The 55896-nt window shown below is 68.1% G+C and carries 59 protein-coding genes and 2 pseudogenes (2 of these 61 running past the window's edge); 26 read left to right on the top strand and 35 right to left on the bottom strand.

Annotated features, from left to right (window positions below; genetic code table 11):
* The 11 genes from eccD to STRVI_RS11985 form a co-directional block, all read right to left on the bottom strand.
* On the bottom strand, positions 1 to 688 hold the 5' portion of the coding sequence (gene eccD / locus STRVI_RS12030) for a type VII secretion integral membrane protein EccD (protein WP_043235793.1). It extends 677 nt beyond the left edge of the window; 688 of the gene's 1365 nt are visible here — the first part of the coding sequence; it begins with the start codon at positions 686 to 688; its stop codon lies off the left edge, out of view.
* A 13-nt stretch (positions 689 to 701) separates the two neighbouring features.
* Complete coding sequence (locus STRVI_RS54165) at positions 702 to 971, bottom strand: hypothetical protein (RefSeq protein WP_078505226.1); 270 nt, start codon at positions 969 to 971, stop codon at positions 702 to 704.
* Positions 972 to 1005: 34 nt separating this feature from the next.
* The gene (locus STRVI_RS12025) at positions 1006 to 1866 is read right to left on the bottom strand and encodes an immunity 49 family protein (RefSeq protein ID WP_014055920.1); all 861 of its coding nucleotides are present in this window, start codon (positions 1864 to 1866) and stop codon (positions 1006 to 1008) included.
* A gap of 12 nt (positions 1867 to 1878) precedes the next feature.
* A complete protein-coding gene (locus STRVI_RS46265; RefSeq protein ID WP_150112889.1) occupies positions 1879 to 4341 on the bottom strand; it encodes a hypothetical protein in 2463 nt (820 codons plus the stop codon).
* Positions 4338 to 4727: a DUF6507 family protein gene (locus STRVI_RS12015; protein WP_014055918.1), complete on the bottom strand. Its 390-nt coding sequence runs from the start codon at positions 4725 to 4727 to the stop codon at positions 4338 to 4340. The genes STRVI_RS46265 and STRVI_RS12015 overlap by 4 nt, the downstream gene beginning before the upstream one ends.
* A gap of 58 nt (positions 4728 to 4785) precedes the next feature.
* Positions 4786 to 5097, bottom strand: a complete 312-nt coding sequence (locus STRVI_RS12010; RefSeq protein WP_014055917.1) for a pore-forming ESAT-6 family protein — start codon at positions 5095 to 5097, stop codon at positions 4786 to 4788.
* An 11-nt stretch (positions 5098 to 5108) separates the two neighbouring features.
* Complete coding sequence (locus tag STRVI_RS12005; RefSeq protein ID WP_014055916.1) at positions 5109 to 5441, bottom strand: hypothetical protein; 333 nt, start codon at positions 5439 to 5441, stop codon at positions 5109 to 5111.
* Between the two features lie 336 nt (positions 5442 to 5777).
* Complete coding sequence (locus tag STRVI_RS12000; RefSeq protein ID WP_014055915.1) at positions 5778 to 7079, bottom strand: hypothetical protein; 1302 nt, start codon at positions 7077 to 7079, stop codon at positions 5778 to 5780.
* Complete coding sequence (locus tag STRVI_RS11995; protein WP_014055914.1) at positions 7076 to 7369, bottom strand: hypothetical protein; 294 nt, start codon at positions 7367 to 7369, stop codon at positions 7076 to 7078. Before STRVI_RS11995 ends, STRVI_RS12000 begins: the two co-directional genes overlap by 4 nt.
* The gene (locus STRVI_RS11990) at positions 7366 to 10083 is read right to left on the bottom strand and encodes an SUMF1/EgtB/PvdO family nonheme iron enzyme (RefSeq protein WP_014055913.1); all 2718 of its coding nucleotides are present in this window, start codon (positions 10081 to 10083) and stop codon (positions 7366 to 7368) included. Before STRVI_RS11990 ends, STRVI_RS11995 begins: the two co-directional genes overlap by 4 nt.
* Entirely contained in the window at positions 10080 to 10874 is a 795-nt protein-coding gene (locus STRVI_RS11985; RefSeq protein WP_014055912.1) for a class I SAM-dependent methyltransferase, read from the bottom strand. The genes STRVI_RS11990 and STRVI_RS11985 overlap by 4 nt, the downstream gene beginning before the upstream one ends.
* A gap of 77 nt (positions 10875 to 10951) precedes the next feature.
* On the opposite strand from STRVI_RS11985, the gene STRVI_RS11980 reads away from it, so the two are divergent.
* Complete coding sequence (locus STRVI_RS11980; RefSeq protein ID WP_043235789.1) at positions 10952 to 11284, top strand: amidase family protein; 333 nt, start codon at positions 10952 to 10954, stop codon at positions 11282 to 11284.
* Here the strand turns inward: STRVI_RS11980 and STRVI_RS11975 are convergent.
* From STRVI_RS11975 to STRVI_RS11930, 10 genes are all read right to left on the bottom strand, one after another.
* The gene (locus tag STRVI_RS11975) at positions 11262 to 12128 is read right to left on the bottom strand and encodes a 3-deoxy-manno-octulosonate cytidylyltransferase (RefSeq protein ID WP_014055911.1); all 867 of its coding nucleotides are present in this window, start codon (positions 12126 to 12128) and stop codon (positions 11262 to 11264) included. The genes STRVI_RS11980 and STRVI_RS11975 overlap by 23 nt on opposite strands.
* Before the next feature lie 35 nt (positions 12129 to 12163).
* Positions 12164 to 12715: an NUDIX hydrolase gene (locus STRVI_RS11970; protein ID WP_014055910.1), complete on the bottom strand. Its 552-nt coding sequence runs from the start codon at positions 12713 to 12715 to the stop codon at positions 12164 to 12166.
* A 5-nt stretch (positions 12716 to 12720) separates the two neighbouring features.
* Complete coding sequence (locus STRVI_RS11965; protein WP_014055909.1) at positions 12721 to 13842, bottom strand: adenosylhomocysteinase; 1122 nt, start codon at positions 13840 to 13842, stop codon at positions 12721 to 12723.
* 31 nt (positions 13843 to 13873) lie between these two features.
* Entirely contained in the window at positions 13874 to 14872 is a 999-nt protein-coding gene (locus tag STRVI_RS11960) for an NAD-dependent epimerase/dehydratase family protein (RefSeq protein ID WP_014055908.1), read from the bottom strand.
* Positions 14873 to 14907: 35 nt separating this feature from the next.
* The gene (locus STRVI_RS11955) at positions 14908 to 15744 is read right to left on the bottom strand and encodes an aminoglycoside phosphotransferase (protein WP_014055907.1); all 837 of its coding nucleotides are present in this window, start codon (positions 15742 to 15744) and stop codon (positions 14908 to 14910) included.
* A complete protein-coding gene (locus STRVI_RS11950; protein ID WP_014055906.1) occupies positions 15741 to 16397 on the bottom strand; it encodes a histidine phosphatase family protein in 657 nt (218 codons plus the stop codon). The genes STRVI_RS11955 and STRVI_RS11950 overlap by 4 nt, the downstream gene beginning before the upstream one ends.
* A complete protein-coding gene (locus STRVI_RS11945; protein WP_014055905.1) occupies positions 16394 to 17155 on the bottom strand; it encodes a phosphotransferase in 762 nt (253 codons plus the stop codon). Before STRVI_RS11945 ends, STRVI_RS11950 begins: the two co-directional genes overlap by 4 nt.
* Positions 17152 to 18000 (bottom strand): class I SAM-dependent methyltransferase, encoded by an 849-nt coding sequence (locus STRVI_RS11940; protein WP_014055904.1) that lies wholly within the window; start codon positions 17998 to 18000, stop codon positions 17152 to 17154. The genes STRVI_RS11945 and STRVI_RS11940 overlap by 4 nt, the downstream gene beginning before the upstream one ends.
* Before the next feature lie 31 nt (positions 18001 to 18031).
* Positions 18032 to 18541, bottom strand: coding sequence for a topology modulation protein (locus tag STRVI_RS11935; RefSeq protein ID WP_014055903.1), 510 nt, complete (start codon positions 18539 to 18541; stop codon positions 18032 to 18034).
* Positions 18542 to 18637: 96 nt separating this feature from the next.
* Positions 18638 to 19345 (bottom strand): glycosyltransferase family protein, encoded by a 708-nt coding sequence (locus STRVI_RS11930; RefSeq protein WP_014055902.1) that lies wholly within the window; start codon positions 19343 to 19345, stop codon positions 18638 to 18640.
* Between the two features lie 27 nt (positions 19346 to 19372).
* Here STRVI_RS11930 and STRVI_RS54160 point away from each other — a divergent pair, with 27 nt between their 5' ends.
* Positions 19373 to 19696, top strand: a complete 324-nt coding sequence (locus STRVI_RS54160; RefSeq protein WP_251982595.1) for a hypothetical protein — start codon at positions 19373 to 19375, stop codon at positions 19694 to 19696.
* Here the strand turns inward: STRVI_RS54160 and STRVI_RS11925 are convergent.
* The 5 genes from STRVI_RS11925 to STRVI_RS11905 are packed head-to-tail and all read right to left on the bottom strand — an operon-like array spanning position 19686 to position 25146.
* A complete protein-coding gene (locus STRVI_RS11925; protein WP_014055900.1) occupies positions 19686 to 21404 on the bottom strand; it encodes a carbamoyltransferase family protein in 1719 nt (572 codons plus the stop codon). The genes STRVI_RS54160 and STRVI_RS11925 overlap by 11 nt on opposite strands.
* An 8-nt stretch (positions 21405 to 21412) precedes the next feature.
* Entirely contained in the window at positions 21413 to 22363 is a 951-nt protein-coding gene (locus STRVI_RS11920) for a thymidylate synthase (protein ID WP_014055899.1), read from the bottom strand.
* Positions 22360 to 24207 (bottom strand): hypothetical protein, encoded by a 1848-nt coding sequence (locus tag STRVI_RS11915; protein ID WP_014055898.1) that lies wholly within the window; start codon positions 24205 to 24207, stop codon positions 22360 to 22362. The genes STRVI_RS11920 and STRVI_RS11915 overlap by 4 nt, the downstream gene beginning before the upstream one ends.
* Positions 24204 to 24911, bottom strand: coding sequence for an HAD family hydrolase (locus tag STRVI_RS11910; RefSeq protein WP_014055897.1), 708 nt, complete (start codon positions 24909 to 24911; stop codon positions 24204 to 24206). The genes STRVI_RS11915 and STRVI_RS11910 overlap by 4 nt, the downstream gene beginning before the upstream one ends.
* Before the next feature lie 34 nt (positions 24912 to 24945).
* Positions 24946 to 25146, bottom strand: a complete 201-nt coding sequence (locus STRVI_RS11905) for a hypothetical protein (protein ID WP_150112888.1) — start codon at positions 25144 to 25146, stop codon at positions 24946 to 24948.
* Between the two features lie 227 nt (positions 25147 to 25373).
* On the opposite strand from STRVI_RS11905, the gene STRVI_RS54155 reads away from it, so the two are divergent.
* Positions 25374 to 25703: a helix-turn-helix domain-containing protein gene (locus tag STRVI_RS54155; RefSeq protein WP_251982594.1), complete on the top strand. Its 330-nt coding sequence runs from the start codon at positions 25374 to 25376 to the stop codon at positions 25701 to 25703.
* Positions 25704 to 25727: 24 nt separating this feature from the next.
* Here STRVI_RS54155 and STRVI_RS11900 read toward each other — a convergent pair whose 3' ends face one another.
* Positions 25728 to 26792 carry a hypothetical protein gene (locus STRVI_RS11900; protein ID WP_014055895.1) on the bottom strand — a complete coding sequence of 355 codons (1065 nt, stop codon included), beginning with the start codon at positions 26790 to 26792 and terminating at the stop codon, positions 25728 to 25730.
* Positions 26793 to 26874: 82 nt separating this feature from the next.
* The gene (locus STRVI_RS11895) at positions 26875 to 27297 is read right to left on the bottom strand and encodes an ATP-binding protein (protein WP_014055894.1); all 423 of its coding nucleotides are present in this window, start codon (positions 27295 to 27297) and stop codon (positions 26875 to 26877) included.
* 707 nt (positions 27298 to 28004) lie between these two features.
* Here STRVI_RS11895 and STRVI_RS11890 point away from each other — a divergent pair.
* The gene (locus STRVI_RS11890; RefSeq protein WP_014055893.1) at positions 28005 to 28364 is read left to right on the top strand and encodes a hypothetical protein; all 360 of its coding nucleotides are present in this window, start codon (positions 28005 to 28007) and stop codon (positions 28362 to 28364) included.
* Positions 28365 to 28825: 461 nt separating this feature from the next.
* Here the strand turns inward: STRVI_RS11890 and STRVI_RS11885 are convergent, their stop codons facing one another.
* The 3 genes from STRVI_RS11885 to STRVI_RS11875 all read right to left on the bottom strand — a co-directional run bounded on the left by STRVI_RS11885 (position 28826) and on the right by STRVI_RS11875 (position 32058).
* Positions 28826 to 29263, bottom strand: coding sequence for a VOC family protein (locus tag STRVI_RS11885; protein ID WP_014055892.1), 438 nt, complete (start codon positions 29261 to 29263; stop codon positions 28826 to 28828).
* A gap of 305 nt (positions 29264 to 29568) precedes the next feature.
* Complete coding sequence (locus tag STRVI_RS11880) at positions 29569 to 30813, bottom strand: helix-turn-helix domain-containing protein (RefSeq protein WP_014055891.1); 1245 nt, start codon at positions 30811 to 30813, stop codon at positions 29569 to 29571.
* Positions 30814 to 30897: 84 nt separating this feature from the next.
* Positions 30898 to 32058, bottom strand: a complete 1161-nt coding sequence (locus tag STRVI_RS11875) for a helix-turn-helix domain-containing protein (protein WP_014055890.1) — start codon at positions 32056 to 32058, stop codon at positions 30898 to 30900.
* Positions 32059 to 32343: 285 nt separating this feature from the next.
* On the opposite strand from STRVI_RS11875, the gene STRVI_RS55920 reads away from it, so the two are divergent.
* From STRVI_RS55920 to STRVI_RS11820, 12 genes are all read left to right on the top strand, one after another.
* Positions 32344 to 33108 carry an ATP-binding protein gene (locus STRVI_RS55920; RefSeq protein ID WP_014055889.1) on the top strand — a complete coding sequence of 255 codons (765 nt, stop codon included), beginning with the start codon at positions 32344 to 32346 and terminating at the stop codon, positions 33106 to 33108.
* 316 nt (positions 33109 to 33424) lie between these two features.
* Entirely contained in the window at positions 33425 to 33982 is a 558-nt protein-coding gene (locus STRVI_RS54150) for a hypothetical protein (RefSeq protein WP_251982593.1), read from the top strand.
* 930 nt (positions 33983 to 34912) lie between these two features.
* Positions 34913 to 35605: an SAF domain-containing protein gene (locus tag STRVI_RS11865; protein WP_014055886.1), complete on the top strand. Its 693-nt coding sequence runs from the start codon at positions 34913 to 34915 to the stop codon at positions 35603 to 35605.
* A 14-nt stretch (positions 35606 to 35619) separates the two neighbouring features.
* On the top strand, positions 35620 to 36444 hold the full coding sequence (locus STRVI_RS11860; RefSeq protein ID WP_251982592.1) for a MinD/ParA family ATP-binding protein: 825 nt from the start codon (positions 35620 to 35622) through the stop codon (positions 36442 to 36444).
* Positions 36441 to 37784, top strand: coding sequence for a CpaF family protein (locus STRVI_RS11855; protein WP_014055884.1), 1344 nt, complete (start codon positions 36441 to 36443; stop codon positions 37782 to 37784). Before STRVI_RS11860 ends, STRVI_RS11855 begins: the two co-directional genes overlap by 4 nt.
* A 233-nt stretch (positions 37785 to 38017) precedes the next feature.
* On the top strand, positions 38018 to 38692 hold the full coding sequence (locus tag STRVI_RS11850) for a type II secretion system F family protein (RefSeq protein WP_251982591.1): 675 nt from the start codon (positions 38018 to 38020) through the stop codon (positions 38690 to 38692).
* Complete coding sequence (locus tag STRVI_RS11845; RefSeq protein ID WP_014055882.1) at positions 38689 to 39588, top strand: type II secretion system F family protein; 900 nt, start codon at positions 38689 to 38691, stop codon at positions 39586 to 39588. The genes STRVI_RS11850 and STRVI_RS11845 overlap by 4 nt, the downstream gene beginning before the upstream one ends.
* A gap of 58 nt (positions 39589 to 39646) precedes the next feature.
* Complete coding sequence (locus tag STRVI_RS11840; RefSeq protein WP_014055881.1) at positions 39647 to 39847, top strand: hypothetical protein; 201 nt, start codon at positions 39647 to 39649, stop codon at positions 39845 to 39847.
* 4 nt (positions 39848 to 39851) lie between these two features.
* A complete protein-coding gene (locus STRVI_RS11835) occupies positions 39852 to 40268 on the top strand; it encodes a TadE family protein (RefSeq protein WP_014055880.1) in 417 nt (138 codons plus the stop codon).
* Positions 40265 to 40699 (top strand): TadE/TadG family type IV pilus assembly protein, encoded by a 435-nt coding sequence (locus STRVI_RS11830; RefSeq protein ID WP_014055879.1) that lies wholly within the window; start codon positions 40265 to 40267, stop codon positions 40697 to 40699. Before STRVI_RS11835 ends, STRVI_RS11830 begins: the two co-directional genes overlap by 4 nt.
* 35 nt (positions 40700 to 40734) lie before the next feature.
* Entirely contained in the window at positions 40735 to 41139 is a 405-nt protein-coding gene (locus STRVI_RS11825; RefSeq protein ID WP_251982590.1) for a pilus assembly protein TadG-related protein, read from the top strand.
* A 35-nt stretch (positions 41140 to 41174) separates the two neighbouring features.
* A complete protein-coding gene (locus STRVI_RS11820) occupies positions 41175 to 43898 on the top strand; it encodes a BTAD domain-containing putative transcriptional regulator (RefSeq protein ID WP_014055877.1) in 2724 nt (907 codons plus the stop codon).
* Between the two features lie 776 nt (positions 43899 to 44674).
* Here STRVI_RS11820 and STRVI_RS52585 read toward each other — a convergent pair.
* Positions 44675 to 44848 (bottom strand): hypothetical protein, encoded by a 174-nt coding sequence (locus tag STRVI_RS52585; RefSeq protein ID WP_167543181.1) that lies wholly within the window; start codon positions 44846 to 44848, stop codon positions 44675 to 44677.
* Here STRVI_RS52585 and STRVI_RS11815 point away from each other — a divergent pair.
* From STRVI_RS11815 to STRVI_RS11790, 6 genes and pseudogenes are all read left to right on the top strand, one after another.
* A pseudogene (locus STRVI_RS11815) lies at positions 44847 to 45866 on the top strand (AAA family ATPase); the annotation flags it as partial. The gene STRVI_RS52585 and the pseudogene STRVI_RS11815 sit on opposite strands and share 2 nt — an antisense overlap.
* A gap of 72 nt (positions 45867 to 45938) precedes the next feature.
* Positions 45939 to 47747: a VWA domain-containing protein gene (locus STRVI_RS11810; protein WP_014055875.1), complete on the top strand. Its 1809-nt coding sequence runs from the start codon at positions 45939 to 45941 to the stop codon at positions 47745 to 47747.
* Between the two features lie 718 nt (positions 47748 to 48465).
* On the top strand, positions 48466 to 49185 hold the full coding sequence (locus STRVI_RS11805) for a DUF317 domain-containing protein (protein WP_014055874.1): 720 nt from the start codon (positions 48466 to 48468) through the stop codon (positions 49183 to 49185).
* 187 nt (positions 49186 to 49372) lie between these two features.
* Positions 49373 to 49843: a hypothetical protein gene (locus STRVI_RS11800; RefSeq protein ID WP_014055873.1), complete on the top strand. Its 471-nt coding sequence runs from the start codon at positions 49373 to 49375 to the stop codon at positions 49841 to 49843.
* A 25-nt stretch (positions 49844 to 49868) separates the two neighbouring features.
* Entirely contained in the window at positions 49869 to 50270 is a 402-nt protein-coding gene (locus STRVI_RS11795) for a hypothetical protein (RefSeq protein WP_014055872.1), read from the top strand.
* Positions 50271 to 50482: 212 nt separating this feature from the next.
* Positions 50483 to 50977 carry a hypothetical protein gene (locus STRVI_RS11790; protein ID WP_014055871.1) on the top strand — a complete coding sequence of 165 codons (495 nt, stop codon included), beginning with the start codon at positions 50483 to 50485 and terminating at the stop codon, positions 50975 to 50977.
* A gap of 490 nt (positions 50978 to 51467) precedes the next feature.
* Here STRVI_RS11790 and STRVI_RS11785 read toward each other — a convergent pair.
* Positions 51468 to 52158 (bottom strand): annotated as a pseudogene (locus STRVI_RS11785) (transposase); the annotation flags it as partial.
* A 559-nt stretch (positions 52159 to 52717) separates the two neighbouring features.
* On the opposite strand from STRVI_RS11785, the gene STRVI_RS11775 reads away from it, so the two are divergent.
* Both STRVI_RS11775 and STRVI_RS11770 read left to right on the top strand, forming a co-directional pair.
* On the top strand, positions 52718 to 53281 hold the full coding sequence (locus STRVI_RS11775) for an RNA polymerase sigma factor (protein WP_014055870.1): 564 nt from the start codon (positions 52718 to 52720) through the stop codon (positions 53279 to 53281).
* On the top strand, positions 53278 to 53535 hold the full coding sequence (locus STRVI_RS11770; RefSeq protein WP_014055869.1) for a hypothetical protein: 258 nt from the start codon (positions 53278 to 53280) through the stop codon (positions 53533 to 53535). Before STRVI_RS11775 ends, STRVI_RS11770 begins: the two co-directional genes overlap by 4 nt.
* 70 nt (positions 53536 to 53605) lie before the next feature.
* On the opposite strand, the gene STRVI_RS11765 is transcribed toward STRVI_RS11770, so the two are convergent.
* Positions 53606 to 53824: a hypothetical protein gene (locus STRVI_RS11765; RefSeq protein ID WP_050993651.1), complete on the bottom strand. Its 219-nt coding sequence runs from the start codon at positions 53822 to 53824 to the stop codon at positions 53606 to 53608.
* Positions 53825 to 53952: 128 nt separating this feature from the next.
* Between STRVI_RS11765 and STRVI_RS11760 the strand changes: the two genes are divergently transcribed.
* The gene (locus tag STRVI_RS11760) at positions 53953 to 54780 is read left to right on the top strand and encodes a class I SAM-dependent methyltransferase (RefSeq protein WP_043235776.1); all 828 of its coding nucleotides are present in this window, start codon (positions 53953 to 53955) and stop codon (positions 54778 to 54780) included.
* Between the two features lie 2 nt (positions 54781 to 54782).
* Here STRVI_RS11760 and STRVI_RS52580 read toward each other — a convergent pair whose 3' ends face one another.
* Complete coding sequence (locus STRVI_RS52580) at positions 54783 to 55079, bottom strand: hypothetical protein (RefSeq protein ID WP_159033423.1); 297 nt, start codon at positions 55077 to 55079, stop codon at positions 54783 to 54785.
* A gap of 433 nt (positions 55080 to 55512) precedes the next feature.
* On the opposite strand from STRVI_RS52580, the gene STRVI_RS11750 reads away from it, so the two are divergent.
* On the top strand, positions 55513 to 55896 hold the 5' portion of the coding sequence (locus tag STRVI_RS11750; protein WP_014055867.1) for a hypothetical protein. It continues 240 nt past the right edge of the window; 384 of the gene's 624 nt are visible here — the first part of the coding sequence; its start codon is at positions 55513 to 55515; its stop codon lies off the right edge, out of view.

Below are 55896 nucleotides of genomic sequence, written 5' to 3'. Positions count from 1 at the left end.
ACCCACCACGCCCCAGCGGCGAAAACCACCCCAGAAGCAACAGCGCGACTGCCACCGCACCCGCCGTCCCGGCGAGCCGCGCCGCACCCGACCACGCCTGCGCGTCAGCCAGCGTCCACGCGCCCAGGACGCCGAGCGCACCCGCCGCGACGATCAACGCCGTGGCCACCCCACGATGCGCCGCACGCCCAGCCAGCGCGCCTGCCGAAGCCAGCACCAGCGCCGCAAGCAGCAAGACGGACATGACGGAGGACGACGCGAACTCGCCACGAGCAACCAACCCGGCGGTCAGCACCCACACGAGCAGGGCGACCCCCGCCGACATGCGACGTGCAGCCGGGCGCCAGCGCCACGCCCGCAGGCCAAGGTCCTCCGCCACCTCATCGCTGACGTCATGCACCACCGGCGCCGACGGCGCGTCCTCGACACGCACCAGCCGCAACACCGCACCATCCGGCACCCCGGCCGACAGCAACGTGCTGTCCTGAGCCAACGCCGAACCGCTGGCAGTCACGAGATGGCGGGACGAGGGCCGCGCCGCAACCTGATCGTCCAGCAGCCGCAGAATTTCCGGCAGCAGCCGACCGATCGGTTCCTGGGAAGGAAGGACGAGATCGATGCGTCGCCGCTCACCGACGAGAGTGACCCGACTCAGTTCCGTACCGCTTGTCGTCCCCGCTGCTACCACGCGTTCGAACCTATCATCGGGCTGAACTCCCCACGGATGGCGCGGTCGACGGCGTCGAAGGCCCATACGGGCTCTGCCCAGCGACCCGGTGCGAAATGAACGACCAGCCCACGCATCCGGCACACAACACCCCGGCAATCACCGTCCCGGCAACGACCTTCCCCAGCCGCTCATCCACCGACCGCCGCTGCCGCTGCGTTCCGAGCAACAAGGCGTCCCGCAACCGTCGACGCCGCACCGACACCGATTCCAGCAATTGACTGTCATAATCCTGCGCTGCCATGGTCGTTCACTACCTCTTGCAGAGTGTGCGTGCGTCACGTCGGAAATTCGCCCAGCCAGTCGCGCTGGAGCAGATGCTTGGGCAGGTAGTCCGATTCGACCTCAATGGGAAATCCGGCGTCGTAGGCAAGACAGGTGATGGCGAGCGGACCCAGGGCCAGATATCCGGCCGGGCTCTCCTCCCGCTCCTCGTTGGCGGTCCAGTACGACTTGTGCAGCTCCAGGGCCTCCTGAAGCGCGTCGTTGAACGCGGTGTGGTCCTTGCGTAGGAAACAGCGGAAGAGGTTAATGGGCTGGTAGAGAATCTTGTTGAGCTGCTCTCGTGTGGCGATCCGCGCCACGCTCGGGTCAGAGTTCTCAATCGCGGCTACCAGCTTATCGACCAAACCCGGCCGCTCCAGCCAGTAGGTCTGCAGGCTGTCCACCCAGTGGTAGATGTACTCGTCGTACTCCGCTCCCGAAGCACGCAACAAGTCGAGGGACAACTCACAGAGCTGGGTCATGCGCTTCTGGTCACGACAGACGATGGCGAACCACAATGCTGTCAGCCAATTGCCAGCGTCGGCGTACGGTTGTGGCCCGGTGGCGGGCAGGGTCCGCATCTCATGGTTGATGCGGCACTGCACGGTGCCCTCAGGAGCGCTCGCTGAGGCGAAGACGGCAGAACCCACCTGCATCGCCGAGACCACGGCTTCCCAGGTCTCGATTTCAGACGCGCTGGGATCCACGGCCAGACGCGCCTGGACATGGAGTACGGCCTTGTCGAGCGCGCCTCCGAACCAGCGCGACGATCGCTCCAGCCTCGAGATGGTTTTGGCCAGCCCCTCGCCGAGGTCCTGCGCATAGCCCTCGTCATCGGGACCTGGGTTGCCATGCCGAGGCACCGTCGTAGCCACTACGTTCTCCAGTCAGCTTATGTCGAACTTCCGCATGTGGTAACCAGCATACTTGCCGCCACTGACTTTCCCCTTGACAAGGATATAGTCCAGTTTGCCTTGATCGAGGGCATCTTCGAGCTCGTCGGCCAGCCTGAGCTCATTACGGTTCTTCTTGCCGCGTTCACGCATCTCGCGGAGAATGTCATCGAAATATTCCCTGGCCCCCTGCGCCACACGCTTTCCACTCGGCAGATTGCGGGCGCCTAGCTCCGTTCTCACGTTACTCTTCGCTTCTATCACCACGTAACCGCCATCATGGCGCCGCCATACTTGGTCAAACTGGTCGTTGCCATTTGCGGGCCCGTCGAGCACCTCCCTTTGGGCATTGGGGTAGCGCTCCGGGATTACATGATGCTGGGCTATCGCCTCACCGTACTTTTCAGCGGCATCCGACATAGCCTTGTGCAGCGGCCTGTGTGCGGCCTGTGCCGCAGCGAGTGCCTTGCGGTTGGAGAGGGAGTCCTGTGCTGCCAGTGCTTCCTTTACCTTCTGGAGAGTTTCCTCGGCTGTCTTGTCCGCGCTAATCGCCGAATGTCGCTTCGCAGCCGCTTTGTCGAGGTCCTTCAGGGCCTCAGAGCCTGACAAGGAATCCGCATTCCCCGTCCTGTCGGCTCCGTCAATGTAACGCTCGGGAAGAGGCGGTGGAGCATCGGAAGCGGCGATCCAGCTCTTCGTCCGCGCGTCCCATACCAGCTGCGGGGGCGTGAATCCGCTTTCGTCTACTCTGGAGAGCCTGATACGGTTGCCGTTATTCTTGTAGTACTTCTCGAAATATCCAGGCTCGTTGTTGGCGCGGTCGACTTGCCGACGTACTATCTTTTCTTGTTCGGTCAAGGCTTTGCCCCGGTCGGCGCCGCCGTTGTGGTCGCCCCGTCCCTCGCCGTGGGCGTCCGAGCCGCCCGGGTGATGTGGGCCAGAGCCGTCGTTCAGGCCGGCATGCGACGACCTCGGAGCATCAAGGCCATCAACTCCGCCTGTGATCCCCCTTCGAGCTGGGATGCCGCCTGATCCATTGCCCCTCGAGGACGGTGGGGCATCGTGCGTGGGGCTGGCGGAGTCTCCGCGGCCGACATGGGATCCGGGTGTCCGCGAGTTCGCACCGATCTCCGCGAGTTCGCGCTGTTTGGGTGCGACCTCGTGTTGGGCAGCCCGCTGGTCTGCCCGTGGCTCCTGGCGCGGCGTGTCATGGACAGGATTGCCGTCGGCATCGAGGCGGATGAACGCACCGTCCTCGATTCGGACCCTGGAGCCGTCCGAGAGTTCGATCTGGCTGTGGAGGCGGTGCGAGCCGGGGACGTTGTCGAGAGCGCGGGTGTTGGCCGTGAGCTCAGAGAGCTTGGGCAGGTAACTGGCGGCTTTGCCCCCCATCTTGAAGGTGGCAGAGAGCGGGTCGAGGTACTCGCCGATCTTGGCCGCGCCTTGGGCTGCCGCGCCTGCCTTGCCTCCCTTGATGACGCGGGCGGCCGGGACCGCGCCGAGGGTGAGGCCGTTGAAAACCACCGTCGCCGAGGCACGGGCGGGGTTCTCGCTCCACATGTCCCAGGCGACCAGGGACTTGCCGAAGTCCTTGGCGGCCTGCTTCTGACGGGCCTCGTCGGGGCTGTCCTGATCCTCCCCGAACGCCCAGTCCATGAACGCGTCATAGGGCTTGATGGTGTACTGACCGATGCCGCCCACGACATCTCCGAGATGTCCCCAGGCCTTGCCTGCCGCGTCGCCACCGTCGAGTCCAGTGAGGGTTTTGAGGCCCTTGAGTCCGCCCCAGATGTTGTCGACGACCAGGCCGTCCCAGACGAAGCTCTTGAAGTGGTGGCCGAAGTCCAGTGCATCGTAGGTTTGGCTGACCGGACTGCCCCAGGGAAGTTCCTTGGCTTGTTCGAGGCTGTCGAGGTCGTAGCCGTACATCACCTTCTTGCGGTTCTTCGTGTGGCTGCCGTCGTCCGCCACGAACTTCGGACCGCCCACGAGCCCGGAGATGGTGGTGGAAGCCTTGCGCTCGGCCTCCTGGAAGGCGGCTACGGCAGCATTCACGCCGTCCCACAGTTGCTGGTGACGGTCGACCTTGCCCTCGTCCTCGGTCCAGTCGTCATCGCCCTCGACACTGTCGACGAACGCGAAAGCATCCGCCTTGAGCTGCTTCAGCCGCTTGACAAGCGGGCGGATCTCATAGGCGAACGTGTCCAGTGCGTCAGCCACCTTCTCCAGGTCGCCGGCGAAGGTGTCGGCTTTCACGGCCGCCGGCCATGTGGAGGCGAACAGTTGGTCCGCCTCCGGCGCTTTGTAGAAGCCCTCCAGCATCTGGAAGCGGGAATGCGCGTGCATGCCGCCGTCGCGGATGGTGATCGCGTCGCCGCGCAACCCGGAGACGTCCTTGTCCAGCTGCTCCAGATCGCCGGTGAACTCCGGAATGCTCGCCGGATCGATCATCTTCACTTGTGGCCGCCACCCCGTGTGTCGTCGCCCGGCAAGTCGATCTTCGGTGCCGCAAGGGCCTTGTGCTGCGCGTCGGCAGCCATGTGGTGATTCCCGGCGACGTAGTACGCGGTGGCCTCGCGAGCGCCGTTCGCCGACTGGGCCGCCCGTGCCCCAATGAACAGCGCCTCACGCGTGGTCTTCTCGACGAACAGCGCCAGAGCTGCCCCGACCGGGCCGGTCGTGGCCGCCCCGCACATGGGCTCGCTGATGGTGCCGGCCGAGGTGGCCGCGCTCTCCATGTTCTTCCCGTACGACCTGACGCCTGCGTCGATGTCGTCTATCGCGTCACCCACCAGCGAGGTCACGAACTCGACCCCGGACGGGGTGATGTCCCACTTGGACATTGCCCAATCCCCCCAGCTACCGCCCCGTCACCTGCTCACTGCGTCCTCAAGGCTCGGATCAACCGATGTTGTCCACAGCGGATTTGGCCTTGGCCAGTGTCGACTGAGCGGTGCCGTCGTTCTTCTCCAGCGTCGATCGCACCAGGCGGATGATCTCCCGCACCTCGGCCGCCGCACGGTTCCAGCGGACCTCCTTGCCGTGGTACTCGTCCGAGACGCCATCAGCGGTGAAGTCGGCCATCGCGGCCTTCACCGCGCGGTCCCGGTCGGCGAGGACCCGCTCAAGTTGGCCGATAATCCCCTGCAGGCTGCCCTGCACCTCCACCGAGGCGCCCACGTCGTAAGAGTTACGGTCCTGGCTCTGCCCCATCGGGAATCCCCCTATCGCCCGGAGAACCGGGCGGCCTCAAAATTGGCACCGGCGATGTGCTGGTGGGCGTTGTCCTCCTGCTCCTGATCACCGGTGGCGAACGCGGTATCCATGCCCGACTGCCCGCCTAGGATGGATTGCAGAGAACCGTTCAGCGCGGCCGAGATCTCATCAGCGCGGAGCTTGAACGAGTCGAACGCCACCTTGCCGGCGCCGTTGAATTTCCCCTCCAGTGGCTCCGCGGCGGCGATCAGCAGCCGGATCAGCGCCCCCAGGTCGTCACTGGACCCCGTCGTGCTCTTCCCGAGAGTCGACAGAGTTGTGCTTCCCATGTCGAACTTCATGCATCTTCCCCCGGATGCCTCGCGTGCCGTTTGATAACCGTTTATCGCGATCTGCGCTCGTCGCAGTGATGTCTCCTGTGCATCGAACATCCTCTCGTGCAACGCGTTTCGCCCGCAACGCGGTTGGGCGTGGCACGATTCGATCCGGCCCCCTTCGCCCGAGTCGGATCGGGACGCGTAGCAGGGCTCTGGGCCAGCACGTACCCGTCCATCCCGTCTTGCGTCGTTCCACGGCACAGGATGCTGTACGTGCGGCACGGTCTGCGCAGGATCCAGCGTATGGCGAAGCTCCGACAACAGGAGTTCGCGGCACTCAGCGGTCCCGGTGACGGCGAGTCAGTTGTCGCGATCCGTCAGGGGACGACCTCGGAGTGAGGTGAGGACGAGGCGGCCGTAGCGCGTGGTGAGGAGTGCGGCGGTGGCGGCGAGGGCGCCAGTGGTGGCGGTGAGGAGGTGCCAGGGGTTCTGGTCGCCGAGGACTTGGAGTGCGCCCAGGGCGGTGCCCAGGGGCAGACCCAGAATGGTGAGGATGCCGAGGGCGCCGCTGATCTGCTGGTTTTCCTGGGTCTGGATGAGCCGGTTGTGGTCGGCGGCCTCGGCGAGGATTTCGGTGAAGCGGTCGGAGAGGCGGTATTGGCGCTGGTAGGCCATGAGGAGGTCGTTGGCGGTGCCGTGGGTGGTGAGGTGCTGGCGCCAGTAGGTACTGCGGAAATGGGCGATCCGACGTTCGAGGCCGGCGAGGCGGTTGGCTTCACCGGGGCCGGTGAAGACCTGGGCGAGGTCTTCGGTGAGGTGGTCGATGTGGGTGCGCTGGATCATGCCGAACAGGAGGGCGTCGAGGTAGATGCTGCGCATGTGGAGTTCGGCGTAGCCGTAGAACGGGTCGGCGGGCCCGTGGTCGCGGCGGTGGCCGATGAATGCCGCGCCCTGGCGCAGGACGAGCGCGCTCCAGTCGGCTGAGATGCGCAGGGCACCGGCGGTGAGTTGGGGGACGGTGGCGGGGTCGGGTGGGTAGTCGTCGGTGTTGGTGCGGGAGGCGAGTGCCCAGAGCCATTGCTGGGCCGCGGGCCAGCGGCGGTGGTCCCGGCCGCCGTTGAGACGAGGTAGGGGCCGTCGGCCGGGGGTGAGCAGGGTGACGGTGTAGGGAAGGGCATCGGTCTCGACGGTGGCGTAGCCCTCGAGGAGCGTGTTCGGCCTGGTGTGGGCGTGGTCCTGCAAAAGTGCGGTGAGGACGGGGCCGGTGATCTCGAACGGTGGGGTGGTGCCGGGGCGGTGGGCGAGGGAGCGGAGGGTGTCGAGGAGTTCCGGGCCGGTGATGGTCAGGTGGAGCACCGCCAAGGCACGGTCGGGGTCGTCCTCGGTGGGGGTACGCAGGAGTTCTATGCCGTCGATGGTGGCGGAGCCGTGGGCGTGACGGACCTGCCGGTGCCAGCGGGTGGGGCGGTCGGGGGTGCCGTAGAGGACGCTGGCGGCAGCCGGGGTGAAGTAGGTGCGGCGGGTGTCGGTGGTGGTGGTCCGGGCGCCGTGAATGAAGGGCAGGGGGCCTTCGGGCCAGGGTGGGTCGGCGGGTAGGCGTGCGGGCAGGACGACGGCGATGATCTGGCGTGCGCCGGTGGGAACGGTGCGCGTGCGCCTCACTCGTAGAACGCCTCCGGGGAGGGCTGGTTGAGCCGGATGACGAATTCGGCTCTCCATGTGTCGTGGGCGGCGATGTGGAAGCGGACGCGTTCGCCGGTGTGCAGGGTGCGGAATCCTTCGGTGACGATGTGGGTGTAGTCGAAGGTGTAGTGGCGGCCGTCTTCGTCGTCCTGGACGATGTAGCTACTGGCGCGGCCGTGGATGCCGCCACCGTGGGGGCGGCGGTCGACGACGCGTCCGAATCGAGGAGCCCCGGCGGAGGCCGGCGTCTGTTGGCGGTCTGCCGTCATGGCTGCGGGTCCTCCTTCACGTCGTCACCGATGGTGGGAGACAGTTCGGTGACGCAGCGGAATCCGACGGCGTTGCTGGCTCGGGAGCGGCGGAACAGGCCCTTGGCGCTGGCCTGGACGGCGCGTAGGGGATTGTCGAAGGCGCCACCGCAGATGACGGCCTCGTCCGGATCGCCCACGCTGGTGGAGGTCCACTCCCAGGCGTTGCCGACCATGTCGGCGATTCCGTAGGGGGAACGGTTGGCGGGACGAGCGTCGACCGGGGTGACCCAGGCGTGGCCCAAGCCGCCGCGGTCGAACTCTTCTTTGCATGCCTGGTAGGTGACCAGGGGGCGGCCGGCCCAGGTGTCGGCGCAGTTCACCGCGTCGAGGTCGGGGGTATCGCCCCAGGGGAAGAGGCGGCCGTCGGTGCCACGGGCGGCGGCTTCCCATTCCAGGGAGGTGGGCAGGCGCTTGCCTTCGAAAGCGGCGAAGGCGTACGCGGCCCACCAGCTGACGCAGATGGCCGGGTGGTCGTCAAAGCGGGGGTCGTCGTAGTAGTCCGGGGCGCGCAGCCGCTCGGTCCAGGGCGCGTGGGTGGTGCCGGGCGGCTGGTCGGGGTGGTCCCACGGTGAGGTTCCGTCGGGGCGCAGGGCCTGGAGGAAGGGGCGGTAGCGGGCGACGGTGACCGGGTGGCGGTCGAATCGGATCGGGTGGTGGACGCGGCGCAGCAGCAGCCGTTCGGCTGGGCCGACAAGATACACCCCGGGGTGGAGCACGCAGTCCTCGGCTGGTGCGGGATGTGCGTTGGCGGTGGGGTGTGCGGCGAGGAAGGCGCGGACTTGTTCCGTCAGGTAGGGGGTTCCAGGCAGCTCGGCCGCCTGTTCGCGGCCGTCCGGGGTGCTGAGGTAGCGGGCGGCGAGCAGCTCCTGGTAGGCGGAGTGGATGAAGGCCAGTGCCTGGGGGCCGGCGGGTCGGAACAGCGGGATCAGGTGGAAGTCCTCGAGAGTGATCCGGCCGCCGTCGAAGGCTTGCGGTCCGAGCGCATTGTGCAGTTCGAGCAGGGGGAAGACCGTGCGGTCCTCCAGAAAGGCCCGGCCGCACGTATCAACGAGGGCCGGGGCGAGGTGGGCGAGCCCGGCGTCGGTGAGGGCGTGGTCGATGTGGGTGCCGATCAGCTCGGCGACCGTTGGGGTCCCCGCGATATTCAGGGCGTTCTGGAGGCGTCGTGCCAGCGGCGTGGAGAGGAAGGCGGCGCCGGTGTCCGAGGCGGGCTCGCGGTCGGTCGGTGCGTCCGTCAGGCGCAGCATGCTGAAGCGGGGGACGCGCTGCGGATCCACGCCGTTGGCGTACATCTGCTCGACCAGTTGCTCGGATATCGCGCTGGAGCAGTCGAGCAGGCGCCGGATCTGCGGGGAATCGGCCAGGAAGGAGACCCGGGAGCTGAGCACGACGCAGGACTCGGCCGACAGTACCGAGGCAAGGTCCGCGAACAAACGCAGGAACCCCTCGGGGCTGGGCTCGTCCACGGCTTCGTCGACGGCGTCCAGAACACAGAGGGCTGAACCGGAGCGGATCAGGTACAGGAACAGGTCGAAGGCGCGTGCGCGTTCGCCCGGCACGCAGGGTGCCAGCATGCGGGCCACGTATTCGGCGAAGGCCTCGTCCTTGGGCTTCAGGCTGAGGTCGAAGTAGAAACGGAACCGGCGAGCCGTAGCAGGGGTGTCGTTGACCAGGGCGCGCAGCAGGGTGCTTTTGCCGCTTCCCGGCTTGCCGGTGATCAGAACGTTGGCCGACTCCTGCATGAGCCGGGTCAGGAGTTGTTCGGCGTCTTCCGTCTCGGTGATACGGGATTCGCCGGTGTGCGGGTCGGCGGTGAGCAGGGCACCGGGCAAGGGCTGACGCTCGCGCGGCATCTCTGGCGCGGCCGTGGCGCAGGAGGCCAAGTGGGCCTGAAGGTCGACGATGGTATCGATGAACCCTTCGTAGCCCACGATCCGGTAATCGTGCCCCAGCAGTGGACGGACCTGGTCCACCGCGTCGTCGAGGATGACGAACCGGGTGAGCTTGGGCAGCCGGGTTTTCAGCAGTTCCCCGCCGGTGGTCTCCAGTACGTTGCGCAGCTCGGCGGCATCCTTGGAGAGCAGAAGTTCGACGTATTCCAGACGTACGCCGGATTCGCGGCAGAACAGCTGGTAGACGGTCTCGGTGGAGAGGACGAAGCGCTTGGAGACCCGGTAGCCCAGCGTCAGGTAGAGGCCCGCGAGGAACTCCACCCGGCGCGCGACTTCAGGTTGCATCCGCGGGTCGTTCCCGGTCAGGGCGGAACTGGCGGTGCTGGTGAACCAGGCCAGCACATCGACCAGGCGGCGCACGGCGAGCAGGCCGTCTTCTTCGGCGATCTCGTAGCCGTCGTGGGTGGAGCGGTTGCGCAGGCGCTGGATGTCGGTCAGCGCATCGAGGACTGTGGTGCTGCGAATGTGCGGGCGGCAGCCCTTGATCAGCTCGCTGAGCATGCGGCCGGACGGGTCGCCGGCCACCTCATGGTGGCGCCACAGCTGCTTGAGCAGCTTCTCGGTGATCTTGCCGACCAGGGCGATGGCGTTCTCCGGATAGCCGTCGTCCAGCGACCGTAAGGGCCGCTCCAGATCGATCCCGAGGTGCTCCGCGACCCGGGCGTGATCGTCCAGCTCGTGCCGTAACCGGCGCAACCGCTCGTCCACCGGAGCGCTCACCGCGCACCTCCGCCGGCCTCGGTGGCGTCAGTGGAGTCGTCGCGGACACCGAGGACGAACGCGAATCGATCGGGGAAGACGAATTCCGGTCCCCGGTAGCGGGCCCGGATCTCCTCGATCCCGGCGTCGAGCTCCTCATCACTGAAGGTCGACAGCACGGACATGTACCGGGACCTGACCATCGACAAGTAGCGCTCCCTGTCCAGGCGCAGCTCATGCTCCACGAAGGTCAGCTCGGCCCGGAGCCCCACATCGGTAAGGTGCCGGGCGATGACAGCCGGGTCGGGCTGGAGCTCTTCGTACCGCTTGAGGGCTTCGGCGAACAACGGGTAGTCGATCGTTGTCGGCAACATCGCTACCAGTAGCCGACCGCCGGGCGCCAGCAGCCGGGCCAGACCCGGGAGCGTGGTGGCAGGGTCGGTGACGTGGTGCACCGATTCCTTCAGCCACATCGCGTCCAGCCGTTCATAGGGCAGGGGCACCGTCTGGTCCGCGATCTCCTCGGCCGAGGCGCGGAGCGGTGACAGAGCGGGGGACGAGGGAAGCTGATCAAGCATCGCCGCCGAAGGGTCCACGCACAGCACCGGGTGGCGTGGGCGTAGGGCCTCCGCTATACCGCCGGCGAACAGGCCCGTGCCACAGCCGATGTCCGCCATGCGGTCGTTCGCCGACAGCCGTAGAGTCGAGGCGATCTGTCCGGACATCCACTGCACGAAGTCCGGACTATAGGCCCAGTTGTCGTCATACGTGCTGGCGAGATTCTGGTAGTGCTCCCCCATGTCACGCCGCACCGACGCCTCCCAACCCTGATGAATCGCCCTGCCCCGACTTGCCAGACTACCCAAATGAGCACTCTCAGCAACGGGGCATGCGCCGGGCGATCATGCCGTTCCAACAGCCGGTCAGCGAGATCGAGGGCTGTGCGAATGTGCACCGCCCAGCCGGAAGCCGTTCTCTCACGGTCGAAGGCGTCGAACAGAGCTTCTTCGACCAGACCGGCTGGGCCAATCTCACCAGCCACGTCGGTCTGCCCAGCTTGGTCATGCCTTTTGCGCGCAGCGCCGAGGGCCTCCCGATCGGTGCGCAGCTCGTAGGCCCGGCCCATGCGGACCGGAGCTTGAGCTTGCTCGCGCTGGCCGAGCGCCTGGCACCCCTGCTCAGAGGGACGGCCGAGGGCGTCATCGCACCATGGAGCGGATGACCTCTACGTCGCCGCTGTAGGTGACGGCGCCTTCTTCGTCGGCAGGCGACCGCCCTGCAGCGCCACGCGTGAGGACTGCTCCGCCGTACTGGTTGAAGAGGCGCTCGGCTCGCGCCAGATCCTCCGGGGTGTCTACCGCTACACCGTCGTCCAGGACAGGGACCATCTGCACGGCGTGGCCGTGCTCGACGAAGCGCAGCATCTCCACACCCTCGGCGCGCTCCAGGGGCCCCTGCTGGAGTTGTAGGAAGTGTTGGAGAGCCGAGCCGGTGAAGCCGTACAGACCCAGTTGGCGTAGGTACTTCGGGCTGTCGCCTTTGGGATAGGGGATGGGCTGGCGCGAGAACATCAGAGCCTTGCTTTGGGCCGAGACAACGACCTTGACGACGTTGTGGTCGAGGACGGCGCCCGGGTCGTGCAGCTCGGCATATGCGTTCACGGCGAGCGTGCCCGGCGGCTTGTACTCCAGGGCCTCGGAGATGTCGTCGATGGCGGTCGGCGAGATGAACGGCTCGTCGCCCTGGACATTGATGTACGCCTTGGCCGGCAGGCGCTCGGCGACCTCCGCGACGCGATCGGTGCCGGTGAGGTGCTCTCCGGTACGGATGCACTCGATGCCCAGTTGACGGCACGCCGCTTCGATGCGTTCGTCGTCGGTCGCCACGACAGCTCCGTCGAGACGTTTGGCCTCCAGGCAGCGCTGGTGGACATGCCAGAGCAGCGGCTTGTCGCCGAGGACGGCCAGTGGTTTGCCGGGGAAGCGCGAAGCGCCCCAACGGCAGGGTATGACGGCGATGTGCCGGCGCGGTTTGGCGCCGGTCGGCTGGGCTGTGGTGGCGGCCACGGCGTCCTCCTGGTGGTCGGGTCGGAGTGGGTACTTCAGGTGAGCAGGGCGAGCTTGGCGCGGACGGTGGGTGAAGCGGCAGTTGCGAACGGCCGCCATTTGTAGCCGTCGACCTCCTCTTCCTGGAGCGTCACCGCGTGCTCTGCGCCGAGGTGGAAGGCCCAGCGGAAGTCCACGTGGTGGTGGGTCGGCTCGTCCTTCGAGGGGTTCGCGTCGATGGTGTGCACGTCGATGTCGAGGGGAACGTCCTCGTAGCCGGAGAGGGGGACGACGGCGCTGGGCGGGATGCCGGCCTCCTCGTGCAGTTCGCGCAGGGCGGCGTCGCGCAGGTGCCGGTCAACCGGTTCATTGTGCCCGCCGGGCGCCAGCAGTTTCCCGGACGCCTTGTGCACGATGTGCAGCACGCGCTGGTCGCCGTCGATGAGGATGGCGCTGCAGGTCACATGGGCGGGGTACGTCTTGCGACTCGTGGGGGCGTCCGTGCCGGCGAGCGCGGCGAACAGCAGGGTGAGGGAATGACGTTCCTCCGGGTGGCGGGCGAGGTACGCCTCGGTGACAGAGCGGACGTGGTCGACGGAGGGAGGCATCGGGGTCACCTTTCGAAGTGGCGGAGCCAGGTTCTGGCGATGGTGTTGCGGTCGGCCGCCGGCATCTCGTGCAGTCCGGGCTGGAAGCGGGTGTGGCTGAGTGCGGCGGTGGCGGCGAGTATCTCGGCCTGGACGAGGTGGATGTACGCGCCGACGGCGGCGCCGTGTACGAAATTGACGGCACCCCCGTCGGCGAGAACGTAGAAGTAGTGGCCGGTGACCTCGTATCGCGTCAACTGAGCTTCGACTGGGCTGCGCTTGTAGAGGTCGTGGAGGCTGCCGAGTTCGAGTTCGTCCTCGGAGGAGGTCACCGAGCCGAGGTACGCGCCGTTGCGCAACGCTGCGAAGTCTCCGTGCCGAAGGGCGAGATTGCCGGTGGCGCACAGGACGAGTTCCGCGTTGTGCACGGCCTCGGTGGTGGACGCGCTGGTGCGGAAGCCGAGGGAGTGCGCCTGCACCCGCTTGACCGGATCGCTGTCGTACACGGTGACGCGCAGGTCCTGGGCGCGAAGGGTCTGAGCGATGGCGCGGCCGACCTTGCCGAAGCCGATGACGCAGGCGTTGCGGCTGGTCAGGATGTCCCCACGGGCGCGGACGAGGGCGTCGGTGGAGAACACGATCGACCGGCCGACGAGGTGGTCCTCGCAGTCCTTGAGCGGGGAGCGGGCCACGGACACGACCGGGCACAGCAGGGAGTCGAGGGCCGCGTACCGCTGGTGACCGTTCTCGGTGTCCTCGACGACGCCGAGGATGCGGCCGGAGAACTTGCTCACGAGGGTGTCGAGGCTCGCCGCGAAGTACCCACCGATGTCCACTAGGACGACGTCCCGGCCGCCGGCCGTGGCCTCCAGGTAGTCCAGGGCCTGCGTCTCGTCGGTGAACCCCTCCCGGGTCAGGTCGTGGACCGGGAGGGTGCGACGGACGGCGTCGAGGGTCGGCTGGTGGATCGACCGGGGCTTGGGCAGTACGGCGCCGACCGTGGACACCGCTGCCATACCGCGCAGGAATGCCGGTCTTTCCGGGAGCAGGTGCGTGATGACCAGCGTCGTGATCGTCTCGCCGGCGGGGAACTGCGCGGTGATCTGCCGGAAGAAGGCGTCCAGCCGCGCTCGCTCGGGACTTTCCATTACCACTCCTCTCGGGTTCCGAGCCGCAGGGCTACGCGGCCCGCCTGTAATCCGGAACCTGGGAGGCCAGCGCCTGCATGTGGGCGCGCAGCCCGCGGTGAAGGTCGATTCGCGGCTGCCAGCCGAGGACTTCTCGGGCGCGGCTGGGGTCGGCCCGGGTGAGGAGGACGTCACCGTTGCGCGCGTGGTCCTGGTGGAGCTGGATGTCGCGGCCGGTGAGGCTGGTGGCGATGTTGATCACGTCCAGCAGCGATGCGTTCGATCCGCCGCCGACGTTGATGGCACCCTGGGCGGTCGGCACGACGGCGGCGGCGATCGTGGCGGCGGCCACGTCGTCGATGTAGGTGAAGTCGCGTCGCTGATGGCCGTCTCCGTACAGACGCAGCGGCTGTCCGGTCAGGGCGGCCTGCAGGGCGCGGTGGGTGAACATGTCGGCGCGCTGCCGGGGGCCGTAGACGGTGAAGTACCGCAGGGCGACAACGCTGGGGCCGATGGGGCGCTCGGCGTAGGCGAGGCAGAGCTGTTCCTCGGCCAGTTTGGTCACGGCGTAAGGGGAGGCGGGTTTCGGACGGTCGGCCTCGAGGCTCGCGCCGCCGTCGGTCGGACCGTAGACGCTGGAGGAGGAGGCGACGACCAGTCGGGGGACACTGATGCGGGTGCAGGCTTCCAGGACTCGGTGGGTGGCCAGCACGTTGGACGCGAGGTAGTCGCCGAACTGCGGTCCCCAGGAGGGCCGTACGCCGGGGATTCCGGCGAGGTGGAAGACCGCGTCCGCGTCGATCAGGAGAGGGTCGATCGCGCAGTGGAGGAGGTCGGCCGTGACGTGGTGGTATCCCGGGAGCCCCCGCAGCGTAGCGAGGTTGGCGACGGCCGTAGGGTCGGTGGACGGGTCTTGGCGGTCCACGCCGATCACGGTGGTGCCAGCCTGGACGAGGGCGTGTGCGAGGTGGGAGCCGATGAATCCGGCGGCGCCGGTCACCACGGCCCGACGGGGGGCAGCGGTGATCGGGGGCTGCTCGTGCTGCGGCACGGGGATCTCCAGAGAGGTGTCGTCGAAGAGGAAGGTCAGGTGAGCCGGGACAGGACGGTTCTGCCGTGCTCGCTGAGGGTGGGGTCGTTCTCCTGATGGCCCTTGACCAGGGCCGTGGCCGCCTCGATGGCGCCGAAGGACTCCAAGAGGCGACGCTCGGTGTCGTTCAGCGGACGCCCGTAGCCGTCGAAGAAAGCCGTACGGAGGTGGGGTGCGGCTTGCCAGCGTCGGAATTCGAGCCGTGCGAAGTCGCGGACACGGGCGTCGTGTCGCATGTGCTCGAAGTCGCAGACACCGAAGGTGTCGCCTATCAGCCAGTTGCGCGGCTGGTAGTCGAGATGGCAGACCGCACTGTCCATGCCGCTGTTTCCCAGGATGGCCGCGTGGTGCTTCAGCAGGTTCTCCTCGGCCGTGTCGATCAGGTCGGCGTGGACGGCCCGGTCGATCCAGCTCTGGAAGCGCTCGGCGAGCGCTGCGCCAGCGGCGCCGCCCTGGGGCATGGCGGTGGCCCGGTGGAGCTTGCCGAGGACGTGGCCGGCCTCGTGGTGGGCCAGTTCCTCCTCCGGTGAGCCCGGGGCCGCGGTGTCCGCCCGATCGCCTGTGCGGGCGGTCAGCAGCAGGGTGCGGGTGGCGTCGTCACGGCCGACCAGCTTCGGCGCGTGGCGGGTCAGGTGGGTGACCCATGCCCGGTAGGCGTGGAGTTCCCCTGCGTACCGGTCTCGCTCTGCGTGCTGCTTGGCGACGAAGTGACGCCCGTCGCCGCTCACCACACGCAGGACCCGGGGCGGAAGCAGGGGGTCGGGTGCGACCTCGACTGCGCCGAGGAAGTGGTGCGCCAATCGGATCCGGGGGTCGTCCGATGTCGCGATCACGGAGTCGGCTCCGGCGTGAGGAGACTGAGGTGCTCGGTGTCGTTGTGCCGGTCGAGCATCCAGCGGGTCTGGCCCAGGCGGTTGCGGTGGTGCTGCCAGCGGGTGATCGAAGCGTGGTTGTGGGTGAAACCGGTCGGCGAGCCGATCGGGATGCCGAGCAGCAGAGTGTGTGCGGTGATAACCGTCTCCCCGTGGGCCGCGAACACGATGCGCTTCCCCTGGTTCTCCCCGATGAGCTGGTTCAGGTTCCTGCTGGCGCGCTTCAGGAACCCGTTCCAGGTGTCGGAGCCAGCGGCCCAGGGAGTGTCGGGATGCGCATGCGGTCCGCCGTTGGCGGCCGTCTTCACCGCATCCCAAGGTTTGCCGTCGGCATCGCCGTGGACCGGGCCGTCGAGACGATCGTCGTCGTGCAGTGGGATCTGGAGCGTCTTGGCGATGATCTCGCCGGTCTGGACGAGACGGGTCCGCGGGCCCGCGTAGACCACGTCGAAGGGCTTCTTCAGGTGTTCGGTAGCCAGGCGGCGTGCAACCTGTTCGGCCTGGGCGTACCCGAGGTTGGTCAGGCCCGTGCAGGTGCGCGGGCCCCCGACGAGGCCGTCGGTGTTGCACTGGGCCTGGCCGTGCCGTACGAAGACGAGTTCAGTGGTGATCATGAGGCTCCTCGGAGGTGGGACCGGATCGGCCAGCTGTAGCGGTAACCGTTGCGCCCGACGTATGGCGCGGTCAGGACGGCGTGCAGGGTCAGGAAGTCGCCGAGTCGTTCGCGGTCTGTGGTGCCGAGCCGGGCGTTGTAGCTTCCGGCCGCCGCGTTGTACGCGAGCAGGGCAGCGTTGACGGCTTGGTCCGTGAGTGGTCCGTATGTCAGGTGGAGCGTCGCGATGAGCTTGGCGAGGTCGTATCCCATCGGGGCGAGGGACAGGTCGTCGGTGTCGATGGTGACGATGTCCTGCGTGCTGGTGATGATGAAGTTCCGCGGGTTGCTGTCCTTGTAGAAGGCGAACGGCCCCTGGGCGGTCTCTTCCAGCAGGCCAAGCATCGCGTACAAGGCCACCTTGTTCGGCAGGTAGCCCTGCTCGTGGCGACGCCGGAGCGCGATCTCCCGGAGGTCGAGGTAGTCGTCGAACGTCGTGCCGTCCTGGAAGCGGTGCGGGGTGCCCAGCGACGCGGACTGCAGGTCGCTGGCCCAGGCGGCACCGTGGGCGTGGCCCAGCAGTTCCGCCATGCGCGGGAGATCCGCGGGACGTACGGGGCGGCCCTCGATCCGTTCGAACGTCAGGCTGGTCGGCCCGATGGTGCGGAGAGCCGGCTGCTGCAGCGGCTTTGCGTGTTCGTTGATCCACCGGTAGTGGCGCACAGCCCTCACCGCGCGCTCCGGTGTCGCGTAGGGCTTGGTGAACGGCGTGAGGCTCATGTTGGCCGCCCTTCGTTCGGCTGGGCGACGACGAAGGTGATGCGGGACCGGGTGGTGAGTGGCTGGTCGGGAAGGAATTCGTGCAGGGTCGCGGCCAAGGCTCCGGGGTTGCCGTACAGGCCAGGCGCGAGGTCGTACTTGGGGTTGCTGGCCAGGTACTGCGCCGTGTGGTCGTGGCCGTCGAAGGTGAAGGCGTGCTCCTCGTCCAGGACGGCGAACACGTCGAGCGAGGAGGCGGCCAGGTCGGCGAGGTTGCCGCTGTGGGCTGCGGTGTAGAGGCTCTCGTGCTGGTCGGCCCGCGGGTCAAGGCCGGCGGAGGCGACCAGCTGGTCCATCTCCTGGTAGCTGTCGAGGCCCTTGGTGACGAGCACGGCCAGGCCTCCAGGGGCGAGGACCCTGGCGATCTGCGCGATGACGTCCTCGGGGTGCTGCGAGTGGTAGAGGCAGAACGCGGCGACGGCAACGTCGCACGATCCGGCGGGCAGCGGAAGGTCGTGGAAGTCGCCTTCGACGAAGTCCACCGTGGTGTCGTGCAGCTCCTTGGCGCGCTCGCGGGCATGGGCCAGCAGGGAGGGGGCGGCATCCAGGCCGACGACGCGCTGCGGCCGGAGCTGCTCGGCGATGACGAGGCTGCTCGTGCCGCGACCGCAGCCGATGTCGAGCACCACGCCGAGCCAGTCAGGCTGCGCGTGGTGGGTCTGCACCAGACTGACGATCGTCTCGGGCACGGGGTGGCCGGAGGTCTTCGCGCGCATCAGGGCGCTGGTCCGCCCGGCCAGCCGCGAGGCATGCCCATACAGCTCCTGCTGCTGGGCGGGGTCCAGGAACGGGTTGGGCTCGTTCATGCCGCACCCCCTGCTCGGGGGCGCGGGCCGTTCAGGCCTGCTCGGCGGCCACCTTCCGCAGCCAGCGGCGCGTCTGGCGTCGGTTGGCCAGCAGCACCACGTCGGCGCGGGAGCCGAACTCCTCGATCTTCGCCATCACGCGCGGCCTCATCTTGCGCCGGTACGTAGCGACGTACTTGATCACGCCCCAGTGGATGCGGTTGTGCACCCCGTTGCCCTTGTGCCCGGCCCCGTGCCGGATCTGCCGGGAGAAGATCCCGTACAGCGCCGCTACCGTCGACACGTCCATCAGGACCACCGTGTCGCAGGCTTCGAGCCGCACCTGCAGCGTCGAGTTGTAGTTGCCGTCGATCACCCACCGCGGCTGCGCGACCAGCTCGCGCTGCACTTCGGTGAACTTGTCCATGGGTAGCGCGTTCCACTCGTCGTCGTAGAACGCGGCGTCCAGATGCGTCACCGGGGCGTCGAGGATCATGCCCAGTTCGCGGGCCACGTGGGATTTGCCGCTGCCTCCGCAGCCGACGATGGCGACCTTCTTCATGGTGCTCCAGCGTAGAGAGATTCGGGTGTCCGGCGGGCCCATCCTCCCGGACACGATTGGATGATCCAGGTGCCGTGGCCTGTCGAGCGGTCTGCATCAGGCAGCTCCCCGCTCGGTCGCGGTGGTCCCGACGAGCCCGTGCAGGACGGATTCCAGGGTGTCGACCTGCTTGCTCAGGCCGAACAGGCGCAGACAGTCCACGCACGCGCCGATCAGGTCGGCGTGCTGCTGGGTGCCGGCGATCTCGCGGAGGTAGGAGAGGCGTTCGAGCACGTCTCGGCCGGAGCGCACGACCAGCTCCTGCGGGACGAACCGGTCGGCGAAGCGGATGTCCGCCGGGGCCAGCGGCAGGCACCCGGCGAGCACGGCCTCGAAGATGCGCTGGGTCATCTGCCCGACGGCGGCGTACCGCTCGGGCAGCATGAGCACTGTGGCCAGAGACCGGCCGTAGACGCCGACGGCGGCCTCGAACGGGATCCGGCCCACGAAGCGGACGTGCGGCCAGCGGTCGGTCTTCGTCCATTTTCCGGCGACCAGGTGATCGACGCGGGCGGCGGCCGGGGCGAAGAAGCGCTCGAAGGGCTCGTCGCGGTCGTACTGGTTGCCCACGTAGCCGAGCACGAGGTCCCGCCGCTGTGCCGCGAGGGCCACGGGGTCCGCCTGAGCGATGAGGTCCTCGGCTACGGGGAAGAGTAGGGAGCGTGCGCCGTGGGTCGGGGCGAGCGCGGCCTCGCAGACGAGGGTGTGGGCCGAACGTCGCCACACGCTCTCGGCCCGCAGTGTGCGGTCCTTGTCCCAGATCACGGTAGGCGTACGGTGCCGCACCGTGTAGTGGTTGATGAGCTGGGCCTGACGGTGGAGATCGCAGGTGTGCCCCTCGGCCCCGCAGACCGTGGTGTTGCGGCCGGGGATCGCCCAGCGCCATTCCAGGAACAGGACGTCGATGCCGGGGGTGCCGTCGTCGAAGGTGTATACGTCGCCGAGGTCGTCGCCGGCTTCGAGGCGGTCGCGGTCGGCCTGGAGGAAGACGACGTTGTGCCCGCGGGCGCTGAGGGCGTCGATGAAGGGGCGGCGGTGGCTGCGGCCCCGTCCGGGGTGTCGGTGACCCCGTTGCCGAGGAAGCCCCAGAAGCTGTATCCGATCTTCACTTGGTGATCCACCGCCCTTCGAGGAGCAGGGCGTCGAGTCCAGAGTTGGCCAGGCAGTCCAGGGCCATCTCGGGTGTCCCGCAGATCGGCTTTCCCTTGACGTTGAGGGAGGTGTTGATCAGCACGGGCACGCCGGTCCGGCGGCCGAAGGCGGTCAGGACCTCGTGCATGAAGGGGTTCTGCGACCTGGTGACGGTCTGCAGGCGAGCGGTGCCGTTGGCGTGCACGATGGCTGGCACACGCTCGCGCGTTTTGTCCGTCACCCCGGAGGCCATGGACATGTACGGCGCCGGCTGGCCGAGCGTGAAGAACTCGTCAGCGCGCTCGGCGGGGACCATGGGGGCGAAGGGCCGGAACGGTTCACGGAACTTCACGGTGGCATTCAGGCGCTTCACGACGCCGAGCTCCAGCGGGGAGGCAAGGATCGAGCGGTTGCCCAGGGCGCGCGGCCCGGCTTCGACGGCACCCTGGAACAGTCCGGCGATCGTGCCGTGGGCGAGCTGGTCGGCGAGGAACTCGGCGGTCTCGATGCCCAGGGTTTTTTGGCGGAGGCCGGGCCAGGGGGTGAGGTCGAGGGGCTGGTCCTCGTAGGAGGGGCCGAGGTAGCAGGTGCGGGCGACGCCGGCGACCGGGCGAGGGTTGCGCCGGTCGACGTGCACGGCGAGGGCGGCGCCGATCGCGGTACCGGCGTCACCAGGGGCGGGCGGTACGAATACCTCGTCGAAGATGCCGGACTCGATGATCTTCCCGATGCTCACGCAGTTCGTGGCGACACCGCCTCCCACGCACAGGCGTCGGGAGCCGCTGAGCACACGGGCGCGGCGGGCGAGGTGCACCATCACCTGCTCGGTCCGCTCCTGGAGGGCAGCCGCCAGGTCTCGGTGGAGGTCCGTGAGCGGTTCGCTCGGGTGCCGCTCGGGGCAGGTCTCGGTGACGAACCGCCGCGATGTCCTCTGGTATCCCGACGTGAGGGTGCGTGTGGGGAAGTAGCCGGGGTCGATGCGGAAGCCCGTAGCCGTCGTGCGGATGGCCCTCGCGAACAGATGGCGGAAGCGGGCGGGGGCGCCGAGGGCGGCCAGTGCCATGACGGTGCCTTCCTCGTCACCCCGGCGCCAGCCCAGGTGCTCGGTGACAGCGCCGTACACGTACCCCAGGGAGGCCGGGTCGTTGATCGCTTCCAGCGTCTGGGACCGGGGGTGACGAGTGCCGTGGCCCCGCGCGATGGTGGTGGTCTGCCGCTCGCCGAGGCTGTCGACCACGAGCACGGCGGCTTCGTCCCAGCCCGAGGCGGCGAAGGCGGTGAGCTGGTGAGCGCGGTGGTGCAGGACCGGGGTGACGTGGGCAGAGGGGAACTGGCTGCCGAGGACACGCAGCCGCTGCCGGGTACGCACGGCCACCTTGGCAAACCCGTGAGCACGCGCCAGGCTCCGGTCGCGCGTCGTCGGCGAGAGCGCCAGGCGCAGGGCGGCGGGCGACTCGGCGAGGTAGCGGGAGGGCTGGAAGTTGTAGGCGACGGCGTCCACGTCGTCGGCGCTCAGCTTGGCCTGGCCGAGCAGCCACCCGATGGCGCGGGCCGGGTAAAGCTTGGTGTGCTTCTGCTCGGAGAGGCGCTCCTCCTCGACGAAGCCGACGAGTTCACCGTCCACGAGAAGGGCGGCCGACGAGTCGTGGGTGTACGAGCACAGGCCGAGGACGACGGAAGGTGTGCGCTTCATGGCGGCGGTCACCTTGCCCCGGCCGTCGCGGCGCGCTTGGTCGAGCGCCGCTTCAGCTCTCCGTACCAGGCGGTGAGGGCCTGGCCGAGGGGGCCGTCGATCCTGTCGGCCGCCCGCCCCGCCTGCTCGCGCTTGCCGTCCTTCCACAGCCGGTAACTGCGCAGCGTCTCGGCCATCGCGTCCCAGCCGGGGTGGCCGGTCACGTCGCGGGCCTCGACCTGGTCGAGCAGGCTGGCGAAGCCTGTCCAGGGCGTTCGCAGGTCAGGCATGTGCGGGCTCGCCGCGAGCGAGGTCAGTAGCTCGGCCTGCTCGACGTGTTCGTCGTAGATGTGCAGCGAGCCGACGTGCAGGTGGAACTCGCCCAGCTCCGCGTCGAGCCACCCGGCGACCAGCTCGTGCAGCACGGTGTAGAAGAACACGTCGTACGGCATGCCGATCCACACGTCCTGGCCGCGCATCATGGTCGCCATGTGCAGGCGGTCGGCGCGAAGGTGGAACCGGAAACCGAGGGTGCAAGGCACGTCCTTGTGCCCTGCGGCGTCCTGGGCCGGGTCGTAGAGCTGGATCAGGGCTCGCCGGGAGTCGGGGTCCTCCTTGAGGATCTCCACGACGCGGGCCAGTTGGTCCACCTTGCCGGCCCAGTTCCGCATCCTGGGTCCGTACGCACCGAGGAGGACACCGTCGTCGGCGTACTGCCGCAGCCGTTCGTTGTAGTCGAAGATCCACGAGGCGTCGGATCCGGACAGGTGCCAAACTGTCTCGGCGACCGCGAAGGCCGGGTTCACGATCCGGGTCGGCGGTGCGTAGAGCAGACGGGCGCGCGGCTGGGCGAGCAGCAGGTGGACGTCACGGACTTCGCGGGTGGCCATGCCCCGTGGGCTGACCTTCTCGCCGGATTTGGCCAGCGTGACAGCGCCGGAGAACAGCTCGGCCATGCTGTCGGCGGTGAGGTGTGTCATCGGACGGATGCTCCTTCGTCCTGGGGCGACGCAGAGGCGCCCGCATCTTGGTGGATGGGATTGGACGACCCGTTGGCGGATGCGGCACGATCGGTGATGAGGCGAGCGATCCGAGCCGCGCTGTCGCCACGCCACCGGCACACCGCGTCCAGGGCCGTCTGCGGGATGGGCGTACGCGGTTCACGCGGTGCGGAAAGCGCTTCGGCGACGCCACCGGCGTCAAGGCAGCGGGTCGCGAGACCGTGACCGGCCAGGTCCAGCGTGCGTTCACCCGGCGGGCCGATTTCGAGGACCGGGACCCCGAGCAGCGCGGCTTCGATCCCGCACGTCGAGTACGCGCTCGCCAGGGCGTCAGCGCCGGCGAGGCAGCCTCGCGCACCGACCCGGGGATCGGCCACGGCAACGAGCGGCCCGCCATCCCGCTTCAAAAGAGAGGTGAAGGCATCGGCACCCTGCGCCGGGTGTGGAGCTATGACGAGACCCCAGCCGCCGTCCGCCTCACCAAGGCCGTCCAGGAGAAAGTCCGCATGGGACTTGAGGTGATCCGGGCTGAACGGCTGGCAGGCCCACACCGCGATCCGGGCGGGCACGTGGCGGCTACCCAGAGCCAGCAGCTTCTCCAGGTACCGTCGCTGTGCCTCGCGGCCCAGACCGGCGAGTACATCGAAGCGGGGCTGTCCGAGTACGTGCACCTCAGCGTCGGGGTGGCGCACCCACGCTCGTCCCAGAGCAAGGTCTCGTTCGCCCATGACGATGATGTCGCGGCTGTGCAGGGCCGGCCAGGCTGCCGATTCCGCCGTCCACGCCCCGTGCTGGACGTGCACCGAATTCGCGCCGTGTCGTTCGGCGACGTGCGCGGCCAGCACGCCGAGGGGGCTGGTGTCGTTACTCAGGAGGACGGTGTGCGGCCGGGCTGTCGACAGCATGTCGTCGAGCCAGCTCTCCGCCCGCACCAGGGTCCGCCACGACGGCTGTGTGCAGCCACCGCTGGTTTCGAGCAGAACTGACAAGAGCCGCACCAGCCGCGCGAGTTGAACATCGTGGCCTTCCACGTGGACTACGTGCTCGTCGTCAGACAGGCGTAGGCCCTCGGCGGTGCCGGAGAGGGTGAAGAGGTCACTCGGCGCCGAGCGCAGTTCGATGCCTGTGACCGATCCCGCGGAGCACCGCTCTGCGGCATCGGTGGCGAGATCGAGCAGAAGACTCGTCTGTCCGTCGCGCGCCAGTTCGGCGAGAACCGGCATCAGCGTGGCAGCGTGCCGGGAGGTCCAGGACAGCGCCAAGACGTCCTGCCTTCGCACGTCCGCGGGGAGTGGGCTCGGCTCCGTGTTCGCCGCCCCTACCCGGGCGCGGTTGCGTAGCTGGGCGGAGTGGGTCGGGTTGTGCGGTGCCGCGGCCCCGAGCAGGTACGCGATGCCGGACCAGGTCACGGTGTAGGCCAGGTACTCCCGCGAGCTGCTCGAACGCAGTCCCACGAGTCCCTCGTACGGGGCCAGAGCGAGGGGCCCCGGCGCCGAAGCGAACGGCTCCCAGGCGTTCAGCGCCAGGAGCTTGCGCACGATCTCGGCAACGAAGCGCCGCACGGGAACATGCTGGACGTGGAGCCACCCGGCTCCGCCAGGAGTGGAGGCGAGCGAGGCGCCATAGCGATCCAGGGAAGCCATGACGTCCTCGACGCAAGCGCGCAGCACCTGCCGGTCGACGGCCGTGGCTTCCAGTTCCGCAGTGTGGATGTGGTCGGTTCTTGCGTGCGCCAGGGCGCCGCTACCGACGAGAGCCCACGTTGGCTTCCTGGCGAAGGCGGAGCGGACCAGGCCCAGACCACCAGTCGTGGGGGCACTCACACCATGCTCCCCTCGACGAGCTGCTCGGCGGGGCGGAGAAGGCGCAGCAGTTCCTTGGGCGAAGCGGCAGTCTCGGGTGCGGGAGAGGCGGGCTGCCCGTATCCCCATCCAGCGTGGATGTAGGCGACCCCGGCGCGGGCGGCCGATTCCTGGTCTACCGCCATGTCCCCCACGTACACGGCTGCGGCGGGATCGACTCCGAGGTCGACCAGGGCGAGGAGGAGCGGGTCTGGGGCCGGCTTCGTCCGGCCCGCCCCCGCGGGGGTACGGATGGTCGCGAAGGGACATCCGAGGCGCGCGAGGAGCGGTGCCGCGCGATCGACGTGCTTCGACGTCACCACACCCAGCCGCCAGTCGGCGGCCACGAAGGCGTGGAGCATCTCGACGATGCCAGTGAATTCCTGCGCGAGGTGTGCGGCGCCGACGGATTCCGTTTCGTACGTCCGGCGGACTGCCTCGGCGTCGGTCACACCCAGTCGCTGCATGATGTCGCCGAATTCGCGCCCCAGGTGGCGCTCGTAGTCGTGAAACGGAAGGGTGATGCGGTGAAGCTCTTGGACCTTCCGCCACGCCTTCCGCATCACCGGACGGGTGTCGAGCAGGACGCCGTCGAGGTCGAGAAGAAGTGCGCACGACGTGCTGTCGCTGGCTGTGATGCTGGGTGTGGGCGGAGCCGGTGGTGATTCCGGAGCGGGAACGGTCATGATCGTCCTTCTCGTCAGGGGTGGCTGTCGCGCCTCAGAGGGCCGAACCCGGTTCGAGTTCGCACTCGGGGTACTGATCCGGGCCGCCGACCTCCTCGAACGCGGCATTGAACAGCGCCACGTGCATGCGGTCGCGCCGCCCTCGGGGCTGCAGAGCACGTCCGTGGCGGGACAGGGCCCACGCCTTGCGGGCCGTAGGCCCCTTCATGAAGTTCTTCGCGTTCTGCCGCAGCACGGCCGGTGTGAACACCCGGCGGGTGCGCTGCTGACGGCGGTGGCCCCGCCCTCATCCCTCTCAGGTCGGGGCGACGATGCTGCCCGGTACGTGGTCATGTGCCCATCGCACCGCGGCCTCGCCATCCGTAACAGGGGAAACCTGAGGGGGGAAATCTTTGTCAAGGGGGAAATCAGGGGGGAGTTGGAGAGAGGATTGGCTTTCCCCCACCGATAGAGGTCAGACTCATGGCAGCAGATCCGTTCGCCGAGCTACTCCGTCAGCTGCGCCGTAACGCGGACCGATCGCAGGACGAGCAGGCGGATGCGATCAACGCGGCGTCCGGCCGGGCGACGGTGACCCGCCGGGAGGTAAGTCGGTATGAGAACGGTGAAAACGTCCCTACGAACCACACACGATGGCGAACCGGGTGCGGTGCTCGGCCCAGGCAGGGCCTGCCGGCGGCTCACCCACTGCGGCGGCGACCGGCTGAGGAAGACCGGAAGGGAACCCAGCGGGCTGTGGGGATAGCCGCCACGCACGGACGGCGCGGACTACGGTCGTCCCGATCCCATTGAGCGCGGGAGTGGTCGGCCGCGTCATCAAACCTTCGCCCCCGTCAATTCCTCCCCGGCGAAGGTGAAGCACCACGGGCTGCGGTAGTTCTGCCACCACTGTGGACGCAGCCCTGTAGGAGCGAAGAGCTCTTCCAGGCATTGGCGCATGGTCAGGTGCCACTCGATCGTCTCCGACCCGGGCGTGCGGTACATGTCCATGAACGCGTTGTGGGCCTGGTAGGTCTGGAACCGGGGGAAGGTGGTGGTGACCGGCACGAAGTCCTTGAGGTGCCTGATGGCGTCCTCGATCGGGTCCAGGCCGACGATGTAGGTGAAGTCTGTGGTGATACCCCGCTGCTTCGCGCGGCCCAGAGCGTCGGTCATCTCGGCCGGAGTGAGCTTGGCCTTGGACTCCTTGAGGATCTGCCGTCGTTCGGTGAAGCACTCGGCGGTCAGCGTGAGGTGGAACGGTCCCAGGTCGGCGGCAGAGTCCATGCCTTTCTCGCTGGTCAGAACGGAGGACAGGAAGTGCAGGGTGCCGGTGCATCCGTTCATGCCCATCGCCGTACGGACCTCGGCCAGGTGGTCGAGCGCGAGGTGCTCATGGAGAAAGCAGCCCGTGCACACCGTGACTGTCTGTACTGACGACAGATCCTCCATGTCGGAGTTCGCGGCCAGCGCACCGAGGTAGCCGGACAGGTCCAAGGCCTTGCTCTTCGGGTCGGACGCGCCTTCGAGAGTGTTGGGGCAGAACACGCAGCCGGTGCACTGGCTACGGGCATTGGAATTGAGGGTGAGCATCTTCGTGCCGTTACGCCAGTAACCCAGCACCGCGTCGTCGTCCTCGATGCTGTCGACTTCGCCGACCTTCTCGCCGTTCAGACGCAGTTCGTGCTCATCCAGTTCGAACGGTGACTCCTGGCGGCCGAGCGAGAGGATCAGGAACAGCGGGGAATCGGGACGGGAGTCCAACCGCAGTCGAAAGCGCATGCGGGGCTTGGTCAGCGGGGAACGGGCGCCGGACGCGTTCAGCGCGATCAGCAGTACGTCTTCGGCGTTGATGTTCCACTCGCGGGCCACCCGATCAAGGTGGCGGACAGATTCGAGCATGGGCTGTCCCTTTCACGTGGGGAGAGATGGTGTTCGGCAGCGTCGCTGTGGGCGCTTTCTGACGCGGGTGCCGTGCGGTGGATCAGGTGGCAACGGGAGCCAGGGGAAGGTGAATGACGATCCGTTTGCCGCCTGTGCCGGTGTCCGAGAGGACCTCGGCTCGGCCATGGACCTCCCTCACCAGAGCGTTGACCATGAACAGACCGCGACCGCCGACGCTGTGGGGAGCGAGCAGGGGCTTCGGCTTGAGTGGATGGGCGTCCGCGACGCTCAGTACCATCGCCGCATCATCCACGGCCAGGGTGACCGTGGCAGTCGGCGAGAGCACAGCCGCATGCCTCACCACATTCGTCACCAGCTCGCTGATGATCAGACAGGCGGTGTCCACGACCCTTTTGGATATGCCCCACTCAGCAAGAACCTTGGCGGTCTCGTGGCGGGCCGGCCGTACGTGCTCGGCCGTGGAGATCACCTGGAACTCGTGGTGCATCACAGTGCTGGACATCGTGGGGCTCACCCTCTCTCCGGGCGGCAGCCACCCAGACCGTCACCGAAGGTAAGGGTTCGAGCACAAAGAGGTGTTCACGACGGTGAACTCACGACTTCCGAGCCATGGATCAGGGGGTTCACCGCTACGAAACGTCCGCCAGGAAGCGGGAAGCACGCACGCCCGCGTGCCCGGTGGCGTACGAGACCTGTACAGACGTCGAGTACGGGTCAATGTTCTCGCTGGCTCTGACGTCGTCGTTCGGCCCCGCCCGGACGGCTAGAGCTGGCCCCGATTCGTGAAGATCCGTGACGGCTTCAAGTGGCTCCTCCTGGTGACCGCCGCCTGGTCAAGGCCAGGCCCGAATGGGGCCGTTTCAAGCCGTCACTTCACCTTTGGGGGCCGGCTGGGACGTCTTGGTGGGGCCGCTGAACAACGTCGAAGCCAGGTGAGGTGATCGAGCCTGGTGCTGACGGCGGCCGCGCGTGGGTCGCCGATGTCCGTCAGGACCGCAAGGGCCCGCCGCAGACGGGACTGCGCCGCGGTGGGCCGCAAGCCTCAAGCGTTAGGCGTACGTAGGCGCAGCGCTGCCACAAGGCCCAGCGTGCCCGATCGTGGTACGCACCGCCGACCACCGGCACAATCAAGATTCGCCGCAGGTTCTCCCACGCCCGTTCCAGCACGCTGCCACCACAGCAACCGGACCCACACGAAAGCAGGCACACATGCGCAAGACACGCACCGCCCTCACCGTCCTCGCTCTCTCGGCCGCTGCGCTGACAGGCACGACCACCGGCGCCGCCGCCACCGACAGCTTCTCAACCAGCCGTGCGGCCGCGGCTCCGTGCACCGTGCCCGACGCGTTCTGCGCCACCAGCGGCAGCGGCGACCAGCTCGTCCTGCACTGCGGCGAGTCCGCATTGGTGCCTTGGAGCGGCGTCGGATACTGGGACAACCGCCTTCCCGGAGGCGGCATAGTCAAGATGTTCGACTACTACGGCTCCGTGAACCATGTCGCGCCCGCCGACTCCGGTCCCACCGAGATCAACTGGAGTCTCGTCTGGGCGCTGCGCGCCTACTGCTGACACCTGCTCGACGCGCGGCGCGCGCGAGAGCACTGCGAAGTCAGCAGGAGCTGCGTCAGAACCCCGCGACATGGGCAGGAGACAGCGCCGAAGCCTTCGAAACGCAGGACGCCGCCTCACGGTGCGAGCCCGGTGGCTTCCACGTTGTTCAGCGGCCCCACCAAGACGTCCCAGCCAGCCCAATAAGTTGAAGTGACGGCTTGAAGCGGCCCCATTCGGGCCTGGCCTTGACCAGGCGGCAGTCACCAGGAGGAGCCACTTGAAGCCGTCACGGATCTTCACCAATCGGGGCCAGCTCTAGCCGTCCGGGCGGGGCCGAACGACGACGTCAGAGCCAGTTCTCGCCCACGTCCGGCCTATGCACTCAGGCGCGGGCGCATGCATACAGCCTCGGCAGAGGATGCTGCTAGTGGCTCAGTTCGATTGATCGGTCCGGAAATTGATCGGCTGCTGAGCCGGGCTCAGTCGAGGAGCTGGTCGTCCTGCAAGTCGTGCAAGGAGGGGGCGTAGGAGATCCCGACGATCAAACCGTCCGTCGTGAGAAGTCTGGTCACCGTCTGGCCCCACGGTTCGGTGCGGGCCTGGTGCACCAGGTCGAAGCCCGCGCGCTGAAGCTCGGCACCGGCGGCTGTGACGGCTTCCGCGTTCGCCACCTCGAACTCGATCGATGCCTGCGGGACCACCCGGTCGGCGGGCCACTGGGCAGTGCCGAAGCATGCCTCGGCTGCCTGCGAGAGCGGCCACAGGCCGAAATGCTTGCTGCCGGGGACGCGCCCGCTGGAGTAGTAACCGTTGCCTTCCCCCTCCAGGGGGAGGCCAAGAGCCTCGATGAACAGCTTGCGGCTCAGGGGCGGGTCGGCGACGACCACCGCCACGCTCGTGATGAAGAGAACGTCCATGCCGGTGGTGGCACTCCCTGCTGCGACTGGACTGCGGGGCCGGGGATTCGGCCTCGTCAGCACCGCTTTCAGCGACCGGATCCCGCTCAACCTATCCGCCTGCTCCCCAAAGGGCCGAGACACCCGCGCCATCACCAGCGTTGAGTCACCCGATCGGGCCGACTCACATTCGCACTGCCGATCACGTCTGCGCCGTCATGCCACCGGTCCTCGGGCGGCCAACCGGGCGCGTTCTGGCGGCACCGCGAATAAGCGCACCCGCCGCCGCGGCATTTCCCGGGTCACTTGATCGAGCAGGCCACTAGTCAGAGCGACAGGCCGATACGGTGCGCCAGACCTCGCAGGTCCCGGGCGGCGCCGGTGGGCAACTGCCGATCAGCGAGATATTCGACGGTGTTTCGCACGGGCGCGTTGGCGTGGATGCGTTGCGGGGCGATCTGTTCGGCGGTCAGCAGGGCGGCGACCGCCTCGGCTTCCCGGCCCCGCAAATGTGTCAACGACCGGCCCAGATCGGCATGGAACGCGGCCTGCCGCCCAGGAGCCTCCGCAAGGGTCTCGGGACGCACCCCGTCCTTCGCTTGTACGGCCTCGCCGTGCAGGCCAAGGTCGGTGTTGAGGCTGACGTGGTGGATTCCGACGTTGGTGGGGCCGAAGTTCAGGTGCCAGGCCCGTGTCTCCCCCGTACGGTCGGCGAGGTCGGCAGCTTCGGTGAGATGGTCGCGGACCTCTTCCGCACGGGTCTTTCCAGACCTCTTTCTGTCCTGAGTCAGGCAGGTGGCGGAGATCAAGTGGAGCTCGCCGAGCAGTGCATAGGCGTCCGGAGTCGTCAGGTGGGCTTGGAGCGTGTTGGCGGCGGCGGTGGCCTGGGCCAGGGCTTCAGCGGGGCTGCCCACCGCCATGAGCACATGGGTGTGGAAGAAGGCGGACAGCGCGGAGTAGACCGGGTCATCCAATTCGGCGATCGCCTCAGCGGCGCGGGTGACGGCGATGAACGCCAAGTCGGTGTAGCCGAGGTTCTTCAGGAGCAAGGTGCAGCCCGGATGGTAGGCATCCGCCAGCAGTCTCAGTAGCTCATGCCGTGCGACGACGCCATCGGCTGTCTCGGCAGCCGCGTGCAGGTCGGCCAACAGCGCCGGTAGATTGGCGGCAAGGGTGCCATATTCCGCCGCGTGATAGAGGCGATTGGCCCGCTCGACGCGCTCGGCCAGCACCGCCACCGGAACCTCTGGTGGGCGGCGGTCCGGCGGGGCGGCCATGGTCACGCCCATCAGCGCCAGCCGCAAAGCGGGGATCGCCTCGTGAGCCTCACTGGAGCGCGGGTCCGCCGGGGCGAAGGGCTGGCCGGTCAGTTCGGACGGGGCGATCTGCAGCGCCTCGGCGAAAGCGGTGATGAGACTGGAGCGGTCCAGCAGCCGTCGGCCGTTCTCCACCATCGACAGGTAGCCGACAGACACCCCAGCCAGGCCCGCTAAGGTGCGCAGGCTCATCCCGCGCTGGCGGCGGGCCGAGCGCAGTCGGTCACCGATCCTCCGGGCCTGCTCTTCGTCCATAGCCCCCGCCTCAGCTTCCGTGCGTCAGCCCTAGCGTAGGGCGAACTCCCGCCATCAGGGAACTTTCCGCCGAGTCGGGCGGTATCACCGCAGTCCGGCTCGCTCGGCCAGGTCCCGTATGGCTTCGGCCTGGGTGGTGGTGCGGTTGGTGAGTGCGACGATCAGGTCCCGTGCGAAGGGGGCGAGCCGCAGCCGCAGCGGTGACTCCGCGTCGGCTTCGACGAGATGGATTGCTGCCTGATCGCTGCGGCCCTGACGAGCTTCGGCCGCCGCGGCTGTTATCAGCAGGCTGGAGCGGTGGGCGCCGCCGAGCCCGGCCTGATCTGCCGCACGGGCATGATCGGCGGCCTCGGCGGAATCGCCGAACTCGACGGCGACGGTGGCGCGGGCCGCGAACACCAATGCCGACTCCTGTGTGTCGGCGGCCCGCGCAGTCGCTGTGGCGAGGAACTCCTCCGCTTCCAAGCGGCGTCCGGCCATTGCCTGAGCAACGGCGCCCAAAGCGGACAGCTCCCATCCGGTGTCGGCGTCCCCAGCCCGTGCGGCGCGAGTCAGCGCATGCTCCGGCAAGCCAAGGTCGATCAGCAGCCGCACCTCCTCGACCAGCACCGGTAGCGTTTCGCGGGTGTCAGGGCGAGCTCTTTGCAGCAACACCCAAGCCAGGTCCTTGTAGCCCAGGCGCCGCAACAGCCCGGAGCCCAGCAGATGCGCCTGCACGCGCAGCCGGTTCGCCGCCTCCCGCTCTGATACAGAAGAGGCGATGAGGACCGCGCGGTCCGTCGATTCGATGAGCTCCGGCAGCACGAGCGCGAGTCGGCACTCATCGCCAGCGGCATCCGCCTGTGCGGCGGCGCGGGATCGTTCCGCCAGGTCCTCCAGCACCGTCCTGGGCGCCGTGTCCGGGTAGTGGCGGTGCAGGCGGTGCAGGCGGTGCCGTAGGTGGAAGGCGGTCGCTCGAACCGCCGCGTGGTCCTCTCCACGCGGCGTGTAGGGCTGGCCCGTGAGATCCGCGATGTCCAGTCGCAAGGCGGCAGCGAGGGCGGCCAGCCGACCGCGCCGGTCCATCCATTCCCGGCCCGCCTCCAGCTCGGTGACGTAATCGAGCTCCAGGCCCGTGCGGGAGGCAAGCTCATCCGGGGTGAGTCCTCGGTGACGGCGCCAAGTGGCCAAGCGGGCTCCGATGGGGCCGCCGCCGGTCGGCTCGTCCAGCTCACGCATCACCAGTTCGCTCTCATGCCCACTCACCCAGGCTTGCCCTCTGCCAGGACAAAGGCCCGCTCAACTCATCCATGGGAAGATCAGTTTCCCCATGGCAGGTCGCGTATGCGTGTCACGCGACACATTAGTCACACCGCTGAAGGCAACGCCCACCGGCATGGCAGTAGCCGTTCGAGGCCAGGCGTTCCGCATCTTTGGCCCAGCGGTGCGCGAAGTCACGACCTGGACTTGCTTTGGCATAGGTACCCGGGAAGTCCTACGACTCACGGATGCCCGGGGCGTGCTTGATAACCATTTGTGGGTCGCCCTGCCATGTACGCGAGAAGTGCCTCAGTAAAAATAAATTACCCCCGTAGTCGGCGAGCGAAGGCGTCGATCTCTGCGCCAGAGAAAGGTTTTGATGTCGTAAGTCAGCGACATGCAAAGTTCACCCCACGGGGTTATTCCGCTCTAGGACTGGTCCGCGGTGTCGTAGTTGCGCTCCATTCGCGAACCAATCGGAGGAATCCGCATGGCCGCAATCCTTTTCGTCGCCACACCATTCCTGTCGAGCGATACGAGCACCATACAACCTGCGTCCAAAAACGCCACCCACAGACCGTCGCTGCGGGCACCCCGAAACACGCAAGGGATGCGGTCATGACGCAGATGAAAGACGGCGGTCAGGCTCTGATTTGGCGCTGGACCGATAGAACCCGCCATGTCGCTTCACAAATCCGCGTTGCGCTGCGGTGCGCACTTCATGAGCTAGGAATCCCCGATGAGACGGTCGGGGACGCAGTGATGGCGGCATGGGAGCTCACGGCCAACGCTCTGGAACACGCGCACGGTCCATACGAGATGCGCCTCCTTCGCAGGGGCTCCTCGTTCGTCTTCGAGATCGAAGACAGCGATCCGTTTCTACCGGCGATGCCCTCATCGCGTAACAGCGGAGTGAGAGCCGATACGGAGCTACCGGAACGAGGGCGGGGTTTGCAGATCGTGGAGGCGTTTGCTCGTGGACGATGGGGATTCCGCCTGTCGGAGAGCGAGACGAAGGTCGCCTGGATGGCAATCTCTAGCGCATCTGAGGATTAAAGCCCCTCGCCAGCGAAAGAGGGCCCCTCACAATCTGATCCAACGACAGGCGCGGTCGCACGCGTTCATGAGAAGAACTTGGTCGTGGAGACCAAAGCTCTGCGTGCGGCCGCGCCCACGTATTACCTGAGCGTGAACCACAAACCGTAAGTGCGTCCGCAATATCACCTCAGGCGTCAATGCGATTGTCTTAGTTGCGCAGCGGCGGGGTCCAGTATCCGCCGGGATTGATGTCGCGTCGGTACGGGAATCTGCGAAGCCTGGAGCAATCGGCCTGCTAGTCTCTGCTTCGCTGTTGAATGGAAGGTGGGGGGTTGTGCGGAATCTTGAACATATGACAAGGCGCTGGATTCTTCCCGTAGCCATCGCGGTTGCCAACCTATGTGCGATCGGTTGTTCGGGAACGGACTCGGATGGCGCACCATCAGCCAAGCATGAGCCCTCAGTCTCGACCTCGAACAGTTCCTTGCACATCGCTCATGGGCCCGAGGGTGATGCCCGAGCGGCCTACCGTGCGATGTGGCGGGACCTGGCCGCCGCATCGACCACATCCGACGCAGGCTCTCCGCTGTTGGATGACCACGCGACAGGCGGAGCCCTGGAGCTGATGAAGTACGGCTTGAAGAAGGCCAAGGCGGAGAAGGTCGTCGTCAAGGGAACGCTGCACGTTAATCCTGAGGTCGTCACGGCTGCCGCTCAGCAAGTGAAACTGCGAGACTGTGTGGATGGCACCGATTGGCTTCAGTACGGGCTTGACGGAAAGCTGAAGAACGACGTTCCGGGCAGCCATTTCAGGGCTGACGCTACGGTGCTGCGTAAGGGCCCCGTGTGGAAGGTCTCGTATCTCTACATGCATGACGCCGGAACATGTTGACCGCGCGACGCGTTGGCATTTGGACCATCGCTTCACTGCTTGGCGTCTTGGACGTCATGGTGACCGGGCCGTTCGCGCAAGCTGATGACGGACGAGGCATCTTTGGCGGGGTGAGTTGCGCGGCCGGCGGGTGCAAAGTGCGTGCCGAAACCCGTGGCAGACGTACGGCTGGCGTGAGTAGAGAGGGCATGGCCCATTCCCGAAGCAGTCCCTTGCAGCATAGGCGGAGTACTTCCTCCAAGTCGCCGACGGTCACGTCGGACGGGTGGGAGTACGGGCTCGGTGATGGCTTGGGGATCTTGCCACGCTTTGACGGTGGAAAGCCGAAAAGACCCAAGCGCAAGCATCACCAGAAGGTGCCGGTAGCGGTTGTCGCCCGGCGAGCTGTGGAGAGTTTGCAACTGCCGAAGCCTGCGATCCGGACGAGTCCGGATGAGGATTTCGTGCAAGTGGTGGGCGTGCCCACGTGGATGTGGGTGGAGCATGGTACGTGGAGGCCGGTCACGGAGACCGCTGTGGTGCCAGGTTTGAGGGTGACGGCGACGGCTCGGCCACGTCAGGCGACGTGGTCGATGGGTGAGGGTGGCAGCGTCGCGTGCGCCGGGCCCGGGACGGAGTACTCGGGAAAGTTCCGGCCGGATCGGCCGTCGCCTGATTGTGGTTACACCTACCGGAGGTCGTCTTCAGGCGAGCCGAGCCGGGCGTTCAAGTTATCGGTCCGGGTGTTGTGGGATGTCGAGTGGCATGGTGGCGGACAGACAGGGCGGGTGCCAGGGCTGGTGATAGCCGCCGAGAGGCCACTTGCGGTCGATGAGGTACAGGCTGTCGTCGTGCGCTGATGCCACGGCGGTACATGGGGTCTGTCGGAATGCATGCCGATACCAATCAGTTCGTCTTCTTTCTCTTCCGGAGTGATTTGTGGGTGCCTCTATGTCACCTTCGCGCCCCCGAGGCGCGGGTAGTGGTCTGCCGGGTGCGCGCCGGTCTGATCCGCAGCAGCGGCCGGTTGCGGCGACCGGCGGAGTGCGGCGCAGACCGGGATGGGTGTGGGCAGGCGTGGGGACGGTGGTTGTCTCTGCGGTTGGTTTCGTGATGGTCGCTTCAGCGGTTGGGGGGCGGGAGAAGGTGTTGGTGCTGGCGCGGGATGTGCCGGTTGGGCACGTTCTCGCCGCGGATGATCTGCGTCAGGCGGAGGTGGCATCCGGGACTGGCGTGGTGTTGGCGGCGGACCGGGCGAGGGTGCTGGGGCAGCGGGCCAAAGTGCCACTGGTGGCCGGGTCGTTGTTGGCACCGGGACAGTTCGGAGGCGCCCGGGACTTTCCGCCACGGGGGCAGTCGGAGGTGGCCTTCGCCATCGAGGTGGGCAATGCGTCGCCCGAGGTGGTGCGAGGTGACCGAGTGGCGGTGCTGGAGGGCCCGGGCGGGTCCGCAGGCAGGGCCGGCGAGGAGAAGGAGGATGTCGCTCCTGTCGTGGGGACGGTGACCGCCGCGAAGACCGCTGACTCTCCAGGTGGTCCGCGAGTGGTGACGGTCCTGGTGGAGACGGGGGCGGTACGGCGGGCCGCTGGGTTGGAGCACCCGCGTGTGGTGGTGCTCCCCGCCGAGGGGCGGGAGGCGCCGTGAGGCGCCTGATCACGGTGGGGTCGGTCAAGGGCGCGCCGGGGGTGACGACGACCGTTCTGGCGCTGGCGGCTGTGTGGCCGAACCGGGCTGATCACGGGGTGCGGCCGGTGGTGGTCGAGGCTGACGTTTCGGGCGGGGATCTCGCGGTCCGGTTCGGGTGTCCGCACACGCCGGGGCTGTTGGACGTGGCCACCTCCGCCCGCCAGGAGCAGCCGGGTTCGCTCCTGGCCGCGGCTACGGACCTGCCGTTCGGGATCCGTGTGGTGGCTTCACCGGCGGGTGGCGGGGCATGTGGGGAGGCGGTGCGATTGGTGGCCGGCCCGGGACAGCGTGTGCTGCGAGGAGATGAGAGCGACCGGGGAACAGTTCTGCTGGATATGGGCCGCATCGGCGACGACGCCTCGGGCGTGATGGAGGCGGCTGAGGCGGTGGTGTTGGTGTCCCGGGGAGGGGCGGATGCGTTGGCGCATGCATACGCCCACTTTTCGGAAGCCGGGCCGCGCGTGGAGCAATATGTGCTGGCTGTGGTGGGTCCGTGCCCGTACGCGGCAGGGGAGATCACCGCGACGCTCGGTGTGGGCCGCGTGGTCTTCCTGCCCTGGGACCCCAAGGCGGCTGACGTTCTGGCCGGCCGCGCTCGTTCGGCGCTGCGGGCCAAGGGGTGGAGGGCATCGCCGTTGATGGCGGCTGCGGGGGCTGCCGCACGGCAGCTGAGCGGCACCGACGAGGTGGTGACGAAGGGGCTGAGTGGTGATCTCGCGGGGCTGGGCGCCGTGCCACCCCCCGGCGGGCACCTCCGTCGAGCGGCGGGCCTGGCGCCGAAGGAGTCCGCATCATGAACAACACACTGGTCCAGCAGAGCCGCGGCGAGGAGCACGAGCCGGCCGCAGAGGTACGCCAGCGCGTAGTAGCCCGCCTGGCCCACTACGCCGATGAGCGAGAAGCCGCGGGGCTGCCGCCGGAGACCGAGACCCAGCGCCGCGCGACGGTGGGGCGCTTGGTAGACGAGGAGCTCGCGTCACTGGCCCGCGTCGCCCTCGCCCGGGGCAGTGGTGCAATGGGCCGCGCGGCGGAGCAACGTATCGCGCAGGCTGTGATGGATGCGCTGTTCGGCAGCGGCACGCTGGAGCGGCTGCTGGCAGATGAGACGATCGAGAACATCTGTGTCAACGGGTGCGATGCGGTGTGGATCCGCCGTGCGGACGGCACCTGGCAGTCAACTTCCCCGGTGGCCGCTTCGGACACCGAACTGATCGAACTGGTACGCACCCTGGCCGCGAGCGTGGACGGCGAGGAACGCCGCTTCGACCGCGGCGTACCCCGGCTGAATCTCCAGCTCCCCGACGGGTCTCGACTGTTCGCGGTGATGGCCGTGACCGGCCGCGTTTCGTTGTCAGTACGCCGCCATCGGTTCCCTGCCGCGTCCATGGACGACCTGGTGCGCCTCGGAGCATGTGATGAGGCCATGGCCGGTTTCCTCTCAGCGCTTGTGCGGGCTCGGAAGAACATCATCATCGGCGGTGGCACCAACGTCGGGAAGACCACCGTGCTGAGGGCCTTCGCCTCGCAGATCCCGCCGACCGAGCGGCTGATCACCATCGAGGACACTTTCGAGCTCGGCCTCAACACCGATACGGCCGCTCATCCCAACGTTGTGGCCATGCAGGCCCGGGAACCCAACATTGAGGGCCAAGGCGCCATCGACCAGGCGGAACTGGTGCGGTGGGGACTGCGGATGTCACCGGACCGTGTGATCGTCGGCGAGATCCGCGGCAGCGAGGTCATCCCGATGTGCAACGCCATGAGCCAGGGCAACGACGGCTCGCTGTCCACCATCCACGCCTCGACCTCCCGAGGGGTGTTCACCAAGCTCGCCGCGTACGCCGCCCAGGCTCCCGAGAGGCTGTCGCTGGAGGCCACCAACCTGTTGGTGGCCTCCGCCGTCCACTTCGTCGTGCATCTGGGATGGGACACGACGGGGAAACGCGTGATCGATTCCGTACGCGAGGTCGTCGACGCCGACGGTGCGCAGCTGGTCTCGAACGAGATCTACCGGCCCGGACCCGACGGCCGCGCGGTCCGGGCGACACCTTTGCGGGCTGAGACGCTCCAGGACCTGATCGATGCCGGACTGGACACTGAAGCGGCGGGCTTCACCTGGTGGGGAGCCGAACAATGACTCCAACGAGGCTGGGCGACACCGCAGGTGCCATCGCCGCCGTTCTCGGCGTCGCCTTCGGTACCGGTCTCCTCCTGATCATCTGTGGTGTGCTTCGTCGGCCTGCCTCCGAAGGATCGGGGGCAGGGTGGGGGCGGCGTTTGGCCCGTCAACTTCCCGCGGGGTGGAACCAGCGCCGCCTTACCGCCGCCGTGGTGGCGGGGGTGATGGCTGGAGCCCTGACGAGATGGCCCGTGGCAGCGGTACTGACCACCGCGGCGCTTCTGACCCTCCCCGGTCTGCTCGGCCCCGATCGGGCAGCGGTTGCGCGGACGGAGCGGCTGGAAGCACTCGCGCTGTGGACGGAGATGCTGCGCGACACCCTCTCCGCGGCGGCAGGGCTGGAGCAGGCTGTCCTGGCCACAGCCGACATCGCGCCCACCGCTCTGCGGCGAGAGCTGAGCGCCTTGGTCGTATCGGTCCGCTCCGGCCAGCCGTTGCCCGCTGCCTTGCGGACCTTCGCTGACGACGCGGACGACCCGCTCGCCGATGTCGTGGTCGCCGCCCTGGTGATGGCCGCCGAACGGCAGGCCAGCCAGCTCGCCGCCCTGCTGGGCGAGCTGGCCGACTCGGTGCGCGAACAGGTGGCCATGCGCCAGCGCATCGACGCGGGCCGCGCCAGCATCCGCACCGGAGTCCGCGTCACGGTTACCGTCACCCTCGGCATGGCTGTTGGCTTGACCGTCTTCAACCGTCCCTATCTGGACCCCTTCAACACCCTGACGGGCCAGCTGGTCCTGGCCGTCGTCGGTGCCCTGTTCGCGGCCTCCTTCACCTGGCTATCCGCCATCGGCCGTGTACACGAACCCGTTCGCCTCGTCGGCCACCACCCCGCCGAAGCCACGAACGACACGGGGAGGACGCGGTGATTACCGTCGTGCTGGGGAGTGTGTTCGGCGCCGGACTGGTCGCACTCGCATACGGCCTGCGCCCACCGCGGCCCGCGCTTGCGGACGTGATGGCCGCTCTCGACGCGACGTCCCCGAAGCGGGCCGATGCGGTCGCGCCGGACGGGGAAACGGAGTGGGCAACACGCCTCGGTCGTAGGGCCGTACCGCTGGTGCGGGCGCTCGGTTTCCCCACCGCTTCTCTACGCGCCGATCTTGCCACCTGCGGGCGGGATGTGGACAAGCACCTGGCGGGCAAGGCGACCTGCACTGCCACCGGTCTGGCCACACCGTGGATCGCGGTCGCCCTGGCCCGCGTCGGCACCGGTGCCGACGCGGGCTGGTGGATGCCGCTGGCCGGATCACTCGTGTTCGCGGGAGTGCTGTTCTTCCTCCCGGACATCACGGTGCGCAAGGCGGCAGCCGAACGCCGACGCCAGATGCGGCACACGCTCACCCTGATCCTGGACCTGACCGTGATCTCCCTGGCCGGCGGAGCCGGCGTGCAGCAGGCCCTGACCGACGCCGTCCAGGCACCCCACGGCTGGGCCGCATCCAAACTGCGTCATGCCTTGCGTGTCGCCCAGCTCACCCGGACCAGCCCCTGGCAGCACCTGGGCGACCTCGGACAACACCTACAGGTCAGTGATCTGACGGAACTCGCCGCCACGCTCAGTCTGGCCGGCACCGAGGGCGCCAAGGTCCGTGCTTCCCTCGCTGCAAAAGCGCGCGCCATGCGACGACGCCGACTCTCAGAAGCCGACGGGGCGGCCCAGGCGGCCACCGAGCAGATGTCCCTGCCCGTCGTGCTTCTCTTCGCCGCGTTTCTGCTCCTCATCGGCTATCCCGCCCTCGTGCACGTCCTCGCGGTGAGCTGACGAGCATGCCCTCAATCACCCCGCTGTACGCCTTCGGACGTTTTGGAGAACGCTCTTGATGCTCCACCCACGCCTGCAAGCAATTGCCGCCACACTGCGCAACCACACCGCCCTGGTTCGCCGCCATGCCCGCGGTGACGCGGGCTACACCACCGAAACCATCGTGGTCACCGCGCTGCTGACCGTCCTCGCCCTCACCGTGGTCGGCATCATCGTCGCCAAGGTCCTCGCCAAGGCCCACTCCATCGACCTGGGATAAGCCGGTGAACCATCTGTTGCGCGTACCGCGCGGATTCCGGGGCGACCGCGGCGCCGTGACCACCCAGCTGGTGGTCGTCGTTCCGGCGCTGCTGATGCTCGCGTTGCTGATCGTCCAGTTCGCGCTGGCCTGGCACGCCAGGCACATCGCCCAGTACGCGGCCGAACGCGCCCTGGCCGCCGCACGGGTACAGCACGGCAGCGCGGCAGACGGCCACGCGCGAGGCGTCCGCAGCCTGACCCAGCTCGGCAGCCGTGTCCTCACCGCCCCATCGGTAACGGTCCGCCGTACCGCCACGCAAGCTGTGGTGCGTGTGCAGGGGAGGGTGATGCCGGTTCTGCCGGGCTTGCATCTGACGGCCAGCGGCACGGCCTCGGGTGCGGTCGAGCGCATCACCACCCCCGCAGGAGGGCACGCGTGAACGAGGGAACGAGCGCTGCCCCGTCCTCGGCGGATCGCGGTTCGGCTGCCGTGGAACTCGTCCTGGTCACCCCGCTGCTCCTGCTCGTTCTTATGACGGTCGTCGCTTTGGGGCGTCTGGCCGACGCCCGACTCGTCGTGGCGGACACCGCTCACCAGGCCGCCCGGGCAGCCTCCCTCGCCCGCACCGAAGCCGCCGCCCGCACCGGCGCCCGGCGCACCGCTCAGGCCGCGCTCCATCACGCGGGGGCTGGATGCTCGCACCCCACGGTCGCGCTCATCACCAGCGGACTCCAGCCCGGTGGCTCCGTCACCGCGAAAGTCACCTGTACCGTCGCACTTCACCACCTCACCCACACCGGCATGCCGGGCCGGGTGACGGTGAGCGGCACCGCCTCCTCCCCGGTGGACGTGCACCGGAGCGCACCGTGAAACCCTCAGCGTCCTCGAGAGTTGTCCGCGAGACGGTGGCGACGAATAGAGACCGGGGTCAGGTCACCGCGTTTGTGATCGGCGTGGTGGCGGCGCTGTGGCTGTTCGCCGGGATCGTCGTTGACGGTGGGTTGGCTCTGGCCAGCAAGGCCCGCGCGCTGGACGTGGCGCAGGAGGCGGCCCGGACCGGTGCCCAGCAACTCGATGTCGGCCGACTCCGCAGCGCGGATGACATCCGGCTTTCGAATGGCAAGGCCACCCGGGCCGCCACTTCGTACGTCGCCGCCACCGGCGACACCGGCAGGGCCTCGGTTCACGGCGATGAAGTCACCGTGTGGGTCACCCACCACCAGCGCGCCCAGATCCTGCGGGTGATCGGCGTACGCACGCTGACCGTCACGGCCCGTGCCATCGTGCGTGCCGAACGCGCCAATCGGTAGCGCACTTGTGAAGCTGAAGAGGGGCGAATCCGCGTATGGCCTACCGATCCTCGTGGCGGGCGCGGCTGCGCGCCGCCGTCACGGCCACCGGCACCAGCGCCGTCATCCTCGCCCTCCTGGGCGGCATGCCGTACATCCTCTGGCAGGCGGCCGAAGTGCCTTGGCCCGACCGTATCGGCTCGTGGCGGAGCCTGGGTGACCGACTGACGCAGCCCGTCACCGATCTCGTGATGGTCGACCTGCTGGCGATGGTGGGCTGGGTGTGTTGGGCTGCGTTCGCTTACTCCATCCTGAAGGAAACCACCTGGTACGTGGTTCATCTGCCGAGGCTGCTGCGCGACCAAACGGCCCATGCGGCGCATGTGGACACCCTGCCTCTGCGACGCGCATTCGCCGCAGTGTGCGTGGGCACACTCGTACTCGCCCTGATCAGCCTCTGGCGGCCCTCCGCCGCGCATGCTCACCAACGCACCCCGGCTGAGGGCTTGCGTGCCGATGTCGCCTCGACAGCTCCTGCCCATCCGGGACCGGTGGAGGACGGACGCCCGCGGACGCGAGTAGTAGGCAACGCCCAGCCCCGCTGTGTGGAGTACACCGTGGTGGAAGGCGACACCCTGTGGGACATCGCTGAAACCCACCTCGGGGATCCGCTGAAGTGGCCGCGGATCTACGCCCTGAACAAGACCCGCGTCCAGGCCGACGGTACGCGACTGACCAACCCCGATGTGATCACGCCCGGCTGGCAACTCGCCATCCCCATTACCGCTTCCGCCTCACCACCACGCCCTCCCACCCAGCCCGCGCCCCCGCAAGTCAAGCCTTCCGCCCCGAGTAAGCCTGTCACCCCCACCACGGAGCCGGCGCCGGGCCTGGGCATGCAGCATGACGCCGACGGCCGAGCCGTCAGCGAGCACGCCACGAGCCACGCGCCGCCAGGACCGGCCGCGATAAGCGTCGGCACGGCGGGCGTCATCGGCATCACCACTGCGGCCGGTCTCCTTGCCGCCCTGCGCTTCTTCCGCTTCTACCAGAGCAGATCCCGTCGTCCCGGTCTCGATGCGGAGCCCCCGCCGTTGAGCCCCCTGGTCGAGCAAGCGGTTCTGGCCGCCCGCGAGGCCGCCTTGCCCCGAACCACCACTGCCGATCCAGACAGCTTGATCACGCGCCGTACCCCGCCTCAACCGGCCCAGCTTCCCTCCACGGTGACTATCGGCACCGCCGGTCACGCTGAAGTCCCACTGGACGCCCTCGCGGAAGCCGGAGGATGCGCGTGGAATGGGCCCGGTGCTGAGGCAGCCGCCCGCGCGCTGGTGGTCGGCATCCTCACCGCGGCCGAACGCCAACGTCCTGGCACACCAGGCGTTACAGGGCTCCTTGCCCACGACCTGGCCGACCGGCTCCTGCCGGGGCTCCCGCCCGACTTCAGTGCCCTGACCACGGCCGAGGACCTGGACTACGCTGTCCGCCGCGGAGAAGAGCACCTCCTCGCGCACGCCCGCCACCGGCACGATGCGCAAGAAGCCGGAGGCGAACCGCCCCTGGCGACCCCCGAGGGCAAGGACGAGAAGCCCAGCCCAGGCACCTTGGTCTTCCTCGCCGAGCCGGATGCCGCGCACACTGGCCGCCTCACCGCACTGGCCGCCCGGGCCACGCATGGCAACCTCGTCGTCCTCACCCTGGGCGATCTGCCCGGCGCTGCCTCCTGGCATGTCGCGGCAGACGGCACCGTCAGCCGGGATAAGGAGAGCGGTGATCGGAGCAGTGGCCTGCGGTTGTTCCACCTCACCCCGCAGGCCGGCCGCGACGTCCTGGACGTCCTCCTCACCGCGCACGATGAGCGACCGCGCCCGCGCATGGTCCCCGGCGCCCGAGCCCCCGCACACCTGCCGCAAGACGCGGACAGCGAGGATGCCGAGCAGGAGCCGGAAGACGATCCACCGGCTGTCCGGTCGGAGCCCGTAGGGCCCGTAAAACCACGAGAGCCAGGACCGGCCAAGCCAGTCCGCCTGAACGTTCTGGGACCGGTGACGCTCTACGCTCACCCGAACCCCGAGCCCGTCGGGCTGGGGCTGCGCGATGAAGTACGAGAATTCCTCGCCCTCCTCGCTGCCCATCCCGCCGGGCTGATCGCCGACGACATCGCGCGTCACCTCCGCCTCAGCGAGGATTCCGACCAGTCTGCGAAGGAACTCAAGAACCTTCGCCGGGCCGTAAGACGCGCGCTCCGCTCAGCCACCGGGCACAGCAAAGCGGAATTCATCCAGCTTCATGGAGAATTGCATAAACTCCATCTTGGCTTGATCGAAACCGACCTCGCTGCCTTCACCCAAACCCTCCAGCGCGCCGCGACCGCCACCGACGAAGCCGGGCGCCTGTCCGCCCTACGGCGCGCGGCGGACCTGTATCACGGCCCCTTTGCCCACGGCGGCGACTACCCCTGGTGTGACAGCATTCGCGAATCACTGGCGAGCAAGGCCGCCGACGCTGTCGCCCACATCGCCCACCACGCCGAGCACACCGGCACCCGTCAGGACGCCGATTCCGCACTCGCCCTGCTGGAGAAGGCCATCAGCCTCAGCCCCACAAATGAACTGCTCTACCAGCACGCCATCCGTCTGCACCAAGCCGCCGGACGCCACGACACCGCCCGCCACACCTTCACCCTCCTCACACGCCACCTCAACGAACTCGGCCTCGAACCAGACCCCGCCACTCGCTCCCTGCTCACAGCACGCAGCCGCTCCGTCCACTCGGCATAGTCCAACTCTTCCCTGGATGCCCCGCGAATCCCGAGGCATCCATGCAGCAGCGGATGGACCAGCAAAGTGCCTGCATGGCTCGCTGGCGTTTCCCCCGTCGTTTCCGTAGTCGTTCCGGGGGCCGCTTCCGGGGCCGCCCTTGGATGCGACGCCCCCGCACACCGCATCACCGCAGTACAGGCCGTATACGAGCCGGGCGCCGGCGAGGGCGACTGTATATCGGTGCAGAAACACATCCCGATCTACCTGAACCCGGCGGCCCCGGCCACCGCAACTCACCCCGCAACGGCTGCCCGCTCACCTGTCCGCAAGGCGTGCACCGTCCTCAGCCACCTTCCATTCCTTAACCCCATAAGCTCCTCGCCGGCCGGCACGTTGCAGTCGGCCGACGCCTCGAGGTGAGGCGCGGCCACCCAGGCGTAGCCGAGGGTGGCCGCGCCGGGTGGCCGCGCCGGGTGGCCGCGCCGGGTGGCCGCGCCGGGTGGCCGCGCCGGGTGGCCTGGGGAAGCGTCGTCCACCCCGCCGTGCACGACGCAAAGCGTCGTGCACCCGCGAATTGCCATGAATTCCCGTCGTGAATTCGCGAGAATTCCAGTAATTCCCAGCCCGGATTGATATCGAAGAGGGCCGCGCGTCGAGCTATATTGGTCGTGTTCCCGGGAATTCCGGGAAAGAAATCCAGGCCAACAGGGTCCGCCTGAATACGGATTGCAGGTGGAGTATGCCCGAAAGGCTCCGGGGCTGCGAAAAGGAATGACCGCGATGACCAGTGCCGCTCAGTTGTCTCCGACGCCCAACTCGGCCACCCCGAACCCTCCGGCAGGTCCGTCGGCCTCCATGGCCCCGGTGAACGGGAAGGCCCGTCCGGGCGAGTTGCGGGCCCGTATCGCGAAGGCCCTGGTCGGAGGCGCGCCGGGGGCGCAGTTCAGTGTCACGGAGCTGGTCAACATGCTGGGGCATTCCGGCGGTGCGATCGGTAACGCGTGTGAAACCCTCGTACGCCGAGGGGAGGCGGTGCGAGTCGGTTTCAACCCCCGTATGTACCGGGCAACAGCGACCACCGCCGCAGCCGCCGCACACGCCACGGCACCCGGGCCACCCGGCCCGGCCCATACGCCACCGGCCCCGCCATCCACGGCTCGGCCGACGCCCGCCGTTGGCCCGCCGGGTGGGCGGCCCGGGCCGGTGACCCGCCCGAACGGGCAGCAGTATCACCCCCGGGCGCTGGCCAACCTCCCCGATGTCGAGGCGCTGCGGCGGCTGCGCGAGGCGGGTGTGCCGGTGTTGCTCTACGGTCCGCCGGGGACGGGCAAGACCTCGCTGATCGAGGCCGCCTTTCCGGACCTGATCACGGTTGCCGGGGACGGTGACACAACAGTCGGTGACCTGATCGGGGAGTACACCCAGGATCAGCACGGTGGTTATGAGTTCATCTACGGGCCGTTGGTGACGGCCATGCAGGAGGGGCGGGCCCTGCTGCTGGACGATGCGACCCTGATCTCCCCGAAGGTGCTGGCAGCGCTGTATCCGGCGATGGACGGGCGGCGCCAGATCCAGGGCAAGGCGCACAAGGGCGAGACGATCACCGCCGCCGAGGGCTTCTACGTCATCGCGGGCCACAACCCCGGGGTCCACGGAGCGGTGCTGACCGAGGCCCTCGCCAGCCGGTTCTCGGTACAGATCCAGGTGGGGTCGGACTACGACCTGGCGACCGCCTTGAAGATCAACAGGACGGCGGTACGGATCGCGAGGAACCTCGCCACCTGCCAACAGGCCGGTGAGGTCGGCTGGGCGCCACAGCTACGCGAGTTGATCGCGTTTCAGAAGATCGCCGATGTCCTCGGCGCCGAGGCGGCCTTCGCCAATCTGGTCGGCATCGCCCCGCTCGAAGACCGCGACACCGTCGCCGAAATCGTGACCAAAGCCCTGGGTAAGCCCGTGACCGCCCTGTCCCTGGGCCGCCAACTCTGACCCGCGTCTCCGGCCCACAGGCCACCACCCCACGCGCCCCCGACGCCCGCAGAAAGGGACCGATCCGTCATGCCCGCGCAGACCACAGCCCACGTACAGCACCAGCCGCCCGCACTGTCTGAGGCCGAATGGGCTCAAGCCCGGTGGGAGGACGATGGTGGCCCGCCGTTCGAACCCAGCCCGGCCGCGCAGGCCGGGCAATGGATCCGGATCGCCGCAGCCCTGACCGGACGGCTCCCCGAACTCGCGGACCGCAAGGACGTGATCGTCACTTGCCAGCACGGCACCCGCTCCGGCGCCCCGGGCGCCTTCTACCCCACCACGGCCGAGCTGGAGATCGATGCCGCCCTCTTCGCCCCGCTGCCACCGGCCACCATCAACCCCGACCGACGCGGTGATGAGGAACGCTACCCGGCCGCCTGGGGAGTCCTGGTCCACGAGGCCGCGCACGCCGCGCACAGCATCTGGACCACCCCGCCCAACCTGCGCGGGACCGCGCTGGACAGGGCGGCACAGCTGTTGGAGGAGTCCCGCGCCGAACGCGCTCATCTCACCCGCCGCCCCGCCGACCGCACGTTCCTGCGATCGGCCACCAACACCCTCATCCTCGCCGATATCACCGCGCAGACTCCCAGCAACCGCTGGCAGGCTGCCCAGGCCGCCGGTCTGATCCTTGCCCGCAGGGATGCCGGAATCCTCGACCCGGACGAAACCGAACCCCTCGAACAGGCCGTCACCAGCATCCTCGGTCCCGACCTGCTGGACACCCTCACCCAGATCTGGACGGCGGCCCACGCCACCGCCGACGACGACGCGCCCGGCATGCTGGATCACGCGCATGCCTGGTGCCAAGCCCTCGGCACACCAGCCACCGCACCCGAACCCACCGGCGGCGGACCACTGGGTGAACTCGCCGAGGCCATCGGGAAGGTGACGGTACGGGTGCAGGCGAACGAGGCCACGCAGGCCGCCGCACAGGCACGGGTCGCCGCCGCCCGAACCGCCCGGGCCGAGGCGAAAGCCGCCCAGGCCACCCACGAACGGCAAGCGGCCAAAACGGCGGAACGGGTCTTCTCGCCCGGAGCACGACCGTTCACACCCGGCAAACCCCGCAAGGGCAACACCCCATCCCCGGTGACCGGCACCCGGCTGCCGACCGCAACCGAGAAGGCCGCCGCCGGACAGCTCGCCAAGGCTCTGCGGGCCGCCGCCTACCGCGAACGCACCACCACCCACACCGCCTCGGCCGCCCCACCCGGTCGCCTCAACATGCGCCAAGCACTCGCCCGGGAAGCCCAGAAGGCGGCCGGAGCCACCCCCACGGCCACACCCTGGACCCGGACCCTGCGCCGCCCCAACCCCACACCGCCACTGCGCGTGGGGATCGCGGTCGACGTGTCCGGATCCATGAACGCCGCAGCAGACCCGATCGCCTCGGCCGCCTGGATCCTGGCCAAAGCCACCGCACTGACCGACCCCGACTCACGCACCGCGACCGTGGCCTACGACCGGGCCCTGACCGCCATCACCGCACCCGGCCGTGCCCCCGCCAAGGTCACCCGCTTCGAGGCCAGGGGGCTCGGACACCGCCTCGCCGAGGCTATCGACGCCCTCTGTGCCGGGCTCGCCCTCACCCAGCCCGGAACGGGCCGCCTGCTGGTCATCGCCTCCGACGGCTACTACCACCCCGACGAAGCCGCCCGCGCCGCCCAACGCATCACCACCCTGAAGGACGCCGGATGCGCGGTGCTATGGCTCGCCTTCGCCCCCGATCCGTGCCCGCTGCCGGGCGCCACGCCGCTGGAACTGACCCACCCGGCCCAGGCCATCACCGCGATCGCCAAAGCCGCGACCACCGCCCTCACCACCACCCGATAACCACCCCACCGCACCACCCGCACCGGACCCCACACGCCCCCACACGCCCCCCGGCCCACCCGGGCCGGGGCGCCGCCCCCACCCGGAACCCCGCGCCCGTTGCCTGACCGGTCGAACCCGGCACCCGCCGGACGCCGCACACCCGACGACACTATGCGTCACCCAGCCATGGAATACCCCTCCGATACTGTCGTGAATTCGCGATAATTCCAGCAATTCGCAGCCGCCATCAATGTCGACCGATTCCCAATATCGAGCTACATTGGTCGCATTCCCGGCAATGACCGGAATCGGAAATCTGCAGAGAATTAACTCGAAGAAGCCGCTACGGGCGACATGTGCCCATGAGGCTGGGCGGTGGGAGGTACGGCCGAATACGGATTCAGAGGCCGTATCAAAAGAAGCCGCAAGCTAAGTGCCACCTGACGTGCCCAGCAGCCCTGGCAGAGGTCCCAGCCGAAGGCCTGCTGCTCCGCCCCGACGACCGGATGACAACACGCCGCCCCCGATTTCCCTATTCCATTCACAAGGAGCGACAGCTCATGTCACATCACCATCACGCCACATGCCGCAACGCATTCACAAGCCGACTCCACCAGCGATCGGCACAGAACAGTGCCATTCCGGTGACCGGAGCGGCGGGACCCCGAATACCTCACAGCCCGAAACGACGCCGACAGCACAGATCCCCCACCCGATACCCCGCCAGGAGTTCATCATGCACAACCGGAATCGCCCCAGCACACCGCGCTATCTGATCTCGCCCCGTTACCTCGCAGGGCCCGACCCCGCCGCCGTGACCACAGCTGACGACGTGCTCCTGGCAGCCGGATGGAAGGCCACCCGCGAGCCGTGCCACACCGACTACCGCGACCCCAGCGGCCAGCGCCACGCGCGCCATCTCCACAGCCGGGCCGAGCACCCCGGGAAGCCTTTGATGGCCTGGGAGTTCACGGCCAGTCCCTGCCCCACCACACGTGTGACCTGGACAGCGTGGTTCTCCCACGACACCCCACCCGAAATCACCGCCGCATTCGCCGCCGCCGTGGCCGACGACACCCCCGGGCCCACCCCCGAAGACGGTCCGCGCTACCTCCTGTTGTCGCAATCCCCGCACAAGGCCACCGAGGCACTCGCCACAGCCGGATGGATCCGCGACATCGGCCACCAAGACGACTCCTGGTACTCCCCCAACGAGCAGGCCGTCGTCATCACCGCCACCGTCCCCACCACCACCGGGAAGAGCGGAGCGAACTGGCTGTGCGCCGCCCGCCGCGCCGCCGACGCCATGGTGCTGTGGGTCGCCCTAGCCTCCCCGGCCACCCCAACCCACCTGATGGCCGCCCTATGCCGCGCCCTCACCGACCCGACACCAGTCCCGCGCCACACCCTCCCCGATCCCGAGGTCGGCGCACTGACCATCACCCCGTGCCCCTGAACACCACCCTGCTCAAACCCTGTTCCCCATACGCACGAGGAGCCATCGGTGCCCAGACCACCACCAAAAGGCCTGCGCCAGGGAACGCACCCGCATCCGCCCAACCTGACCGCCATCCGCCCGAGCCGCCTTCCGGCAACTCACCAAGCCGCCACCGCCAGCACCGGACACAAGGAGAACACCCCCCATGACCTCCATCGCCGAACAAGCCCAGGCAGCCTCCACCTTCATCCAGCAGACCGCCGCCGCCAGCGAATACGGACCCCACCGCGGCCGCGACCACGCCCGCACCGCCGTACGCCTCGCCAGCACCCTCGGCCTCAGCCTCCAGCACATCACCATCACCCCGGACAGCAAACGCCGCACCACACCCGGCGAACCCCTCCTGGCCATCGCCACCTGCCCGACCACCCGTACCCAATACACCTTCCTCGCCCGCTACCCCCTCTACGAGGACGAGCCCTTCGAACTCCTCGGCCCCTGTCCCGTGTGCGCCGCACCCGTACCGCTGGCCACCGTCCGCCACCTCGCCGACCTCGGCACCCACCTGACCACCGGACCAGCCCCACTCAGCAACGGCCCAACCCCCGCCACCTACCCCGACACCTTCGACACCGACGAAGCACACGCCCCGACCTGCCGCTACGGCGACGCGTAGGGAAACCGGTCGAAAGGGCACCCCCATGGACAGTCACCTCAACACCCCACGGTCCCACACCAGCCCATCCACCCACACCGGTCCCGGCGAAACCGCCCTGCGCACCGCCCTGGGCAACGACGGCTACGCAACGCTACGCCGCCACCGCCGCCTCACCGACACCGCGCTGGGCCCCCTGGCCGAACTGCTCTGGACCACCGCACAAGAAGCCGACCACCTCCACGGCGAGCTGCGCTCCTACGCCAGGAACACCTGCGACCACGCGCGCCACGTCCCAGCCCACGCGAACCAGACCGAGACCGTCCCGCTCGGATTCCTGCAGCACACCAGCCGCGCCATCGACGTGAACGCCACCCGCTACGCACAACAGATGAACCAGCTCAACCTGGTCATCGAAGCGTACAAACTCGCCCTGCTCGCCGTATAACCGGCATCTCCCCGGCACACGCCGCCTCCCGCAGGGCACCGCCGTACCCCGAGCTGCCACGGCCTACGAACAGTCCGCAGAGCACCCGCGCCCCGACCTGACTGCCGGGACCACAGCGCCAACCCACCGCGCGCATTCCCCACGCCACCGCCATGTGCTACTGCGCGCACCCGCCGGACAGCGCCGAACACCCGATGAAAGGAACCGCCTCCATGACGACGCCTGACCTCCACCACCACCGCGCCCTGGTCCACAAGATCCTCACCCAGAGCCAACGTCTCCTCATGCGCGACGCCGTCAGCGCACGATCCGCACTCGCGAGCGTGCTGAACACCGCAACCGAACACGTCTGCAACAAGCACGCCACCCGCGTCTCACCCCACCACGCCGCATGGCTCGAAGCAGAAGCCGCCTCCCACCTGATCAACGCCGCCGGATGGCAGCTCACCGGACTGACCGACCCCACCCTCCCGCACTACCTGACCCGCCTCGACCAACGCCCCTACCCGGCACGGCTGCGCCTGCTGGACACCGCAGCCCACCGCGCCAACCCCGACCGCCCCACCACACCGCCCTCCGTCTCCCTGCCCCAGCAGCGCACCGGTGCCCCCACGGCAAGCCGCAGACGTGTGGGCCCCTGCCCGTGCGCGTGCAACAGCGGAGGCTCCTGCGGCGGCTGCGGACACGCAGGATGCGGTGGCCGATAACGCGATTACATAAGGAGCTCTGTCAGCGGCCCGTACGACGACCGCTGACAGGGCCCTTTCCATGTATGCCATTGGGAGAGCCAACGGGTCGGGTCTTGCCGTGGATGATCTGGACGAGCTGATCCAGGATTTCCGTGGCGCGCCCAGCGGTCTCGGGGTCTTCCGGCATCGTCCATAGCTCGTCAACCCGCGCGCGAACCAAAGCGCTCTGCGCTGCGGGCGCCTCACCTTGGTCGCGCAGCAGGGCTGCACGGAGTTCCCTGTAGGCAGTCAGCACGGCCGAAGTCCGCGGCTCCGGAGCGTCGGGCGCGTAAAGCCAGTTAGCATGCCGATCTAGGAGCCTGGGTCAGTGACGTGCAAGCGGCCTCGCTGGCTGTGATCGATGGATCGGTCGCGGTCGCCCGCCGCCTGTGGGGATGTGGTGGGGGCGCCCTGCCCGTCAGATGTGCGGCCTAGCGGGGCCCGTGACGGGGCTGGGAGGCCCGGCTGGTCAGCTTTCGAGGGCGGCGAGTTCGGCGGTTCCGGCGTGTCGGAAGATCTTGCGGAGGTTGTGGCAGGCGGCCAGTAGTCGCCACTCGCCGCGGGTGCCGTCCTCGCCGCGCAGGAGGAGTTGGCAGCCTTGCTGGCAGGTCATGATCTGGCCGAAGGCGGGTTCGACGATGGCCTTGCGGCGGCTGTAGGCGGTCTTGCCGGGCTTGGTCCGCAGCTTGCGGGCCATGCGTTCCTTCAGGGTGGCGTTCGCCGGGGTCCGTCCGCGCGGTGCGGGCGGGCTCTGCTCGTCGTGGGCGCGGCGGCTGGTGGCCATGAAACTGTCGGTCCCGCAAGCGAGTTGGCGGTCCTTCGCGGCTTCGAGGTTGGTCTCGGAGCAGTATCCGGCGTCGATCGATGCCTGCTTGGGGTGAGGGCCGGTGTTCTGGGCGGACTGGTCGAGCATCGTGGTGTAGTTCAGCGCGTCCGAGGGGTTGGTCGTCACGTCGGCGGCGGTGATCTGGTGTTGCTCGTCCACGGTGGCCTGGGCATTGTATGCCTGGATGTAGGCGCCATCGCTATTCTTCATGATCCGCGAGTCGGTCCGTGAAGTTGGCCTGGGCCTCGGGCTTGAGGCGGGCCTTCGCGGCGGCCTGCTGCCCGGCGTCGGTGACGGCCTGCTCGTCGCTGCGTAGCGGACGGCCTCCGGCCGCCCCAGATAACACAGCACGATGGCGTTGAGGACCAAGACGAGCGCGCCGAACTGGTCTTATCCGAACTACTCCAGCACGGCCGAGTGGCCACCGTTACCAGTCATCTCCTCGCAGAGAGTAGTGATTGTGAAGGTGTGAGGCCGCGGCTCGCCGGGCGTGTCGAGCGCCAGTGGTGACGCGCTGGCGGCACTCGTCAACCACCGAGCAGAGCAAGACCATGTGGGGGACATTGGTAATCGCCGTCTCGGCGATGTCACGCTGACGCCTGCTGGCCGCACTATCTGGTGTACGCGGTGTTCCGAGCACCGCTGAGCGGATGGAGAAGTGGCCGTCATGGACCCGATATGGACCGGGGCACTCGCGATGCTCGTCCCTGTGACTACTCGACTGTGCTGTCAGTGGATCAGGAGCCGGACCGCGGTGCGGTTGACCCAGCTGGACCAGCAGGGTCTCAGCGACAGGGTGCGCTGTTTGCCACAGGGCAGTCGCCTGTCGGAGAGGTCCCGAGGCCGCGAAGTCGTCATCAAGGTCGGCTGTCCTAGCCCGGAAGAGCGCAGGCATGGGTGAACAACGAGCACCGGTCCAGGAACAGCGAGTCACACGCCGACAATCGGCACAGACGCCACTGCATGCGCCCGGGAGCCGGCTGGATTTCGCACTGTTCTACTCCGAACACCTGGGGATGCTGACTCGGTTCGTGATGCGCCTGGGTGCGTCTCCCTACGAGGCGGCGGAAGCCGCACACGCTGCATTCGTCGAAGCCTTCCCCAAGTGGTCACAGATCACGACGCCCCGGGCCTGGTTGCGTACGGTCGCTGCACGGGCCTATCTGCGCCAGACCCAGCTCCGCGACCGGCCAACCGACACCATCCCGGACCAGCCCGGTGGGGAATGCCCCTTGGCGGCCTTGGTCCTGAAGGATGAGGAACAGCACGTGTGCGCGGCCTTGAGCGCGCTGCCCCCGCGTCAGCGCCAGGTGATGGCGTGGCACCTGGACGGCTTCTCACACTCCGAAATCAGTGACGAGCTAGGGATCACTGTTGAGGCGGTTCGTCAAAACTACGCCCGTGCCCGAGTGTCATTGAAACGCGCCCTGGGCCTGACGGCGGGAGACCAACTATGACCGACGACCGCAGCACCGATTTCAGCCGCACCGAAGAGGACGCACTGCTCGACCAACTCCTAGCACTTGCTGACGACTCGGTACTCGGCTCTCTGGAGACAGCACTGGAGTATGACGCCGGGCTGGCCCACATCTTCCAGCTCTACCCCTTGCGCCCCAGGCGTCGACACCGTGGTGGACAGCCGCGCGTTGCTCGGGATCGCCCGCCCCAGGACGCCATCGCCGACCAGCAGCATGGACCCCAGCGCCCCTGACCGTGCGCGACGAAGACCGGGCCGACGCCTAACCAGCATGGCGCCGGCCCGGTGGGTCACTCTGAGGTGATCACAGCTCGGGATCACGACATCCAGCACTGCTGACGAAGTCGGGCATACCGAGGTGGACGGTGGTGTGCCGGGCGGCGAGGTCGCGCACGGCGGCGAGTTTCTGCTCGGCGGCGGCGAGGCTGGCCTCGATCACGGCGACCTCGCCGAGCCAGCCCTGTTCCTTGGCTTCCTGGAGCCGGTCGAGCAGGTTCCCGTGGATCTCCTCCAGACGGGGCATCTGCTCGGGATCTGGCCGCAGGACGGGACATCTGATACAAGCTTCTCTGAACTACCGGCGGCAGCGCGTCAGCGGCTGCCGGTAAACCAGTGGCGTCTCCGTGTACGGGCCTCGTAGCTTGTGCGTTCGTGACTGATGATCCGAAGGTACGCCCGAATCGACACGACCTCGGCCGAGTGTTCAACGAGGTGCCGGAGCTCTACGACCGGGTCCGGCCGGGATACCCCGACGAGTTGTTCGCGGACCTTGGCGCCATCACCGGCATGGATGAGCGGTCGTCGGTGCTGGAGGTAGGCTGCGGTACCGGTCAGGCGACGCGCTCGCTGGCAGCGCTCGGATGCTCAGTGACCGCTATCGAGCCGGGCACGGACATGGCCGCACTTGCTCGCCAGCGGCTCGCCTCCTTCCGCAACGTCGAAGTCGAGACGTCGACGTTTGAGGAGTGGGACGACCGCGGTCGACGCTTCGATGTTCTCGTGGCTGCATCGTCGTGGCACTGGGTCGACCCGTCGATTGGCTGGCAGCGAGCGTACAAAGTGCTCTATCCCGCAGGCTGGATGGCGCTGCTCGGCAACGTCGTTGTCCGCCGACCGGGAGAGCCGGAGGTGTACGCCGAGACCGCCGATCTCCACGAGCGGTTCTGCCCCGGGAACCCCGACTGGGGTCATCCTCCCTTGGAGGACGACGTGCGCACCACCGACGAGGGCTGGGGCCTGGTCGAAGATCCCGGAGGGTTGTTCGGCCCAACGATCGTGCGCTGGTATCCAACCGTTCAGTGGTTCAACGGGGACGGCTTTGCCGATCACCTTCGCTCGTTGTCGCCGTACCGGAGGCTCGACCGCGACGTCCGTGAGCCCCTGCTCGACGCCATCGCTGAGCGTATCCGCAGGCGAATGGGCGACCGAGCATCACGCCGCTACCTGAGCGTCCTCCGTGTGGGACAACGCGCCAAGTGAGGTCAGGGACCGACATATGGAGTGGGCTCCTTCGTTTCCCGTGTGCCGAGGGCGATCTGCCCGAAGGCTGGCATGCCGAGGTCCACGGCGATTGACCGCCGTGCTGCTTCGGCATCGAGTTGGGTGAGTTTGTCCTCGGCGGCGGCGAGGCTGACCTGTAGTCCTTCGACCTCTCCGAGCCAGCCTTCGCGCTCGGCCTCGGCGATGCGGGGCGACGAGGTCGTCGCGGACCTCCTCCAACCGGCCCGGCTGGGCCGGGTCCGGCCGGAGAAGCGAGCACTGAACGCAAGCGTGTTCATGAACACAAGGGCTTGAAAAGGCGCGACCGCAAGTGCCGATGGAGACCTTGCGCTTCTCGAAGTGCGCGAGGAAAGCGTCCCATTCCTCCTCGGTCGGTGTCCGATACTCTTCGCTGGGCCGGCTGGCCCGGCGACGGGCGATGAAGGCGCGATGGGCCTCGATGGTCTCGGCCGGGTAGATCGCTAATGGTGTGCTCAGGTATTAGAACTCGCGGAATACCCCGTTGTCGGCCCCGGTCGCCTGCCCCTGGCCCCAGCCGCAAAGTAGTGGTCAAGGCTTCGTGGCCGCAGTCCTCTTCGGCTGGCGGGGCGGCAGGATCGGACCGGGTTTGGCCGGTGGAACCTCTGAGCCCGCTCAACTCCCCGCGCCAAGGCCGCACAGCCGCGCACACTCACCCCGTAACGGCATTCGGTCGGATGGTGAGGAGCCACGGTGGAACCTTCCATGATTACTGCGTCGGGCGCGGTCATAGCAGCCTGCATCGCGTTCGCGGGTGCGGTCACCGTGGCCAGGGCTGGACAGCGGGCCCAGGCACGGGAGAAGCGCACCGAGTGGCTGCACGACCGCCGCAAGGATGCCTACCTGGACTTCATGAAGGCCGCACGTGCCTTCGCGCCCCTCACACAGACGGCGTTCCGCAACCAGCACCGCGACGGCGCCTTGATCGACTCCCAAAGCTCTGTCGTACTCACGGAGACGGGAGAGCAGGTGCCATTCGAATCGGTCGTGCTGCTGGCTGGCGGCAGCCTGGACGCCGCATGGCTGGAACGGAGCCCGGAGCTTCTCCACGCTCTGGCGGTCGCTTTTGATGCGGTT

This window comes from Streptomyces violaceusniger Tu 4113 (genome assembly GCF_000147815.2).
Lineage (GTDB): Bacteria > Actinomycetota > Actinomycetes > Streptomycetales > Streptomycetaceae > Streptomyces > Streptomyces violaceusniger_A.
The sequence above is the reverse complement of the archived record's forward strand: the minus strand, read 5'-3'. Positions and strand labels throughout refer to the sequence as shown.

Excerpts from the sequence above, each read along its gene's own strand:
- STRVI_RS11865 (WP_014055886.1), top strand. The coding sequence starts at position 34,913 with ATGTCACCTTCGCGCCCCCGAGGCGCGGGTAGTGGTCTGCCGGGTGCG.
- STRVI_RS11965 (WP_014055909.1), bottom strand. The coding sequence starts at position 13,842 with ATGGAAAGTCCCGAGCGAGCGCGGCTGGACGCCTTCTTCCGGCAGATC.
- STRVI_RS11820 (WP_014055877.1), top strand. The coding sequence starts at position 41,175 with ATGGCCTACCGATCCTCGTGGCGGGCGCGGCTGCGCGCCGCCGTCACG.
- STRVI_RS54165 (WP_078505226.1), bottom strand. The coding sequence starts at position 971 with ATGGCAGCGCAGGATTATGACAGTCAATTGCTGGAATCGGTGTCGGTG.
- STRVI_RS12005 (WP_014055916.1), bottom strand. The coding sequence starts at position 5,441 with ATGAAGTTCGACATGGGAAGCACAACTCTGTCGACTCTCGGGAAGAGC.
- STRVI_RS11895 (WP_014055894.1), bottom strand. The coding sequence starts at position 27,297 with ATGTCCAGCACTGTGATGCACCACGAGTTCCAGGTGATCTCCACGGCC.
- STRVI_RS11885 (WP_014055892.1), bottom strand. The coding sequence starts at position 29,263 with ATGGACGTTCTCTTCATCACGAGCGTGGCGGTGGTCGTCGCCGACCCG.
- STRVI_RS11840 (WP_014055881.1), top strand. The coding sequence starts at position 39,647 with ATGCTCCACCCACGCCTGCAAGCAATTGCCGCCACACTGCGCAACCAC.
- STRVI_RS11970 (WP_014055910.1), bottom strand. The coding sequence starts at position 12,715 with ATGCCTCCCTCCGTCGACCACGTCCGCTCTGTCACCGAGGCGTACCTC.
- STRVI_RS11935 (WP_014055903.1), bottom strand. The coding sequence starts at position 18,541 with ATGAAGAAGGTCGCCATCGTCGGCTGCGGAGGCAGCGGCAAATCCCAC.
- STRVI_RS11810 (WP_014055875.1), top strand. The coding sequence starts at position 45,939 with ATGCCCGCGCAGACCACAGCCCACGTACAGCACCAGCCGCCCGCACTG.
- STRVI_RS11980 (WP_043235789.1), top strand. The coding sequence starts at position 10,952 with ATGCGCCGGGCGATCATGCCGTTCCAACAGCCGGTCAGCGAGATCGAG.
- STRVI_RS11910 (WP_014055897.1), bottom strand. The coding sequence starts at position 24,911 with ATGACCGTTCCCGCTCCGGAATCACCACCGGCTCCGCCCACACCCAGC.
- STRVI_RS52580 (WP_159033423.1), bottom strand. The coding sequence starts at position 55,079 with ATGAACACGCTTGCGTTCAGTGCTCGCTTCTCCGGCCGGACCCGGCCC.
- STRVI_RS11855 (WP_014055884.1), top strand. The coding sequence starts at position 36,441 with ATGAACAACACACTGGTCCAGCAGAGCCGCGGCGAGGAGCACGAGCCG.
- STRVI_RS52585 (WP_167543181.1), bottom strand. The coding sequence starts at position 44,848 with ATGTTGACCAGCTCCGTGACACTGAACTGCGCCCCCGGCGCGCCTCCG.
- STRVI_RS11995 (WP_014055914.1), bottom strand. The coding sequence starts at position 7,369 with ATGACGGCAGACCGCCAACAGACGCCGGCCTCCGCCGGGGCTCCTCGA.
- STRVI_RS11805 (WP_014055874.1), top strand. The coding sequence starts at position 48,466 with ATGCACAACCGGAATCGCCCCAGCACACCGCGCTATCTGATCTCGCCC.
- STRVI_RS11795 (WP_014055872.1), top strand. The coding sequence starts at position 49,869 with ATGGACAGTCACCTCAACACCCCACGGTCCCACACCAGCCCATCCACC.
- STRVI_RS11775 (WP_014055870.1), top strand. The coding sequence starts at position 52,718 with ATGGGTGAACAACGAGCACCGGTCCAGGAACAGCGAGTCACACGCCGA.
- STRVI_RS11920 (WP_014055899.1), bottom strand. The coding sequence starts at position 22,363 with ATGACACACCTCACCGCCGACAGCATGGCCGAGCTGTTCTCCGGCGCT.
- STRVI_RS11900 (WP_014055895.1), bottom strand. The coding sequence starts at position 26,792 with ATGCTCGAATCTGTCCGCCACCTTGATCGGGTGGCCCGCGAGTGGAAC.
- STRVI_RS11790 (WP_014055871.1), top strand. The coding sequence starts at position 50,483 with ATGACGACGCCTGACCTCCACCACCACCGCGCCCTGGTCCACAAGATC.
- STRVI_RS11800 (WP_014055873.1), top strand. The coding sequence starts at position 49,373 with ATGACCTCCATCGCCGAACAAGCCCAGGCAGCCTCCACCTTCATCCAG.
- STRVI_RS11880 (WP_014055891.1), bottom strand. The coding sequence starts at position 30,813 with ATGGACGAAGAGCAGGCCCGGAGGATCGGTGACCGACTGCGCTCGGCC.
- STRVI_RS11950 (WP_014055906.1), bottom strand. The coding sequence starts at position 16,397 with ATGATCACCACTGAACTCGTCTTCGTACGGCACGGCCAGGCCCAGTGC.
- STRVI_RS11765 (WP_050993651.1), bottom strand. The coding sequence starts at position 53,824 with ATGCCCCGTCTGGAGGAGATCCACGGGAACCTGCTCGACCGGCTCCAG.
- STRVI_RS12010 (WP_014055917.1), bottom strand. The coding sequence starts at position 5,097 with ATGGGGCAGAGCCAGGACCGTAACTCTTACGACGTGGGCGCCTCGGTG.
- STRVI_RS54155 (WP_251982594.1), top strand. The coding sequence starts at position 25,374 with ATGGCAGCAGATCCGTTCGCCGAGCTACTCCGTCAGCTGCGCCGTAAC.
- STRVI_RS11770 (WP_014055869.1), top strand. The coding sequence starts at position 53,278 with ATGACCGACGACCGCAGCACCGATTTCAGCCGCACCGAAGAGGACGCA.
- STRVI_RS11945 (WP_014055905.1), bottom strand. The coding sequence starts at position 17,155 with ATGAGCCTCACGCCGTTCACCAAGCCCTACGCGACACCGGAGCGCGCG.
- STRVI_RS11940 (WP_014055904.1), bottom strand. The coding sequence starts at position 18,000 with ATGAACGAGCCCAACCCGTTCCTGGACCCCGCCCAGCAGCAGGAGCTG.
- STRVI_RS11890 (WP_014055893.1), top strand. The coding sequence starts at position 28,005 with ATGCGCAAGACACGCACCGCCCTCACCGTCCTCGCTCTCTCGGCCGCT.
- STRVI_RS11925 (WP_014055900.1), bottom strand. The coding sequence starts at position 21,404 with ATGAAGCGCACACCTTCCGTCGTCCTCGGCCTGTGCTCGTACACCCAC.
- STRVI_RS12015 (WP_014055918.1), bottom strand. The coding sequence starts at position 4,727 with ATGTCCAAGTGGGACATCACCCCGTCCGGGGTCGAGTTCGTGACCTCG.
- STRVI_RS55920 (WP_014055889.1), top strand. The coding sequence starts at position 32,344 with ATGTACGCGAGAAGTGCCTCAGTAAAAATAAATTACCCCCGTAGTCGG.